General features: G+C 63.1%; 44 protein-coding genes and 2 pseudogenes. 14 read left to right on the top strand and 32 right to left on the bottom strand.

The window, feature by feature from the left end:
- Positions 1-219: 219 nt before the first annotated feature.
- Positions 220-576: a transcriptional regulator gene (locus JWP26_RS01785; protein ID WP_299722564.1), complete on the top strand. Its 357-nt coding sequence runs from the start codon at positions 220-222 to the stop codon at positions 574-576.
- A gap of 28 nt (positions 577-604) precedes the next feature.
- Here the strand turns inward: JWP26_RS01785 and JWP26_RS01780 are convergent, their stop codons facing one another.
- The 5 genes from JWP26_RS01780 to JWP26_RS01760 all read right to left on the bottom strand — a co-directional run bounded on the left by JWP26_RS01780 (position 605) and on the right by JWP26_RS01760 (position 4,256).
- Positions 605-1,642, bottom strand: coding sequence for a MerR family transcriptional regulator (locus JWP26_RS01780; RefSeq protein WP_299722561.1), 1,038 nt, complete (start codon positions 1,640-1,642; stop codon positions 605-607).
- Positions 1,643-1,720: 78 nt separating this feature from the next.
- The gene (locus JWP26_RS01775; RefSeq protein ID WP_299722558.1) at positions 1,721-2,047 is read right to left on the bottom strand and encodes a TfoX/Sxy family protein; all 327 of its coding nucleotides are present in this window, start codon (positions 2,045-2,047) and stop codon (positions 1,721-1,723) included.
- 23 nt (positions 2,048-2,070) lie between these two features.
- On the bottom strand, positions 2,071-2,430 hold the full coding sequence (locus JWP26_RS01770; RefSeq protein WP_299722555.1) for a DUF6481 family protein: 360 nt from the start codon (positions 2,428-2,430) through the stop codon (positions 2,071-2,073).
- 129 nt (positions 2,431-2,559) lie between these two features.
- A complete protein-coding gene (locus tag JWP26_RS01765) occupies positions 2,560-2,937 on the bottom strand; it encodes a hypothetical protein (protein WP_299722552.1) in 378 nt (125 codons plus the stop codon).
- A gap of 92 nt (positions 2,938-3,029) precedes the next feature.
- Positions 3,030-4,256 carry an MFS transporter gene (locus JWP26_RS01760; RefSeq protein ID WP_299722549.1) on the bottom strand — a complete coding sequence of 409 codons (1,227 nt, stop codon included), beginning with the start codon at positions 4,254-4,256 and terminating at the stop codon, positions 3,030-3,032.
- Positions 4,257-4,450: 194 nt separating this feature from the next.
- Here JWP26_RS01760 and JWP26_RS01755 point away from each other — a divergent pair, with 194 nt between their 5' ends.
- A complete protein-coding gene (locus tag JWP26_RS01755; protein ID WP_299722546.1) occupies positions 4,451-4,837 on the top strand; it encodes a VOC family protein in 387 nt (128 codons plus the stop codon).
- A 461-nt stretch (positions 4,838-5,298) separates the two neighbouring features.
- Here the strand turns inward: JWP26_RS01755 and JWP26_RS01750 are convergent, their stop codons facing one another.
- On the bottom strand, positions 5,299-5,778 hold the full coding sequence (locus tag JWP26_RS01750) for a VOC family protein (protein ID WP_299722543.1): 480 nt from the start codon (positions 5,776-5,778) through the stop codon (positions 5,299-5,301).
- A 129-nt stretch (positions 5,779-5,907) separates the two neighbouring features.
- Entirely contained in the window at positions 5,908-6,300 is a 393-nt protein-coding gene (locus JWP26_RS01745; RefSeq protein WP_299722540.1) for a GFA family protein, read from the bottom strand.
- 365 nt (positions 6,301-6,665) lie between these two features.
- Here JWP26_RS01745 and JWP26_RS22375 point away from each other — a divergent pair.
- Positions 6,666-6,833 (top strand): annotated as a pseudogene (locus tag JWP26_RS22375) (hypothetical protein); the annotation flags it as partial.
- Between the two features lie 232 nt (positions 6,834-7,065).
- Here JWP26_RS22375 and JWP26_RS01740 read toward each other — a convergent pair.
- From JWP26_RS01740 to JWP26_RS01675, 14 genes are all read right to left on the bottom strand, one after another.
- Positions 7,066-8,832 carry an ABC transporter ATP-binding protein gene (locus JWP26_RS01740; RefSeq protein ID WP_299722572.1) on the bottom strand — a complete coding sequence of 589 codons (1,767 nt, stop codon included), beginning with the start codon at positions 8,830-8,832 and terminating at the stop codon, positions 7,066-7,068.
- A gap of 154 nt (positions 8,833-8,986) precedes the next feature.
- Positions 8,987-9,931 carry an acetamidase/formamidase family protein gene (locus tag JWP26_RS01735; protein ID WP_299722537.1) on the bottom strand — a complete coding sequence of 315 codons (945 nt, stop codon included), beginning with the start codon at positions 9,929-9,931 and terminating at the stop codon, positions 8,987-8,989.
- Positions 9,921-11,540: an ABC transporter substrate-binding protein gene (locus tag JWP26_RS01730; RefSeq protein ID WP_299722535.1), complete on the bottom strand. Its 1,620-nt coding sequence runs from the start codon at positions 11,538-11,540 to the stop codon at positions 9,921-9,923. The genes JWP26_RS01735 and JWP26_RS01730 overlap by 11 nt, the downstream gene beginning before the upstream one ends.
- 34 nt (positions 11,541-11,574) lie before the next feature.
- A complete protein-coding gene (locus JWP26_RS01725) occupies positions 11,575-12,495 on the bottom strand; it encodes an ABC transporter permease (protein ID WP_299722532.1) in 921 nt (306 codons plus the stop codon).
- Complete coding sequence (locus JWP26_RS01720) at positions 12,492-13,394, bottom strand: ABC transporter permease (protein WP_299722530.1); 903 nt, start codon at positions 13,392-13,394, stop codon at positions 12,492-12,494. The genes JWP26_RS01725 and JWP26_RS01720 overlap by 4 nt, the downstream gene beginning before the upstream one ends.
- Positions 13,372-13,980 carry an ANTAR domain-containing response regulator gene (locus JWP26_RS01715; protein WP_299722527.1) on the bottom strand — a complete coding sequence of 203 codons (609 nt, stop codon included), beginning with the start codon at positions 13,978-13,980 and terminating at the stop codon, positions 13,372-13,374. The genes JWP26_RS01720 and JWP26_RS01715 overlap by 23 nt, the downstream gene beginning before the upstream one ends.
- The gene (locus tag JWP26_RS01710; protein ID WP_299722524.1) at positions 13,977-15,155 is read right to left on the bottom strand and encodes a transporter substrate-binding protein; all 1,179 of its coding nucleotides are present in this window, start codon (positions 15,153-15,155) and stop codon (positions 13,977-13,979) included. The genes JWP26_RS01715 and JWP26_RS01710 overlap by 4 nt, the downstream gene beginning before the upstream one ends.
- 528 nt (positions 15,156-15,683) lie before the next feature.
- Entirely contained in the window at positions 15,684-18,425 is a 2,742-nt protein-coding gene (locus JWP26_RS01705) for an autotransporter domain-containing protein (protein ID WP_299722522.1), read from the bottom strand.
- Positions 18,426-19,114: 689 nt separating this feature from the next.
- A complete protein-coding gene (locus JWP26_RS01700; protein ID WP_299722519.1) occupies positions 19,115-20,461 on the bottom strand; it encodes an amidase in 1,347 nt (448 codons plus the stop codon).
- Positions 20,458-21,834, bottom strand: a complete 1,377-nt coding sequence (locus JWP26_RS01695) for a dipeptidase (protein ID WP_299722516.1) — start codon at positions 21,832-21,834, stop codon at positions 20,458-20,460. Before JWP26_RS01695 ends, JWP26_RS01700 begins: the two co-directional genes overlap by 4 nt.
- Positions 21,831-22,583, bottom strand: a complete 753-nt coding sequence (locus JWP26_RS01690; protein ID WP_299722513.1) for an SDR family NAD(P)-dependent oxidoreductase — start codon at positions 22,581-22,583, stop codon at positions 21,831-21,833. Before JWP26_RS01690 ends, JWP26_RS01695 begins: the two co-directional genes overlap by 4 nt.
- 1 nt (position 22,584) lies before the next feature.
- A complete protein-coding gene (locus JWP26_RS01685; protein WP_299722510.1) occupies positions 22,585-23,616 on the bottom strand; it encodes a ketopantoate reductase family protein in 1,032 nt (343 codons plus the stop codon).
- Positions 23,613-24,314, bottom strand: coding sequence for a creatininase family protein (locus JWP26_RS01680; RefSeq protein ID WP_299722507.1), 702 nt, complete (start codon positions 24,312-24,314; stop codon positions 23,613-23,615). Before JWP26_RS01680 ends, JWP26_RS01685 begins: the two co-directional genes overlap by 4 nt.
- Complete coding sequence (locus JWP26_RS01675) at positions 24,311-25,300, bottom strand: GntR family transcriptional regulator (RefSeq protein ID WP_299722504.1); 990 nt, start codon at positions 25,298-25,300, stop codon at positions 24,311-24,313. Before JWP26_RS01675 ends, JWP26_RS01680 begins: the two co-directional genes overlap by 4 nt.
- Positions 25,301-25,483: 183 nt before the next feature.
- Here JWP26_RS01675 and JWP26_RS01670 point away from each other — a divergent pair, with 183 nt between their 5' ends.
- From JWP26_RS01670 to JWP26_RS01630, 9 genes are read left to right on the top strand one after another with little or no spacing between them, the layout of a single operon-like run.
- Entirely contained in the window at positions 25,484-27,055 is a 1,572-nt protein-coding gene (locus JWP26_RS01670; RefSeq protein ID WP_299722501.1) for an ABC transporter substrate-binding protein, read from the top strand.
- A gap of 55 nt (positions 27,056-27,110) precedes the next feature.
- Positions 27,111-28,058, top strand: a complete 948-nt coding sequence (locus JWP26_RS01665; protein WP_299722498.1) for an ABC transporter permease — start codon at positions 27,111-27,113, stop codon at positions 28,056-28,058.
- Entirely contained in the window at positions 28,055-28,903 is an 849-nt protein-coding gene (locus JWP26_RS01660; protein ID WP_299722495.1) for an ABC transporter permease, read from the top strand. The genes JWP26_RS01665 and JWP26_RS01660 overlap by 4 nt, the downstream gene beginning before the upstream one ends.
- On the top strand, positions 28,903-29,889 hold the full coding sequence (locus JWP26_RS01655; protein ID WP_299722569.1) for an ABC transporter ATP-binding protein: 987 nt from the start codon (positions 28,903-28,905) through the stop codon (positions 29,887-29,889). Before JWP26_RS01660 ends, JWP26_RS01655 begins: the two co-directional genes overlap by 1 nt.
- Complete coding sequence (locus JWP26_RS01650) at positions 29,886-30,917, top strand: ABC transporter ATP-binding protein (RefSeq protein WP_299722492.1); 1,032 nt, start codon at positions 29,886-29,888, stop codon at positions 30,915-30,917. Before JWP26_RS01655 ends, JWP26_RS01650 begins: the two co-directional genes overlap by 4 nt.
- Entirely contained in the window at positions 30,914-32,437 is a 1,524-nt protein-coding gene (locus tag JWP26_RS01645; RefSeq protein ID WP_299722489.1) for a carboxypeptidase M32, read from the top strand. The genes JWP26_RS01650 and JWP26_RS01645 overlap by 4 nt, the downstream gene beginning before the upstream one ends.
- Positions 32,434-33,384 carry an isoaspartyl peptidase/L-asparaginase family protein gene (locus tag JWP26_RS01640; RefSeq protein ID WP_299722486.1) on the top strand — a complete coding sequence of 317 codons (951 nt, stop codon included), beginning with the start codon at positions 32,434-32,436 and terminating at the stop codon, positions 33,382-33,384. Before JWP26_RS01645 ends, JWP26_RS01640 begins: the two co-directional genes overlap by 4 nt.
- Positions 33,384-33,920, top strand: coding sequence for a ribonuclease E activity regulator RraA (rraA, locus tag JWP26_RS01635; RefSeq protein WP_299722483.1), 537 nt, complete (start codon positions 33,384-33,386; stop codon positions 33,918-33,920). The genes JWP26_RS01640 and rraA overlap by 1 nt, the downstream gene beginning before the upstream one ends.
- Positions 33,917-34,849 (top strand): succinylglutamate desuccinylase/aspartoacylase family protein, encoded by a 933-nt coding sequence (locus JWP26_RS01630; RefSeq protein ID WP_299722480.1) that lies wholly within the window; start codon positions 33,917-33,919, stop codon positions 34,847-34,849. The genes rraA and JWP26_RS01630 overlap by 4 nt, the downstream gene beginning before the upstream one ends.
- Before the next feature lie 943 nt (positions 34,850-35,792).
- Here the strand turns inward: JWP26_RS01630 and JWP26_RS01625 are convergent.
- The 4 genes from JWP26_RS01625 to JWP26_RS01610 form a co-directional block, all read right to left on the bottom strand.
- Positions 35,793-35,888, bottom strand: a complete 96-nt coding sequence (locus JWP26_RS01625; RefSeq protein WP_299722567.1) for a hypothetical protein — start codon at positions 35,886-35,888, stop codon at positions 35,793-35,795.
- A 59-nt stretch (positions 35,889-35,947) separates the two neighbouring features.
- Positions 35,948-39,403 (bottom strand): Ig-like domain repeat protein, encoded by a 3,456-nt coding sequence (locus JWP26_RS01620; protein ID WP_299722478.1) that lies wholly within the window; start codon positions 39,401-39,403, stop codon positions 35,948-35,950.
- A gap of 267 nt (positions 39,404-39,670) precedes the next feature.
- A complete protein-coding gene (locus JWP26_RS01615; protein WP_299722475.1) occupies positions 39,671-40,720 on the bottom strand; it encodes a helix-turn-helix domain-containing protein in 1,050 nt (349 codons plus the stop codon).
- Between the two features lie 399 nt (positions 40,721-41,119).
- The gene (locus tag JWP26_RS01610) at positions 41,120-43,291 is read right to left on the bottom strand and encodes an autotransporter outer membrane beta-barrel domain-containing protein (RefSeq protein WP_299722472.1); all 2,172 of its coding nucleotides are present in this window, start codon (positions 43,289-43,291) and stop codon (positions 41,120-41,122) included.
- Between the two features lie 943 nt (positions 43,292-44,234).
- Between JWP26_RS01610 and JWP26_RS01605 the strand changes: the two are divergent.
- Positions 44,235-44,564, top strand: a pseudogene (locus tag JWP26_RS01605) (DDE-type integrase/transposase/recombinase); the annotation flags it as partial.
- A gap of 62 nt (positions 44,565-44,626) precedes the next feature.
- The gene (locus JWP26_RS01600; protein WP_299722469.1) at positions 44,627-44,824 is read left to right on the top strand and encodes an IS3 family transposase; all 198 of its coding nucleotides are present in this window, start codon (positions 44,627-44,629) and stop codon (positions 44,822-44,824) included.
- Positions 44,825-45,274: 450 nt separating this feature from the next.
- Here JWP26_RS01600 and guaD read toward each other — a convergent pair whose 3' ends face one another.
- The 7 genes from guaD to JWP26_RS01565 all read right to left on the bottom strand — a co-directional run.
- Positions 45,275-46,624, bottom strand: coding sequence for a guanine deaminase (gene guaD, locus JWP26_RS01595; RefSeq protein ID WP_299722466.1), 1,350 nt, complete (start codon positions 46,622-46,624; stop codon positions 45,275-45,277).
- Positions 46,625-46,628: 4 nt separating this feature from the next.
- Entirely contained in the window at positions 46,629-48,491 is a 1,863-nt protein-coding gene (locus JWP26_RS01590) for an adenine deaminase (RefSeq protein WP_299722463.1), read from the bottom strand.
- Positions 48,488-49,438 (bottom strand): ABC transporter permease, encoded by a 951-nt coding sequence (locus JWP26_RS01585; RefSeq protein WP_299722460.1) that lies wholly within the window; start codon positions 49,436-49,438, stop codon positions 48,488-48,490. The genes JWP26_RS01590 and JWP26_RS01585 overlap by 4 nt, the downstream gene beginning before the upstream one ends.
- Positions 49,435-50,535: an ABC transporter permease gene (locus JWP26_RS01580; protein ID WP_299722457.1), complete on the bottom strand. Its 1,101-nt coding sequence runs from the start codon at positions 50,533-50,535 to the stop codon at positions 49,435-49,437. Before JWP26_RS01580 ends, JWP26_RS01585 begins: the two co-directional genes overlap by 4 nt.
- On the bottom strand, positions 50,532-52,076 hold the full coding sequence (locus tag JWP26_RS01575) for an ABC transporter ATP-binding protein (protein ID WP_299722454.1): 1,545 nt from the start codon (positions 52,074-52,076) through the stop codon (positions 50,532-50,534). Before JWP26_RS01575 ends, JWP26_RS01580 begins: the two co-directional genes overlap by 4 nt.
- A 54-nt stretch (positions 52,077-52,130) precedes the next feature.
- Entirely contained in the window at positions 52,131-53,183 is a 1,053-nt protein-coding gene (locus JWP26_RS01570) for a BMP family protein (protein WP_299722451.1), read from the bottom strand.
- A gap of 26 nt (positions 53,184-53,209) precedes the next feature.
- Positions 53,210-53,556: nucleoside hydrolase (locus JWP26_RS01565; RefSeq protein WP_299722448.1), on the bottom strand; the 347-nt coding region annotated here is incomplete at its 5' end.

The raw sequence follows: 53,556 nt of genomic DNA, 5'->3' as shown, positions 1-53,556 counted from the left end.
ACGCACCCTGTCGCGCCAGCCCACCTAGATCGGCTGTTCCAGCGCAATTGCGCCCTCTATGCTGATCGCATGCATATCTTTCTCTATTTCGAAGCGTCATAGCTGAACAAGCAGAGCTATCCGATCGAGGTTTGCTGGGTTTTGGAGGACGGCACGGCAGAAGGGCATCTGATCCGGCGCGCGCCCAATTGGACAGATTGGGAGGATACGGCGCAGGCGGTGCACGGCATTTCGCGCGAGCAATTGGACCGTGACGGCGAGGCGCATGACGTGGTGTGCGCGCGGCTGGTGCAGGTGTTCGAGGGCAATGTAGTCTATGCCAGCGCCCCATCCTGGGACGGCCATTGGCTGAGCATGCTGTTGCGCGCTGCGGGCCGGCCACGCCATCTGTTGCGGCTCAAGGATAGCGAGGAGGCATTCGTTACAGCGGCGCGCCAGCACGTTGGAGCGAAGATCGCGGCCGAGCGCATCGCCGAGGTGCGTCAGCGGGTCAACGCGCTCCCGGTGATGCATCGGGCGGTAGACGATGCGCGGCGGGAATGGTCTATCTGGCGGCAATTGTCCAAATGGCGTTAAACCTTCGGTGCTGGCCGGAACGCCCGCCTCAGGCGACCTGCGGCGGTCGAAATGCGATGACGCCTTCGGTTCGCGCCCGCACTTCGGGCGTGGCGAGGGACGTGGCGACCGCCTCATAGCCAGGCGCACCGGGATAGGGCGCGACGCGGCTCGGTGGGCTGTGATTGGCGGGGCAAAGGATAATCGCCTCGTCGGCACCTATCGCAGCCAGATCCAGAATGGCACTCGATCGCGTCATCAGGAATAGCGGCCGGCTGCCCGAACCGCGATTGCGCAAATGAGCGATCACCGCCTCCTGCGTGGCGTGGTTCAACCCCTGTTCCACAGTATCGACCACCACCACGGCAGCGTTTTCGGATTCCAGCCCAGCGAGCAGGGCCGTCAAGGCATCCGAGGGCGTTGCACCATCATCCACCAGCCACTGCTGGGTTTGATCGACTCGGGCCTTGAGGGCCTGGTTGGCCTGTAATTGAGCCTGTGCCGCCGCGCTGCCATGCTCCAGCCGATCAAGTCCAAGGAAGACGGCGCCGGGCAGGGCGTCGGCCAGCGCCATGGCCAGCCGCGTCTTGCCGCTCCCCAAGGGGCCGATGATGTAGTTCAAGGGCCGGATATCGCGCAGCTCGAAGCGTTCGCCGCCCCACGGCCAGGGGAGATCGAAGGCCACAGCAAGCTCGGTCTCCGGGACCAATAGCCGCGCCAGCTCTCCGGCAGCGGGGGATCTGCCTTGGGCGAGGTCGGCACGGAGCTGGCGGACATTTTCTACCGTGGCGGCCAGATCGCGAATGCGACTTTCGAGCGTAATTTGATGCGCGGCTAAAGCCGGCTCCAGACTTTCCGGATCGCCAGCCAGCACGCGGACCACTTGGGCCAGACTGAGGCCGAGAGCGCGGAGGGCGACGATTTCGCCGGCGCGGGCCATCTCGTCGGGACCATAGGTTCGGTAGCCAGCAGCGGTACGGCTTGGGATGATCAGGCCGCGCTGCTCATACAGCCGCAGGGCCTTGGCAGAAACGCCGAGCCGTTGCGCGGCGGCGGCGGGGTTCAGGAACTGACTGGAAGAGCTCACGACTCACCTCGTTATGGCTGCCCGTTAGCCTTATCGGGGCAGCCCCAAGGGCCGGGTCAAGTGAGTTGCTGGGGAGGTCTATTTCGGCTTCTGTGTACGCACGTACTTTTCCGCCAGCGCGATCCAGTCGCGCAACGTCTCGTCGTCCTCGGTCTCGTCGGCATCGACCCAGATGAAGCCGCGCATGACCTTGTCGCCATGCACCATCTGGCTGGCGCCCGGACGCGACAGGGCCTCGTCATTGTCGTCTTTGCCGACATGAACCATGACCTGGCCGTTCTTCTTGGCCGAGATCAGCATATGGCCGTTCATCAGGAAGGTGATACCGCCGAACATCTTCTTTTCAGAGATGCGCGGGTCGCCATCGAGCAGGTTACGCAGGCGGTCGGCAGTGGCATTGTCCAAAGGCGACCCCCCTGCTTTCCCGATTAGCGCTTGCGGGCCTTGCGGGCGGCGTAGCGGCGATCGCGTTCGGCCTTGCGCTCTTCTTCGCTCATGTTCAGGCGCAGCTCTTCGGCGATCTTCTGGGCCTCGGCTTCGGCAGCCTTGGCTTCGCGATCGGCAGCATCGGCCAGGATCTTGGCGGCCTTGGCCTCGGCATTGGCGCGATCACGCTCGGCGCGACGGGCCTCGCGGGCAGCGGCCAGCGCTTCGCGCTCAGCGCGCTTGGCGGCCACTTCTGGGTCGTCGAGCTTGGGCGCCGCCTTGAACTTTTCCAGCAACAGCTTCTTGGCCTCGAGGGAATTGTTCCGGCGCTCGGCGAAACCGGCTTCCTTGGGCTGCTTCATTATGCGTTCGTTCCTGTTCGTGCAGTGCGTGAGACGCGGTGCCTTAGCCCATCGGGGGGCGAAGGACAACCTTTCCTTGTGGCTGGCAGCTCACCGCCAGCCGGGCGTCTCGGCGACTTGCCGTCGTATCTAGAGCAGGGTCACGTTGATGAAGTCGTCATAGACATCGACACAGATATCGGGCGTGCCGCGGACGATGGCACGCTCGGCATTGCGCGAGATATCGCCATTGCGCAACATCTGTTCGAGGCGCGCGCGGTTGGCCTTGCGGCTGAAAATCGAGTCGTTTTCGTCGCTGGGATCGCGCTTTCCGAACTGATGGAAATTGGCGCGATCCTGCCGGATGATGGCGGCGGCATTGTCCAGCGGATAGCCATCCGAAGCAAAATGGTCGGCCCGGCCCAGCGTGGCGCAATAGCTCTCCACCGGATCGGCCTGCGCAAAGGTGGGGGCGGCAAAAGTGATCAGCGCGGAGGCGGCGAGCAGGGCGCAGGCAAGACGTTTCATGGCAGGCTCCAGTGGTTGGCCTCATCAAGCATGACTATGAGGCCAAGTCTACTTGCCGTGGATAAGTCCTGCGCATGGCCGAACAGATTTGATCATGCCGGCACCAGTTGGCCTTCCGGCTCTGTCGGCACCGAGGGTTTCGGGAAGGTCAGGGCGACTGCCGCAGCGCCAAGGCCAATGGCGGCGGAGGCGATATAGAGCCAGTGGTAATCGCCGAACGTATCGAAAATCCAGCCGCCGCCGATCGGCCCGATAGCCATGCCGATGCTCGACATCATCGTAATGCCGCCCAGCACGGTGCCCATCACCTGGGGCTTGAAATAATCGCGGGCCAGCACGGCGTAGAGCGGCATCACGCCGCCATAGGCCATGCCGAGCACGCTGGCCAGCATGTAGAAATGGCTCAGCTCGCTGACATAGATATAGGTGTAAATGCCGGCTGCCTGCAGCAGGAGGCCGGCGATGATGACGCGCTTGACGCCCAGCCGGTCCCCCGCGAGACCGAATAGCAACCGGCCGAACAAGCCTGCAACGCCCTCGACGCTATAGATGCTGGCGGCGGCGAGCGACGAGGCGCCGCACAGCATGGCATAGCTGACGGTGTGGAAAATCGGTCCGGAATGGGCGGCGCAGCACAGGCAGAACACCGCTGCCAGGACGATGAACTGGGGCGAGCGCAAGGTGGTCGACAGCACGGAGCGTGGGGCAGGACCGCCGGCAACGACCGCTGGAGCGGGCGCGGGGGCCGCCAGCGCGGCAGGCGCACGGCGGATCAGGAAGGTGGCGGGGATGAGGATGGCCCAGCAGCCGATGGCGACGATCAGCATGGCGCTGCGCCAGCCGTAGGCGGATATCAGCACACTGGCCAGCGGAGTGACCACCATCGGGGCGACGCCGCCGCCGATCGACACCAGCGATACGGCAAGGCTGCGATGCTTGTCGAACCAGGCCAGGGTCGTGGCCATGATCGGGGCGAAAAACGCGCCGACCGAGGCGCCACACAGCCCTCCATAGGCAATCTGGAAGACCAGCAGGTTCGGCGCCCGGCTGGCGACGAACAGCCCGACCCCGAGCATCACCGAGCCGATCAGCACCACGGGCCGCGGCCCGATCCGGTCGGTCACCGCGCCCCAGCCGAAGCCCGCGACACCCATGACGATGAAGGCGAAGGTCATCGCCAGCGAAATGCCGGCATGGCCCCAGCCGGTATCGTCCGACATGGGTTGCAGATAGACGGGCAGGGCGAACATCGCGCCCATCGCCACGCAGGTAATCAGCGCCCCCGCTGCCACGATAACCCAACCGTACCGGTTTTCCATTGCCCGCTCCTCAACGCGTTTGCACACTATAGACGAACGGTAGACGGGCAAACCGACACGGCGGGAGTAACATTTTTGGCGGTCGGCGAGACCTGCCTCCTGGGCTCGTCGTAAAATGCGTCATCATTGTCGAATGCATGACCGCTCAATCGACGAGCAGAGTGGCCATGAGCCAATTAGTGGAAGGAAACCGCATGAAACTGGATGCCATCGAAGTGGTGACGCTGTTCGTCTACGATATCAACGCGACCAAGGCGTTCTACGCCAAGGTCTTCACGGCCGAGGTGCTGTTCGAGGACGCCGTCTCGGCAGTGCTGCAATTCTCGGGCACAATGCTCAACCTGTTGCTGGCGAGCGAGGCGCCGGAACTGGTCACGCCAAGCGCCGTGGCCGTGCCTGGGGCGGGCGCCGCAATGCTGCTGACGATCCGGGTGGATAATGTCGATGCCACCTGCGCCGAACTGGCCACGCTCGGCGTGAGCCTGCTCAACGGGCCCATGGACCGTCCCTGGGGCCGCCGCACGGCCGCCTTTGCTGATCCATCGGGCCATGTCTGGGAGGTGGCGCACGAAATCGGCTGAAGGGCGGCATGCCGCATCGCGCGATTGAGCCGCCGGGTTGTTCCTGAAGCGGCCGGCAGCGGCTGCTGCCGGCTGGGACGCCGGTGGTCGAGTTGTGAGTGAGGGGAGGCTTAGGCGGAACACCAGACACGCCAAAACGCCGCCCGGCCTTGCGGCGTCGCGGTGACACGGTGGGAAGCGGCTTTCGCCCCGAGGGCTTGCGCCCCCTGATTGGTTAGTTGAAGAGGCGAAAACCGCTTCCCACGTCGAGATTGTCTTGCATGCGCATCGAGCGGCCGCCCTTTCGGGTTGGACGATTACGTCCGGCCGGTTGTCAGCGTCCACGCATCGGCCTGGGCGACCCCATGCAGCCTCGCTTCCCGCCCGATGCTTCGTCGGCACCGCGTGTGTGACGGGAATGCGGTGATAATGGCATGGTGCAAGGCGGCGGGGATAAGTTCTCGCCGCCGTGGGTGGCAACGCTAGCCGCGACGCGCTGCCTCGATGGCCGCTACGTCGATTTTTCCCATCGTCATCATGGCATCGAACGCGCGCTTGGCTTCGGCGCCGCCTGCGGCCATCGCGTCGGTCAGAGCGCGTGGCGTGATTTGCCAGGAGACGCCCCATTTGTCCCGGCACCAGCCACATTGGCTTTCCTCGCCGCCGTTTTGCACGATGGCGTTCCAGTAGCGATCAGTCTCCGCCTGGTCGTCGGTGGCGATCTGGAACGAGAAGGCTTCGCTCTGCTTGAATGCCGATCCGCCATTGAGGCCAAGGCACGGAATGCCGAAAACGGTGAACTCGACCGTGAGCACATCGCCCGCCTTGCCGGACGGATTGTCACCCGGGGCCACACTCACTGCTCCAACTGTGCTGTTGGGGAAAGTCTTGGCGTAAAACCGCGCTGCCGCCTCGGCATCCTTGTCATACCAGAGGCAGATCGTGTTCTTGGGGGTGGCCATGTCCTGTTCCTTTCACTTGGTAGATAGAGGGACGACGTTTGACCCTTCTGAAATCCGACAGGTGTTCGAAAGGTTCATGATTGTCGTGCGTAGGCAATCGAACCCAAGTGGGCGGCGCAGGATTTCAAGCTAGTCCTCTGTCCGCCCCGTGCTTTCGCGGTTGTGAGGGTAGTGATGTGCCAGCGGAAACGGCGGCAACCAGCTTTCGCGGCGGATGGTCCAGAGTTCATAGGTCGGCATGAGATGGTTGGGTTCATCGAGCGAGCCCAGGTTCACCTCGATCTCATCGCCGCTGCGCGAAAAGACCGACGACCCGCAGCGCGGACAGAAAAACCGTCCTTCATAGTCGTGCGTCTCCCCTTCGATCATCACCGCCGCCTGCGGGAAAATCGCCGAGCCATGAAACAGCGAGCCGGAGTGCTTGCGACAATCGAGGCAGTGGCAGAGGCCGACGCGGTAGGGTTGGCCGGTGGCAACGATGTGAACATCGCCGCAAAGGCAGGAGCCGGTGAATTGGGGCATTGTGAGGCTCCCTGAAAGATCAAGCCTGGGGAAATGGGTACGACGAACGACGCTGACATTGCAATTGCGGGCAGCTGGCGCCACCAACTTCGTCGAGCGGACTGATGATGGCCTGACGCGGTCCGGACGGCTCGACCACACCATCGTCCGCAGGTCTTCCGGCGCAATGCTCGGATCAGCATAGTGAGCCAGGATCCCGGCAATCTCTTCAGAGCCAGGGGGCTTCATCACGACAAGCAGCGCTTTACCCTGTCGGCTGATGGTCTACGCATTCGGGCGGCGCAGGGCCATTCAATCGCTATCCATGGAACAGGACTTGCGGCGGCTCACTCGGTGCCAGACCCAAATCGAGCACAGCGCGGCATAGTCTGGATGAAATATTCGCCAAGGGGCTCGTGGCCGGCAGACGGCGGCACGTGCACCTGTCGCTCAACCAGGAAACCGCAATCAGGGTCGGCGGCCGGCATGGTACGCCGGTCGCGCTGCGCATTGCAGCCAGGTTGGCCGTCTGCACCTGGTTGCGTTGCGGATAACGGCAGGGCATCCAACCAGCAGCGGGTTACCCAAATTTGCAGCTGATAGCAGAAATGGGCTGGTTTGCGGACAGGCGGCTTCTGGATCAACCGATAGGGAATTCAGTCATCCGACGAGTGGCGATTTGGGGGCCGTAAGCGGACTGGCAGTTTGGGGGCGACCTGAACAGGATAGTTGCAACCGCCCTGGTTCGCACTCCACGCCCAGCCCCGGTCGGACCGCAGATAGCCTTCACGAAAGTTCGGCCACCAGGTGTCCATCTCCAACATCGCGGTAAATGGCCGTAGGCGGCTCATAGGAAAGTGGCCGCACAGAGCTGGGAATGTCGCCAGTGAGGCGGCTGAAGCGTTTAGGCGCCCGCTCCGGATCAGGCACGGGCACAGCCGCTATCAGCGCCTTTGTATAGGGATGCTGAGGATTGTCGAACACCTGGGCGCGGGTGCCCACTTCGACGAACCGGCCGAGATACATCACCGCCACACGGTGGCTGATTTGCTCGACCACGCCCATATCGTGCGAGATGAAGAGATAAGCGATGCCGGTTTCGTTCTGGATATCCTGCAGCAGGTCGAGCACCTGCGCCTGGATCGATACGTCCAGCGCCGAGACGCTTTCGTCGGCAACAATGATCTTGGGAGATAACGACAGCGCGCGGGCGATGCAGATGCGCTGGCGCTGGCCGCCGGAAAACTCGTGCGGATAGCGCTCCAGCAGATCGGCAGAGAGACCGACGCGCTTGAACAGGTAGGCAACGCGATCGGTTAACTCGCTGCCGGTGGCCAAGCCATGGATGCGCAGCGGTTCGGCCACCAGATCGCCAACGCGCATGCGCGGATCGAGCGAGGCGAACGGGTCTTGGAAGATCATCTGGATATCGCGGCGGACTGGCTTCATCTGGTCGGAGCGCAGGCCTTGGGTGTGAGTCCCGGCAATGCGCACGTCGCCGGTGAATGGCACGAGGTTGAGCAGCGCCTTGCCGGTGGTGGACTTGCCGCAGCCGCTTTCGCCGACCAGCGCCAGCGTTTCGCCCCGGTACAGCTTGAAGCCGATGCCTTCGACGGCGTGGACACGGCGCTCGACGCGACCGAAAAAGCCCGAGCGGATCGGGAAGCGGACAGTGAGATTGTCGACATCGACGACCTCCTTGGGTGCTGTCTGCTCCCAGGTCCGGACCGCGCGCTTTGGCATGGTCGTGCCGGTCATTTCGCCGAGGCGCGGGACGGCGGCGAGCAGGGCCTGCGTGTAGGGCGCTTGCGGCATGGCGAAGATATCGCGCACCGGGCCGGCCTCGACGGCGCGACCGTCCTTCATCACTAGTACCCGGTTGGCCATTTCGGCGACGACGCCCATGTCGTGGGTGATCATGATGACCGCCGTGCCGGTCTCGGCTTGCAGCTTGCGGATCAGGCTGAGGATTTGCGCCTGCACGGTGACGTCGAGGGCCGTAGTGGGCTCGTCGGCGATGAGAATGTCGGGGTTCTGGGATAGCGCCATGGCGATCATGACGCGCTGGCGCATGCCACCGGAGAGTTCGTAGGGATATTGCTGGAGGCGCCGCGCGGCCTCGGGGATTTGGACCTGGTTGAGCAGTTCCAGCGCGCGCTGGCGGGCTTGGCTGAGGCTGGTGGACTCGTGAGCGGTGATGGTTTCGATCAATTGCCGGCCGATGGTCAGCACCGGATTGAGTGAGGTCATCGGCTCCTGGAAGATCATGGCGATGTCATTGCCACGGACCTGGCGCATCGCCTCTTTGGGCAGCGTGAACAGGTCACGGCCCTTGAATACGGCGCTGCCCGAGGCAACGCGCGCCATGGGCTGGGGCAGGAGCTGCATCAGCGACAGCGCGGTCATCGACTTGCCGGAGCCGCTTTCGCCGGCAATGCAAAGCGTTTCGCCGGGCGCGAGATCGAAGGACAGGTCATCGACCACCGGGCGGGGGCCGGTCGCAGTGCTGACCGTGGTGACGAGATTGCGGACGGAGAGGAGGGGTATTTCGATGCTCATCGGGGGCAGACACCCTCACCCGTCTCGGCTGCGCCGATCCACCCTCTCCCCGACAGGGAGAGGAATAGAAAGCGCGATGCCCACTGTCCTTCTCCCCGGGGAGAAGATGGCCCGAAGGGCCCGATGAGTGTGTCTGCCGGAATGACGTTCATTCGAATACGATCCGTGGGAAGTAAAAGCTCACCACCCAGTTGGGCATGTCGACGATTTCGGAAATGCGCAGATCGCCGCAGACCGAGCACAGCATGTAGGCGTCTTCGGCGCTGAGGCCTTGTTGCTGGCCGAGCAGGTCGATCATCTGCGAGACGGCGATGCGCGCGCCTTCCATCAGGTCGGAGCCGATGCCGGTAGTGACTTCATAGCCTTTGGCATCGAGATGGTTGGTGACCGGCCCCGAGGTGGTGAAGCGCGGCATCCTGAGGTTGGCGCCTTTGACCAGATCGAACTTGAGCGAGACGTTCATCTGGCTCTCAATCGCCGTGCCGCAGACTTCGCCGTCGCCCTGGGCGGCGTGGGTATCGCCGACCGAGAACAGCGCGCCTTTGACCTCGACGGGAAGGTAAAGCACCGTGCCGGTGGTCAAATCCCTGATGTCGAGATTGCCGCCGACGCGGCGTGGCGGGACGACCGAGTGATTTCCCAGTTCGGCCGGCGCGACGCCGATTTCGCCGGTAAAGGCCTTGAGCGGCACGCGACCGTTTTTCGAGAACAGCGCGGGCGCCATAGTGTTCTTGTCATAGGTCCAGAGCGTCAGCGCCGGGTCCTTGAACTGATCGGCCAGCAGGCCGAAGCCGGGAATATTGGCGGTCCAGCCGAAGCCGGACGGCTCGAAGCCGTCGAAGGTGATCTTGAGCGCGTCGCCGGGCTCGGCCCCATCGACATAGATGGGACCGGTGACCGGATTGACCTTGGAGAAATCCAGCGTCGAGACATCGGCGACGGTGCTGCCGGGCGTGAAGTGCCCGGCGCCGCTATCGAGGCATTCGAAGAATACCGTCGAGCCCGGCTTGATCGTCTCCACGGGTGAGAACGAATTGTCCCACCCGTGGTGATGCTTGGCGCTGTGGATCGTGTAGTCGCAGTTACTGCACATTCTTGGCGAACACATAATCGTAGTTGACTGGGACGTGGACGGGATCGACGAACAGCGCGTCGGGGCCGCCCATGTTTTCCGAGCGGATGGTGAAGCGCTGTTCGTTGAACACCGGCACCCATGGCGCATCGTCCATGATGGCGAGGTAGATATCGCGCCAGGCCTGTTCGCGCTCGGTCTTCTTGGCCGGATCGGTGATCGAGTCAGCCGCGGTCGCCTTGGCGTCGAGGTCTTCGTTGCAGTATTTCGACCAGTTCCAGCCGCCTTCGGCCGCACCGGCGCAACCCAGGATCGGACCGTAGAAGTTGGACGGATCGGGGAAATCGGCGATCCAGCCCATGCCGCCCGACCAGATCATCGGCGCCGAGCCATTGCCGCCGGCCTCGATGACGTTGGCCTGGGCCAGCGACTTGATTTCGGCAGTGATGCCGATGGCCGAGAGATCCTGCTGGATCGCCTGGGCGATACGCGGATTGGGATCGGTATTGTAGACGTAAAGCTCGGTGGTGAAGCCATCGGGCAGGCCAGCCTTGGCGAGCAGTGCCTTGGCGCCCTCGACGTCATAGACATAGCCCTTATAGTCCGGCGCATAGCCCGGCATCGATGGGGGCAGCGGCTGGTTGGCGACGATGGCGCGGCCGTTGACGATCTGGACGATGCGGTCCTTGTTGATCGCCATGTTGATGGCCTTGCGGACATCGACGTTGTCGAGCGGCGGCGTGTGCACGTTGAGCGTGATATAGCCGGTCTGCAACTGGCCACCTTCGATGATCAGCGGCGCATAGGTCGGATCGTCCTTGACCTGCAGGAACTGGGCCGGCGGAATGCCATCGCCCGGAATGTCGACTTCGCCCTTCTGCAGGCGGAGCAGCGCAACGGTCGGATCCTGGCCGACTTCGAAGTCGATCTCGTCGAGCTTGGGCACGCCCGGCTTCCAGTAATCCGGATTGCGCTTGAACACGAGCTTCTGGCCCAGTGTCCATTCGGCCAGCGAGAAGGCGCCGGTGCCGACAGGATGCTTGCCGAAATCGGCGCCGAATTCATCGACGGCCTCTTTGGGCACGACCGAGGCGAAGTTCAGCGCAACGACATGCAGGAAGGTTGCGTCGGGGCGGCTGAGCTTGATCTGCACGGTGTAGGGGTCGACGACGGTCACGCCGGAGAGGCTGGTCGCGGTGCCATCGGCCATGGCGGCGAAGCCATCGATGGAGCCGAAGAAGCCGGCGCCGGGGCTCTGGGTGACCGGGTTGGTGACGCGGTCGAGCGAGTACTTTACGTCTTCGGCGGTCATCTCGCGACCGTTGTGGAACTTGACGCCCTTGTGCAGCACGAAGGTGTAGGTCAGCCCATCGGGGGAGATGGTGTAGCTTTCGGCGAGATCGGGCTTCAGCGTCGAAGTGCCGGGCTCATAGTCCATGAGGCCATCGAACAGCGACTTGATCATCGACCAGTTCTGCCAGTCGTAGCCGATGGCGGGATCGAGCGTCGAGACGTCGTCCTTATAGGTGACGATCATCGAGCCACCCTGCTTCTCCTCTTGGGCGAAGCTGGGCGCGATGGCGGTGAGAAGGGCGGCGGCGGCCACCCCGGCAAGCAGTGCATTACGCATGTGACTAGTCTCCCGGTTGAACATTATGGTTGGATCACCGCAGCTTGATGCGCGGATCGATAAGCGGAGCGACGAGGTCGGCGACTAGATTGCCGATGACGATGGCGCAGGCAGAAACCAGGGTGACGCCCATGATGATGGGAATGTCGATGCGCTGGATGGCCTGCCAGGCAAGCTGACCGATGCCGGGCCAGCCGAACACGGCTTCGACCACCACGATGCCACTCATGAACATGCCGATATCGATGCCGATCATGGCGATTATGGGCAGGATGGCATTGGGCACGGCGTGGCCGAACAGCACCTTCCAGCCCTTGAGCCCTTTGGCATGGGCCGTGCGGATATAATCCTGGCGCAGCACGTCGAGCATCGATGAGCGCATCATCCGCGCGTACCAGCCGGAGCCGAGAATGCCGAGCGTCAGTGCTGGCAGCACGAGATGACGAAACGTGCCGTAACCACCGATCGGGAACCAGCCGAGCTGCACGGCGAAGACATACAGCAGCAATATGCCGATGACGAACTGCGGGGCGGAGACGCCGACGAAGGACACGACCATCAGCGAGCTATCCACCCAGGTGCCGCGGCGCAGGGCGGCAACAAGGCCCATGGTCAGGCCGATCAGCAGTTCACAGACGATGGCGCCGGCCATCAACAGCAGGCTGGCGGGCAGACGCGAGGCGATCAGCTCGGACACTTGGGTTTTCTGCAGGTAGGACCGCCCGAGATCGCCCCGGGCGAGGGCGGCAACATAGCGGCCATACTGCTCGTAAAACGGCAGGTTGAGGCCAAGCTGGTTGCGGATGTTCTCTACGGTTTCGGCCGTGGCCGAACGTCCGGCGATCTGGCGCGCTGGATCGGCGGGTACGAGATAGAGCAGCACGAAGGTGACGAGGCTGATGCCGACGAGGATCAGCAGGGCCTGGCCGAAGCGGCGGGCGATATAGGCGGTCATGCCGAGCGCCCCTGCTGGGTCGGATCAAGAATGTCGCGCAGCGCATCACCGAGGAAGTTGAAGGCCAGCGCCAAGAGGATGATGGCGGCGCCGGGGATGAACACCAGCCAGGGTGCCGAGGCGAAATACGTCTGGTTTTCGAAGATGATATTGCCCCAGGACGCGGTCGGCGGCTGCACACCAATGCCGAGAAAGCTCAGCGTGGCTTCGAGCAGCACGGTGGTGGAGATGCCCAGCGTCGCCCAGACCACGATGGTCGAGACCAGATGCGGCAGGATGTGCGACCACAGGATGCGCGCGGAACTGGCGCCGAGCGAGCGCTCGGCCTCGATGAAGTCGCGTTCGGCCAGCGAACGCGTCTCGGTATAGATGACGCGGGCGACCTGGACCCAGTTGACCATGGCGATCACCATGGCGACGATCCACAGGCTCGGCTTGAAGATGGCGGCCAGCACGATAGCCAGCAGCAGCGCCGGAAAGCTCATCATCAAATCGGTGAAGCGCATCAGGATGGTGCCGATCCAGCCGCGGAAATAGCCCGCCACGATGCCCACCAGCGCGCCGATGAACACCGCGATGCCATTGGCGACAACGCCGATGACCAGCGAGGTTTGGGCGCCGAAGATCAGGCGGCTCAGCAGGTCGCGGCCAAGCAGGTCGGTGCCGAAGAGGAACGCTCCGTTAGGCGGCAGCGGCGCCCCTTCCAGCGTCAATCCGTCGAAGAACTGCTCGCCCGGATCATAGGGCGCGACCCAGGGTGCGAACACCGCCGCGATCACCACGATGGCGATAATGACGAGGCCGGTGACAGCCAGCGGCCGGCGCAACAGGCGTCGGATGACAGTGCCCGCCCGGGTCGGACGGCGTGGCGCGGCGCTAGGCGCGATCAGTTCGGACATGACCGCTCCGCAACTGTTCGACGATCTGGAGAGCCATGGCCTCGATGCTCTTGCGTTCGGTCATGGCGGTACGGCGCAGCCGCTCGTATGCGGCATCGGCCGAAATATTGTCGAGCATCATCAGACACGCCGTGGCTTCGGCCAACACCTGACGGCCGGCCAGCCTCTCGCGCAGGTCGCTCAATTCGGCTGCTTGCGCGGCGCGGCTCTCGAAAGCCTGGCTGGCGATGACCAGTGCCGCGAAAATGCCGCCACTGCCAATGGGCTTGAGGAGATGGGCATCGGCGCCCAGCCGGATCGCCCAAGCCAGCCGGCCCGGCGCTTCCGAGCCGATCAGGGCGATGGACAGCATCGGCGCTTTGCCCGGCGCCCAGGGGAACTGGCCGTCATGGCCCATGTCGGCGTCGTAGAACAGGTGATTGAAAGCGGCCGCGTCGAGGTCGGCAGGAAGCTCGGGCCAGTGGGTTTGATAGCGCACGCCAAGCTGGGTGAGCTGACGCGTGATTGCGTCGACCACGGGATGGGGCCGGTGCAGGATCAGCGCACACTGGCCGTCGAATTTGGGCGTTGTTTTGAACTGGCTCATTTGATCACCCGAAGGTGGGAGACACGCGGCGATGGTGCCGCCGGATCGCTCGCGACCGCAACCGGCGAATATGCCAGGTACGGATCGGGGCGGATCGCCGTCTCCATGTCGCTGACGATGTCGAAGCCCCCGACAACGGCACGGGCAATGCGCGGGGTCAGCACTGCATGATTGGTGGCATCATCGATTTCAATCGGCCCGAACGGCGCCGTCATCGACACGAACTTGGTGGCTTCGCGCACTGCGTCGGTTGCATCGGTGCCGGCGCCAGCGAGCCCGGCCGCCAGCAGATGCACCGCGGCATACGCCTGAGCGAAGAACGCCGAGATATGGACCGCATCCGGTGCGAATTGCTTGGCCGTATCGAGGAAGCGACGATTTTCCGGCGTCGCCAGCGATTGGAAATAGGGCGAGATGGCGTATTGACCGGCGGCGACCGCGCCCAATTGTGCCACTTCGCTTTCGGCGAAATTGCAGCTCAACACGGGCCGTACATCCTGGCTGAAAGTCTGATCGGCCTGCCCCAAAGCGTGATAGGCGGCGAGGAACGCATAGGACGACGGCCCGATCAGCGTATTGACCACGAAGGCCGGGCGTTTGGTGCGGATTTCTTCGATGATACGGCCGATATCGACGTCACCGAGCGGCACATAGCGTTCACCTGCGACCGGCCCGCCCGCAGCCTCGATGATATCGCGGGCGATGCGGTTGGTTTCCCAACCCCAGATATAATTGGAGCCGACGAGGTAGCCATTGGTGCCGAAGCGGGGCAGGGCGAAGGCGAGGAGCGGCAGGATATGCTGGTTGGGGCAGGCGCCGAGATAGATGACCTGGTCGTGGGCTTCGAAGCCCTCATAGGGGCATGAGTACCAGAGCATGGTGGCGCTTTTTTCGAGCACGGGAATAACTTCCTTGCGGCTCCAAGACGTGGTGCAGCCCAGGATGTGGCGGGCCCCGGTCGTCCCGACGATATCGGCAGCCATGGCTGCATATTGCTCGGTCGAGCCGCGCGGATCACGCACCTGCGCCGCCAGCTTTAGCCCGTATTGGTCGTCGGCATTGATCTCGGCAATCGCCAGCATTGCTCCCGCCAGGCCCTCACGGCCAAGGGCAGCATAGGGCCCGCTGGTGGAGAACAATACACCCACCGGAACTGTTTGTAGGCTCGACGTCATCAAGTGCGGATCCCAAACGAAAAGACCTCACCGGGAACGGCGGGATGCGTTCCGAAGTGAGGCCCAAATGCCTGCTGCGAAGTCAGTTATGTGGTGGAATGATTGCAATCCACCATAGGAGTGTCAAGTCATATTACGCCAAAAACTTAGGCTGGCGACGCAATTGCCCACGAACTATGCAGCTGATGCGCGCGGCAACCTGTCTCCCAATCGCAGCTTTCCTACAATTCCCACTGCAATATGATCGCGGTGGAGAGGCGCCCCATTTCAGTCGTTCGGACCAGACTTGCGATTTCCGAAAAGCGGACATCGCCATACGACCCAGCCAACGGCAAGATTGGGGTGGTTTCCTGCCTGTCCGTTATTAGTGCAACTGCTCGAAAAGCTGACAAGCAGATCGGCGAAAGAGGACCGTTTGCAGCCAGCAGTACACCGTCTTAGATCAGACATTTCGCTCGCCAGGCGGCCGGCAGTTCTCGGGACGTTGAACCGGGGCAATGGCCCCCTTGGCCGCCTATAACTTGCCCCTCAGTATCTCCCCGCGACCGTGGCCGATGCAGCGTTGTCGCTGGCGCGATTGGCAAAGCTGCCGACATAGGCGAGGCCGATGGTCAACGCTTCGGTGAGGTTGAGGTCTAATCCGGTCGAGAGCAGGGCCGTGTCGGATGGGGTATGACCGCCGGTAACTGTGAAGGGCGTGCTGCCGGCAAAGCTCATGGTGCTGGCGGGCGCAAGCTCGCCGATGCCGTGGCGCCAACCGGCCATGGCGCGGATGGTGGTGAGCACGGTGCCCATGGCGACCTGGTGGCTGGCGCGGAGACCAACCGTGGTGAAGGTCGACGTGGTGGCATCGGCAGCGCTGGTCAAGGCGGCGGCACCGCCGGTTTCGCTGTAGCCGTCGGTATCAACAAGCAACTGGGTCAGGTTGGCGAACGGTTCGATGCTGGTGGCATTGGTGAGGTCGAGGCGATAGCCCAGTTCGGCGAAGGCCTGCAGCGAGCGGGCCTTGTAATCGGCACTCAGGTGATCGGTGAAGCCGGGAATAACCACGTCGCGGCTGGTTGCGAGACTATGGGCCGAGGCGGTGAGGCTGGAACGGAAGGCCAGCGCACCCCATTGCGTGCCGCCATAAAGCCCCAGCGAATAGCTGTCGCTGGAACCGGTCGAGGAGCGATCGGCGACCTCGAAGGCGGAGCCGGCATAGCCTGCCATCAGGCCAAGCCGCCAATCGCCGAGTTCTCCGTCGATACCGCCGGCCAGACCGCCGCCGTGGGTCGAAAGACTTGCGACATCAGCATCGCCGTCGAAGTGGCCCCAATTGCCAAAGGCACTGCCCCAGACCACGGAGAGGGGGGTGTCGGACCCGGCCAGTTCCGGACCGCCGGGGCCATAGGCGAGCACGGGGGCGCTGCCAGTGTGCCCGGAGACGCCGAGCAGGCGATCATTGACCGCATCGGCCATTTTCTGGGCGGGCGCGGTCAGCGTGCCTTTGGTCGCAGCACCGATCTCGCCTGACAAGGCATCGAAGCTGGCACGCACAATATCGCCATCGCTTTGCATGACAATGGCATCGTAGAGCGGGCCTGAGCCCAGACTCTCGATGGCCCGCGCGGTGCCAGACTGGTTGGTTGTGCCGGCCATCCTGGCAAAATCGATATCATTGCGAGCGAGCAGGAGCCCCACATCATTGCCATCGCCACCGGCATAGTCGAGGCTGGCATCGAGGAAGAGCAGTTGATTTAGATCGCTGCTGCTGGCGAACTGGCCGGTGACAGCATCGGCGCCGTCATTGGCAATGATGGTGTAACTGAACGGGTTATGCGCAATATCCCAATCGGCCACGCTAGTCGGCGTTAGCAGCAGGTTCAAATTGGCCCCGGCAATATCGACAGCGCCATTGACCACCAGCTTGTCGGCACTGGAGGGATTGGCCTCGACGACGAGGGTGCCGTGATTGATATAGTTGCCATTAATGATCTGGGTGCCGATCGAATTGCCGGGTGTATGCGTGCCACCAGCGGCGATCGTCGTCGTGCGCAGGGCACCAGTGCCGCCCAGCGTAGCGCCAGACAACACGTCGATCATGCCGCCGAGACTGCCTGTACCGGCCGAGCCGACGATCAGCGTGCCGCCCGAGACCGTCGTGGTTCCGCCAAAGCCGGAACTATCGCCGGTCAGGATTGTGGTTCCGGCAAGATGCTCGATCGCGCCAACGCCCGAAATCCCTGGATCGAAGCGCAGGGCCGAGCCATCCGGCATTCCGGTATGGTTGAACACCAGCGTGCCGGTCCCGTCGCCGAAGTCCAGTGTCCCTGCATCCAGAGTGCCAGCTGCTGCGGCCGCATCGCCTGCCGCGGCGCCAACATTGATCGTGCCGATGGACCCGGAAAGTAAGCCGACATCGACTTGTCGCGCGCCGCCTACAGAGACCAAGCCGCCGTCTGCAATGGTCAACGTGCCGGTGCCACCATTACCGACCGTCAAGCTGCTGGTAGTCCAGGACGATCCGGCGCCCGTCACCGTCGCTGTTCCTGTTGAGCCGGAAGCAAAGCCCAGATAGCCATCGTAGCTGCTGGCATATCCGGCATCTTCGACATTCAGGACGCCAATGCCCTGTTCGCCAATATGGAGCGCCCCGAGGATCTCCCAGGACGATCCGGCGCCCTTCACCGTCGCGGTTCCTGTCCCGTCGGACTGGTAGCCAAGATCGGCAGAGCTCCAGGCAACCACGTGTCCACTATCCTCGATATTCAGGATGCCCGTACCCCAGTAGCCAACATGGAGTTCCCCGCTGAGCCAGGATCCAGCGCCAGTCACCATCGCGGTTCCTGTCGAACCGGACTGGTAGCCAAGATAGCTAAGGCCACTGAAAGTCCGTCCGCCATTCTCAACATTCAGGATGCCAGTGCCATAATTGCCGACAGTGAATGAACTGTAGTTGTCCCAGGAAGATCCGTAGCCAGTCACCGTCACGGTTCCTGTCACGTTGGGATCAAAGCCGAGATAAGTGAGGCCGTTGATAACCACCTGCCCACCACCATCGACATTAACGGCGCCGGGGGCGCTATTTCCGACGATAATGAAAGAGCCGTTCCAGTTAGGACCATCCATCACCGAGCCCGGATATATGTCATCAGTAAAGGTGACACCCTGAGCCTGGGAGGGTGTTATTGCCGCGAGCAGCGCCAGCGTGGCGACGCCGGTCAGCCGTCCGATCGATCGCGGCCAGCCGAAACAACGCCATTCGCCCGTGCGGTCCAAAACTGCCATTGCCCATCTAATCCCCTGCGCGAATCGCGCGGTCAGGGCAATCTGTCACGCGATGGACGAAATGTCCCGAAGACGTAGCTAAAGGCCTCGGAACCTTACAGATTTTTCGCCATGACAGCAGAGGGCCCATCGCGGATGTCTTGTACCTTGCCGCATTCGGGTAGCGCTTATCAGCAGGGATGATTTGAGCTTGGGGAATGAGAGCGCACCCTCCTGAGGGGGCGCCGAGGCCAACAGATCACGAATCCATCTATCTAGTTTTCAGAGATCGGAGGCGTGGGCATCGGGCAGAACGTTTTTGCCAATGCATCGGGCCACCGCGCACCCACCTGCAGGTTCGGGCGCGCCAAAGTCCAACCTCGGAAACGAGGTGCACAGCTATCATCGCTCTGAGCCGACGAATGGCAGCTTTCGGGAATCTGCGAGTTAGCTCCGAATGGCTGAAACGGGGTCGATTGCCGACGTGCCGCTTCGGGGTGGATTTCGGACTGTCTGCTTTTCGATGGACGGTCAGGAAAAGCAGACAATGGGCATCAGCCAATTTGGGACGGCCGAAGACGTCCAGCCTTTGGCGCGCCACATTAAGATAGTGATAGTCCCGCTCGACAAGCCGCTACTTTCAAAATAACCATAACGTCGATGAGGGGCAATGGACCGTCGGCGATCTGTTAGGGCCGACCGAGCAGCGGCTACCGGTCAGACGGGGACTCCGGCCTCCGATAGGCGACAAGAGCAACTTCGATTGCCCGGGCAATGGCGAGCAAGATGGCATCCTGCCCTAATCGACCGGTGAGCTGCAGCCCCACCGGCATCCCTTCACTCATCCCCGCGGGAATGCTGACCGAGGGATGTCCTGAGACATTGGCAAATCCGCTGGATAGCATTTCGCCCTCTTCGCCTTCCTCAATGCGCGGGTCTTCGGGCGGAGCCACGAAGGGGACGCTGGGACTGGCGAGAACGTCAACCTGGGCAAAAGCCGCCTCCACTGAGGCCCGGAACGTCTCGCGATAGCCCATGGCGAGGAGATAATCCGCCGCAGTCGTCCTGAACCCGTCTTCGAGTTGCTGGCGCGTCACCTCCGCATAGCCGGCCGGGTTCTGCGGCAGCAGGGCGCGATGGATCACCGAGGCTTCGGGATGCAGGATCGTCACCAGTTCCGCGTTGACCCGCGCCAGGTCATCGATGCCGACTTGGACCAGCACCGCGCCCTTGGCCTCGAGCTTGGCCATTGCGACGCCAAGCGCCTCGCGGACGCCCGGTGTGATCTCGTGCGAGCCGAAATGCCAGTCGATGAGGCCGATCCGGAGGCCGGCAATATCGCGCTGCGGCGCGTCGCCGATACCTGCAATTGCCATCAGCCCGATCATCGCATCCGCCACGTTGCGCGCTAGTGGTCCGGCGTGGTCGAGGGTCCATGAGAGTGGGAAGACGCCATCCAGGCTCACTATTCCAAAGCTGGGTTTCAGCCCGACAATGCCGCAATAGCTCGCCGGAATTCGGATCGAGCCGCCGGTGTCCGTGCCGATGGCCAGTGGGACAATCCCGGCCGCCACGGCCGCCGCCGAGCCGCCGCTTGAGCCGCCCGATGTGCGGCCGGTATTGTGTGGATTATTGGTCTGCCCGATATCGGGATGCGCCACGCCATAGGCGTATTCGAGCAGGTTGGTCTTACCGAGGATAATTGCTCCGGCCGCGCGCAGCCGCGTCACCAGTTCCGCATCGCGGGCAGGCATCTGCGGCGCCCGCGCCCGGGTGCCGAAGCCGGTCGGCACGTCGGCTACGTCGATGAGATCCTTGATGGCGACGGGGATGCCATGCAGCGGGCCGAGATCGAGGCCGGATGCCAGCTCGGTGGTGCGTCGTTCGGCGTCGGCCAGCGCCATCGCGGCCATCGGATCGGCGAAGGCATTGAGACTGGGCTCCAGCGCCTCGATGCGCGCCAACGCGTGACGCACGACATCGATCGGGGTCAATCGGCCGTCGCGATATCGCGTTCCCAGTTCGGCAATATCGAGGAAACCGATATCCTCTCTCATCCCTGGGCGCCCAGCCGCTCGATCAGGCGTGCCCAGGCGGTGAGGCCGATGCGCAGATTGGCGAGGCGGAAGAACTCGTTGGGGGCGTGGTAGTCCTCGTCCGAGGTCGAGAACGAAAAGAAGATCATGCCGACGCCCAGGTGCTTCTTCATCACCGCGCCGATGGGAATGGTGGCGCCCATGGCGACACGCAGCGGCTTCTGGCCCAGGACCTCGCCAAAGATGTCCTCGGATATTTTCAGCGCCGGCAGGTCGGGATCGAGCGCGAACGCCGTGGTACCGGGACCGTGGCCGTGGACATCCAGCTCGTAGCCGCTTGGCAGGTGAGCCATCAGATGCGCCTCGATGGCTGCGATAACAGCCATTGGATCCTGTCCGGCCACCAGCCGGCAGGTGATCTTGGCGGATGCCTGGGCCGGAATGACCGTCTTGGTTCCGGGCCCGGCATAGCCGCCGGAAATGCCGTTGAATTCCAGCGTCGGCACCAGCCATTGGCGCGTCAGCAGCTCTTCGCCCGTCGGCAGCGTGGCGGGGCGCCGGGCGCCGATCTCGTCGAAATAGGCGCCGGAGTCGAAGCCGATGGCCTTGATCGCCTCGATGATCGCCGGATCTGGCGGCAGGGCGCCGTCAGCGAAGCCCTCGACCGCGACGTTGCACTCCGCGTCATGCAGGGAGGCCATAAGGTGCGTCAGCACGCGGATGGCGTTGGGTGCGCTGCCGCCGTGGCGGCCTGAATGCAGGTCCTTGCCGGCGCCGTGCACCACGACATCCAGCGCGACAAGCCCGCGCGTCGCTACCGTCACCGAAGCGATATCGGGGCGCCACATGGCGCCATCGGCCGAGACAACGAGATCGCAGGCAAGGCGGTCCTTGAGCCGCTCTACAGTCGGCTCGAAATGTGGGCTGCCGGATTCCTCTTCGCCCTCGATCAGCATTTTGAGATTGATCGGCAGGCCGCCGCTCAATTTGCCGAACGCCTCGGCCACGATGATGGGCAGCAGCAGAGGTGCCTTGTCGTCTGAAACGCCACGCGCATAGAGCCGGTCATTGCGTATTGTCGGCTCAAAGGGTGGCGTTAGCCACTTGTCGAGTGGATCGGGCGGCTGTACGTCGTAATGGCCATAGACCAGCAAAGTCGGCGCACCCGGCGTCTCACACCATTCCGCGATTACTGTCGGATGCCCACCGGTCGGCACGATCTCAACTTTTGGAAACCCGGCCTTGCGCATGCGTTCGGCCACGAACTCCGCGGCCGCGGAGATTCCCTCGGCAAAGGCTGGATCGGTGCTGACACTGGGAATGCGGCAGAACGCAATCACATCGGCCAGCGCTTCTGCTTCCTGGTCCGCTAGATAGGTCTCGATCTCGCTCACTTGCCGCCGTCCACGCTCAGCACCTGGCCGGAAATCCAGCCGGCTTGCTCGGAGGCAAAGAACATCACGGCATTGGCGATGTCGTCAGGCGTGCCCAAGCGCTTGAGTGCGATGTTGTTGAGCAGCTTTTCCTGGCCCTCCGCGCCCATTGCATCCCATTGCCGCTCGGTAGTGGGATTGGAGCGCACGAAGCCGGGGGCGACATTATTGACCGTGATGTTCCACCCACCCAATTCGTGGGCGAGTTGCCGGGTCAGGCCGATCTGCGCCGCCTTCGCGCTGGCATAGGCCTGAATGCCGGTCAGGCTGATGCCGAGCCCGGCGCCGCTGGAAATATTGATGACGCGGCCATAGCGCTGCTTTTTCATCCCCGGCGCCACCGCCTGGGTCATGAAGAAAGCCCCCGAAACATTGGCGTCAAAAATGGTCTGCCAGTCGGCGGCGCTGACCTCCTCGATCGGGCGCCCGACCTGTCCTCGTACGCCGCCGGCATTGTTGACCAGGATATCGACAGCGTGACCATCGGCCTCGATGCCAGCGATTGCAGCCTGGACGGCAGAGTGGTCGCCGACATCGAGCCTCAAGACCTTGACGGCGCCGAGGCGAGCCGTTTCGGCCAGGCCATCGGCATTGACGTCACAGGCATAAACCGTGGCGCCGTGCGTGGCGAAGGCCAGCGCGATGGCACGGCCGAAGCCATGTGCAGCGCCGGTGACGACGACAGTTTTGCCGGCAAATTCGATATTCATGTCACGCCACCGCTGCCGTTCCGACGCTTGCAAGCGTCACCATATTGTCGGGCGAGAACGTGCGCTGCCCGGTTTCCATTTCGCGGATCATCTCGATCAGCCGTGCCGTCAGCGGCGTCGGCACGTTGTTTTTCTTGCCGAAAGCGACGATGGGGCCGAGCTGGTCCTGGGCTTCAGTCTGGCGCTTGCGCACTGCGAGATCGCGCCAGATGCCGGAATGGGATTTGGTCGACTTGCGGTTATGCGCGACCATGTCGTCGAATGAGCCATCAACCTGTGCCTGCGAAGCGCCGGGCACGAAAGCGCCGGGATCGAAGCCATTGAAGGCTTCTGTGACGATGCCTTCGGCCTTGGCGACTGCGCCGACTTCGCGACCAAGATCGGTCAGGACCGCGCGATAGGCCGGGTCCGCCAGCGCGTCGGCAATGCTGTCATTGGTCAAGGCGGTGGCGAACAGCAGCGCGCCATAGACCAGCTTGCCCCAGAGGTAGCCCCAGATGTTGGCGGTCAGCACCGCGTTTGGCTCGAAGTCCAGCAACAGCTTGTGCAGGGCGGTGACCCGCTCGGTCGTGGCGCCGTCGAGTTCGCCGATCACGACTGCCCCGCGACCGCCGAACGTGACGATGCCTGGCTCGAGGTAATCGGCGCCGAAATTGACAAAGCACCCCATGGTGCGCTCACGCCCGATGATGTCGGCGATGACCAGTTCATTGAGCCCGTTCTGTGCCGAAACCACGACGCCATTGCGGGCGACATGAGGCAGCAGATCACGCGCGGCGGCGTCGGTATGCAGAGCCTTGACGCAGAGGAAGATGGTGTCGAACTGGCCCGTTAGGTCCTTTGGCAGAAACGCCTTGGCGCGGACGGTGTCCTCGAAGATCGGGCCGACGATGCGCAGGCCGACTTCGTTGATCTCGGTGACGTGCTCGGGGACGTTGTCGACGAAGACGACCTCATGGCCTGCACGGATGAAGGCCGCGCCCAGGGTGCCGCCGATAGCGCCGGCGCCCCAGATCAGGATCGGGCCAGTCATGACCACGGCCCCTCCATCAGCGCGCGCGTCTCGGTCACGGCAATATCCCAGATCGCCTGCATTTCGGCGTCGTCACGCTCGTAATAACCGCCGAAATTGCCGTCGCCGAGATAAGTCCGCACGCCAGCCGGGTCCATGTAGCGCATGCGCGTCAGATCGATCATCGGCTTGCGCTGGGTCGGCTGGGTCACGCCGGGCAGGCGGGTCCAGGCGAAATTCTCCATCCACGAGGCATGCGAGGCGACGGTGTCGATTTCCTGCACCTTGGCGAAGGTCGCTGGCGCATTCCACCAGTTGTGGAATTTCACCGGAATGCCCGGATTATCCGCCATCCACTCGATGGCAAGGCTGCCTGCCGGTGAATTGCCGCCATGCCCGTTGACCAGCAGGATGCGCTTGAAGCCCTGAATTTTGAGGCCATCGAGTATGTCGCGGATGATGCGCGTATAGGTGTCGATGCGCAGGCTGATCGAACCGGGGTAGGCGAGGAAATAAGGCGTGATGCCGTAGGGTACGACCGGAAATACTGGAATGCCCAGCGGTTCCGCTGCGTCCAGCGCTACCTTCTCGGCGAGGATAGAGTCCACCGAAAGGGACAGCCCCGCATGCTGTTCGGTACTACCGAGGGGCACGACGCAGCGGTCGTCGCGCTTCAGATAGTCCTCGACCTGGCTCCAGTTCATCTCGGCGATTTTCACGATGCTTCCTTCCGTTCAACTGGAGCTTGCTGGCTGGCGGTGGTTATGAAAGGCATCACCACGCGTTCGATATCGCCGGGGTCCGGCGTATGGCGGTATTCGATGGCGGCCGTGCCCGGCTTGGCAATTTCGGCGGCGGCCTCCGCGCCCGTCGAAAACACCACGACGTCGGCAGCGGCGAGGACTGCGGCGATGTCGGCGTCGTTGATCGTCGCCGCGGTAATGTCCTGCACGTGGGCAGCAAAGCGCTGCACGCCGGCCTTGATGATCGGCAGGAAATCGGGGAACAGCGAGACCACGGCCACCCGCGCCATCGGGTCGAGCGCCGCCAGCGCCATGCGCGTGGCTTCGGCTGGAATGAACCGGATCGAGACGACCTTGGTGTTGGGCAATAGGCTCGACACTTCGCGATGCCGGTTGGCGAACGTGACCACCAGGTCTGCCGAACCGGCGCGATCCTTGGCATCATCATCGCGCAGGATGGCGTCGATGGTCATGGGCTCGACCGTGGCGTTGCCGCCAAGCTGGGCGGCAATGAAGCGCGCATAGCTGGTCGTCGCCTCGGGAAACAGGCCGACCATGACTACGCTGACGCGATGGCCCAGGCTGATGCGATAGGACAGGCGCGCATTGAAAAGCGCCGCCAGATCGCTGGTGCGCACGCCCATGCCCATGGCGCTGTCGATCAGCGTATCGATCTGCCGGTGTAGCGCCACGATATCGGTGCGCGCCGCCATGCGGGCCTGCGAGCTATCGGCGACATAGGTGCCCGAGCCGGGCCGCGAGTCGATCAGCCCATCCTTCTTCAGATCACGATAGACCAGGCTTACCGTCATCGGCGCCACGCCGACCTGCTCGGCCAGTTCACGCACCGATGGCAGGGCGTCGCCAACCAGCAGATCGCCGCAGGCGATGCCGTATTCGATGATGCCCTTGAGCTGTTGCCGGATCGGGACCGGAAGCTCGCGATCGATGAAAAAATCCATGAAACTACGTCTGCCTGTGTGTCCTATTTGGCTATCACAGCTTCCGATCCTGCGACAAGCCGTTATACCGTAGTATGTCAAAGTTGGGGGATAAGTCTGAATTTGGCGCGTTGACGTCCTCAAAAGCGCATGCAACGTTACAGTCCAGTAGAACAGTTATCCTGCACTCAGAAAGGCGAAAGCATGAAGATCCTATCCATCGCTGCCATTGCGGCAGCGCTTCTTCTTGGCGTCAGTTCGTCGGCCATGGCGGTCGAGCGAGGTGGCATCATGACCTATGCCCGCTATGCCGATAGCCTGTTCCTCGACCCGGTTCTGAACGACGCCAATGTGGACATCTGGATCCTGTCCAACCTATACGACACGCTGCTGCTGCCCACCGATGACGGAAAGGGCGTCCAGCCAGGCCTCGCCACGGAATGGAAAGTGTCAGAAGACGGGTTGACCGTTACGCTCACCCTGCGCGACGGCATCAAGTTCTCGGATGGCTCCCCGATCACCGGCGAAGACGTCAAATTCTCGCTCGAACGCGCCGCAGTGCCCGATACTACCTGGCAGTTCCTCGTCGCTTCTATCGCCTCGATCGCGACCGAAGGCAAGACGGTCACCATCACGCTGGCCCATCCCGATCCGGCCTTCATTTCGGCGCTGACCGTGTTCAACACCGCCATCATGCCCAAGGCGCTGTTCGAGGCCGAAGCCGGCGCAACCGATGCCGACAAGGCCAAGGCCTTCGCCGAGCATCCCGTGGGTTCGGGCCCTTTCATGTTCGCCTCCTGGGAACGCGGCTCGACCATGAAGCTCGTGAAGAACCCCTACTATTGGGACAAGGGCGAGGATGGCCAGCCATTGCCTTACCTCGATGGCGTGACCTTCGAAGTCATTCCCGACGACGCGACCCGCATTCTTCGCCTGCAGTCTGGCGAAGTCGATGGCGCCGAGTTGATCCCCTATGCGCGCGTCGACGAGCTGAAGGCCGACGACAAGCTGAACATGGAAATGTATCCCTCGACGCGTGTGCAGTACATTTCGATGAATGTGCGGCCCCAGGTCAACGGCGCCGATAATCCCTTGTCCAATCCCAAGGTGCGCCAGGCGCTGAACTACGCCACCAACAAGGAAGCGATCATCCAGATCGTGACCCACGGCGTGGGCACGCAACTGACCTCGTTCATGTCGAGCGCCACCCCGATGCATACCGGCACCGCTCCGCTCTATCCCTATGACCTTGAAAAGGCCAAGGCACTGATGGCGGAAGCTGGCTTCCCCAATGGGTTCTCGACCAGCCTTCTGGTTCTCGCCGGCAATCAGGACGAAATCGGCATCGGCACGGCCGTGCAGCAGATGTGGGCGGCCATCGGCGTCAAGCTGGAACTCCAGCAGGTCGATAACGCCACCCGCACCCAGCAATATCGCGATGGCACCATGAATATGCGCGTCGCCGCCTGGACCGACGATATCGCCGATCCCAATGAAATCACCTCATATTTCGCCTATTCGCCGACGATCGACGCCCTGCATTCGGGTTGGAAGAGCGAAGAAGCCGATAAGCTCTACGTTGCCAGCCAGAGCGAGATCGATCCTGCCAAACGGGCCGAGGAATATGCCCGCATCCAGGAAATCTTCAATGCCGAAGGCCCCACCGTGCCGCTCTACGAAACGCCCTATCCGGTGGCCCTGAGCAAGACCACGATGGGCTTCAACCAGATCCCGCTGGGCAACAACATCTTCCGCGCCGCCTGGCTCGATAAATAGGCCGATTTGGGCGGGGGCCTCCCTCCGCCCAAGCTTTTCCTTCCTGGGATGCGGAGTGAGCTTTTTGTTGCTGGTCCCCTATATTTTTCGCCGCGTCCTCCAGCTGATCCCGACATTCGCCTTCATCATCATTGTCGTCTTCGTACTGGTCCGCCTGCTGCCCGGTGATCCCGCCAGCGCCATCCTGGGCGACCGCGCCATCGATGCCAACGTCGATCGGATCAATCACGAACTGGGTCTGGATCAGCCGGTCTTCGTGCAGTTCCTGGTCTTCGTCAAATCCATCGCCACCGGCAATCTCGGCAATTCCATCGTGCTGAAAATCCCGGTTGCCGACCTGATCGCCCAGCGCATGCCCGTGACCCTGATGCTGACGGTGATGGCGGCCGTGATCGCCTTGATCCTGGCGCTGCCACTGGCCTTCCTCGCCGCTCTCCAGCGCGACAAGCTGGCCGACAATGCCATTCGCGGCGTGTTTCAGGTAGGCTTGTCGATGCCGGTGTTCTATCTCGGGATTATCCTGCTCACCGTCTTTGGCGCCAAGCTCGGCTGGTTTCCCGTCGGCGGCTATGGCGAGGGTTTCCTCGATCATGTGCATCACCTGATCCTGCCGGCGCTGACCCTGGCGCTCAGCCTCGCTGCCATCCTGATGCGCAATCTGCGCGCTGCCATCATCGGCGTCGTCGGCGCCGAATATGTCGATTTCGCCCGCGCCAAGGGTCTGCGTCCCCGCCTCATCATGATCCGCCACGTGCTGCGCAATGCGCTGATTTCAACCGTGACGCTGTTCGGCCTCTCCATCGGCACCCTGCTCGGCGGCGCGGTGATTACCGAAACCGTGTTCGCCATTCCGGGGGCAGGGCGGCTGATGATCGACAGTATTTACGGCCGCGACTATCCAGTGGTGCAGGGCATGACGCTGGCGCTCGCCGTCTGCGTGTCGCTGACGTTCCTCCTCACCGATATCGCCCAGGCCTGGCTCGACCCGCGGGTGGCCCGATGACCCTGGTCGCAACCGCTCCCGTCGCCAAACGGCGCGCCCGTCTCCGCCTGCCATTCACCCTGGTCTTTGGCGGCACCATCATCGGCCTCAGCACGATCGTCGCGTTCTTCCCGTCGCTGTTCGCCCCTTATGACCCCGCAGCCATGGACTACAATGCGCTGCTGCAGCCGCCGACCATGGCGCATCCCTTCGGCACCGACAGTTTTGGCCGCGATGTGCTGACCCGCGTCATTCACGCCTATACAGTGGACATGCAGATCGCCGTCTTCGCGACGCTGTTCCCCTTTGTCTTCGGCACCTTTATCGGTGCGCTGGTCGGCTATGCCGGCGGCTGGGTCAATGCGCTGTTCGGGCGCGTGGTCGATGCCATCATCACCTTCCCGTTCCTTGTGCTGGTCATCGCCATCGTCGCCGTCTTGGGGCCCGGCCTGATCAACATGTATGTGGCGGTCAGCGTCGTCGGCTGGGTCTTCTATGCCAGATTGGTGGCGACCGAAGTGCAGGTGCAAAAGCGCCTCGATTACGCGCATTCCGGCCGCGCCATGGGGTATCGCCCGCTGCGCATCATTTTCCGCCATCTGCTGCCCAATGCCATCACCCCGGCTTTGGTCTATTGGATGACCGACATGGCGCTGGCCATCCTGCTCGGCTCCAGCCTCGGCTACCTCGGCCTGGGCGCCCAGCCGCCCACGGCCGAATGGGGCGTGCAAATCGCCGACGGCAAGAATTTCATGAACACCGCCTGGTGGATTTCCGTGTTCCCCGGCGTGGCTATCGTGGTCACGGGGCTCGGCTTCAGCCTCGTCGGCGACGGTCTGGCCGAACTGCTGAGGACCAAGAAATGATCCCGGCCCTCGAAGTTCGCAACCTCACCACCAGCTTCCGCACGCAGAATGGCTGGGTCAAGGCCGTCGATAATGTCGGTTTCGAAGTCATGCCCGGCGAAGTCGTGGGCCTCGTCGGCGAGTCCGGCTCCGGCAAGAGCGTGACGCTGCATTCCATCCTGCGTCTCGTCCATGCGCCGGGCACGGTGGCTGGCAGCGTCAAATGGCAGGGCCGCGACCTGCTCACCATGCCGGAGCGCGAATTGCGCAAGGTGCGCGGCGGCGAAATCGCCATGATCTTCCAGGAGCCGATGACGGCGCTCAATCCGGTGCTGCCGGTCGGCATCCAGATCGAGGAAAATCTGAGTGCCCATACGGCGCTCGATGGTCGCCAGCGCGCCGCCCGCGCCCGCGAGCTGATGGATTTGGTCGGCATTCCCGAAGCGGCGCGCCGCCTCAAGGATTATCCGCACCAGTTCTCCGGCGGCATGCGCCAGCGCGTCATGATCGCCATTGCGCTGGCCAGTGGCCCCAAACTGCTGCTGGCCGACGAGCCGACGACCGCTCTCGACGTCACCATCCAGGACCAAATTCTCAAGCTCATCCTCGACCTGCGCGACGAGCTGCAGATGGGCGTCGTCCTCGTCACCCACGATCTCGGCGTCGTCGCCGCCACCTGCGATCGGATGGCGGTAATGTATGCCGGCCGCATCGTCGAAACCGGCAGCGTCGTCGATGTCTTCGCCGAGCCGCACCATGCCTATACGCGCGGCCTGCTTGGTTCGGTGCCGCGCGGCGGGGCAGGGCGCACCCTGCTGCTGTCAATCGAGGGCACGCCGCCGGGATTAGCCTCGATCCCGCCCGGCTGCTCGTTCAACCCGCGCTGTACTTTCGCTACCGACATCTGCCGCAAGGAGACCCCCATGCTCGCCGAATTTGCCCCGGGGCGCCTCGTTGCCTGTCACCACCACCGTGAAGTTGCCGCCGCCGGATCGCCCGTCGTATGAACGCCGCCCTGTCCCAAACGCTGATCGCAGCCGAGGAAGTCAGCAAGGAATTCCACATTCCCCACGGCCTTTGGCGACGCCTGACCGGCCAGCCACGCCTGGCCGTACACGCCCTAAATGGCGTCAGCTTCCAGATCAATCGCGGTGAAACCCTGGGCATTGTCGGTGAAAGCGGTTGCGGCAAGTCCACGCTGGCGCGCTGCCTCGTGCGCCTGTTTGATTGCGACGACGGCCGCGTCCGCTTCGAAGGCGAGGATATCGCCGATCTCAAAGGTGCCGATCGCCGCGCCTTCAATCGCCGCGTCCAGATGATTTTCCAGGACCCCTATAGCTCGCTTAATCCGCGCATGCGGGTGCGCGAAATCCTGGGTGAGGCGCTGGCCGTCCACAAAATGCGCCCCCGCGCACAAATCCCCGCTCGCATCGCCGAACTGCTCGATCTCGTCCGCCTCCCCAGCGACGCCGCCGACAAATTCCCGCACGAATTCTCCGGCGGCCAGCGCCAGCGTATCGGCATTGCCCGCGCTCTGGCGGTGGAGCCCGACGTGCTTGTCGCGGACGAACTGGTCTCGGCGCTCGACGTTTCGGTGCAGGCGCAGGTGGTAAACCTGCTGCTGCAATTGCAGGAACAACTGAACCTGACCGTGGTTTTCGTCGCCCACGATCTGCGCCTGGTCCGGCATATCTCGCACCGCGTCGCCGTGATGTATCTCGGCAAGATCGTCGAGATCGGGCCGACCGAGGCGCTATTTTCCGCCCCACGTCACCCCTATACCAAGGCGCTGCTCGACGCCGCGCCCGAGCTCGATCCCACCAAGCGCACCCGCACCGTGGCGGCGCGCGGCGAACTCCCCAGCCCGATCAACCTGCCCAAGGGCTGCCTGTTCAACACCCGCTGCCCGCACGCTTTCGACCGCTGCTTTGCCGAACGGCCGCTGCTGAGCGATCGCACTCCTGCCCACAAGGCCGCATGTCATCTGACCGATTTCGGCGCGCCGTCCCTCCAGAACCTTGAAGCCATTTCATGACCTATTCCGCCTTCCAAGCCGCTATAGCGCAAGTCAACGACATCCTCTGCACCGTCAACCTGCTCGCGTGGGACTCGCGCACTGTCATGCCGCCTGGCGGCGTTGAATCGCGTGGGGCACAAGTTTCGACCTTGACCAGCCTCGCCCGCGAATTGGCCACCGGTGACGCCATGGCCCGCGCGCTCGACGGGGCCCGCGCTGAACTGGCGACAGTGCCCGCCAGCGATATCCGCCACCGCGCGGTCGAACAGGCGACCAAGGAAATCGGCATCCTCAGCCGCGTCCCCGCCGCACTGATCGGCGAAGCCGCCGAACTCAAAACCCGCGCCAACATGGCTTGGGTCGAGGCCCGCGCCGCTAACGATTTTGCCGGCTATGCCCCGGTGCTCGAGCGCATGATCGCCATCCAGCGCGAGACCGCTCAGGCCATCGGCTTCGCCGCGCATCCCTATGACGCCTTGCTCAACGGCTACGAGCCGGACATGACGCTGGCGCAGTTGCAGACCATCTATGGCAGCCTGAAATCTGCCCTGGTGCCGCTGATCGAAAAGGCCACCGCTGCCCCACCGCCGCGCACCGATTTCCTCCGCCGGTCCTACCCCATCGAGAGCCAAAAGGCCTTCGGTCTCGCCATGGCTCAGCGCATGGGTTACGATCTCAATCGCGGTCGCCTCGACGACACCGTGCACCCCTTCGAAATTTCCTTCACCCGCCATGATGTGCGCATCACCAGCCGCTTCCGCGAAAGCTGGCTGCCGGGTGGGTTCTTCGCGCTCTGGCACGAGGCCGGCCACGGCATGTACGAGCAGGGCGTTGCGCCCGACTATACCCGCTCGATCTTTGCTACCGACCTGATCAATCTCTACGCTGTTGGCGGCACCAGCTTTGGCATGCACGAGAGCCAGTCGCGCCTCTGGGAAAACCGCGTCGGCCGCTCGCGTTCGTTCTGGGACCTGCACTTCGGTGAGTTGCAGTCCCATTTCCCCGAGCAGTTGAGCGACGTGACCGCCCACGAATTCTGGCGTTCGGTCAACCAGGTCCGCCCCGATTTCATCCGCGTCGAAGCCGACGAGCTGACCTATGACCTCCACATCATCCTGCGCTCGGAAATCGAGGCGGGCATGATGGCGGGCGAGATCAAGGTCGCGGACCTGCCCGGCATCTGGGCTGAGAAGATGAAGACCTATTTCGGCCTGACGGTGCCCAACGACACCTTGGGCGTGCTGCAGGACGTGCACTGGTCACACGGCTATGTCGGCTCGTTCCCCACCTATACGCTGGGCAATATCATGAGCTCGCAATTCTTCGCCACCGCGCGAAAGAACCCCGCCATCGCCGCTGGTCTCGACAGCGGCGACTACGCCCCGCTCAAGACCTTCCTGACGGACAATATTTATAGCTATGGCCGCTCCTCCTCACCTGCGGAAACCCTGCAACGTGTGACCGGTCGCGGCCTCGACACCGCGCCTTACATCGCCGACCTGACCCAAAAGGTCGCAGCGCTCACGGCCACATCGTGACCCGCCCCGTCATCGCCATCCACGGCGGCTGCGGCGTCATGGCCAAGCTCGACCTCACCGAGGCCGACTGGGCCGATGCCCGCCGCGACCTGGCCGAAGCCCTGCGTGCCGGCTGGCGCGTCCTGACCGCCGGCGGTTCCGCGGTCGACGCGGTCGAGGCGGCCATCGTGGTCATGGAAGACTCGCCCCAGTTCAACGCCGGCCACGGCGCGGCGCTCAATGCCGCGGGTATTCACGAACTGGACGCCTCGATCATGCGCGGCGCCGATCTGGGGGCAGGGGCAGTCGCCCTCGTCCGACGCATCCGCAATCCCATCCGCGCCGCACGAGCGCTGCTGGAACAGGGCGGCCCGGTCATGCTGGGTGCCACGGAAGCCGACAATTTCGCCGCCCGGTCCGGCCTCGACATGGTCGAGCAATCCTATTTCACCACCGAACGCCGCGTGAAGTCGCTCGCCAGCCTCAAGGCCAAGGCGCTCGAAGGCACGCTCAAAGCCGCATCCGAAGCCGAAAAGCATGGCACGGTCGGCGCTGTCGCGCTCGATAGTGCCGGCCATCTGGCGGCCGGCACCTCCACCGGCGGCTACAACAACAAGCCTGAAGGCCGTATCGGCGACACGCCGATCATCGGTGCCGGCACCTATGCCCGCAACGGCGTCTGTGCCGTCTCCGGCACCGGGGCAGGCGAGTTCTTCATTCGCCACGCCGTCGGCCACGAGATCGCCAGCCGCATCGCCTATCTCGGCGAAAGCCTAGCCACCGCTGCCGACCAGGTTATCAAATCGGATCTGGCGAGTTACGGTATCGGCGCCGGCATCGTCTCGATCGATGCCTACGGCAATATCGCCGCTCCCTTCAATACCGACGGCATGTTTCGCGGCTGGATCGATGCCGATGGCAATCTTTCAGTGGGCACCCATGCCGAGGTCACCACGGTCTCCCTCTGATGCACCAGCCAGCCATCGTTACCGCCGACATTTACGACGTGCACCACGCCGCCCTGCAGGTCTGCGAACTGCAGTTCCGCTCCTTCGGCGCCAATGCCTCCTTCTTCGGCCCCTGTGTTACGCTCGCCACCTTCGAAGACCACACTCCAGTCCTTGCGGCCCTGCAGCAGACCGGCAACGGTCGCGTCCTCGTCGTCGATGGCCAGGGTTCGCTGCGCATCGGCCTGATGGGCGATCGCCTCGCCAAATTCGGTGCCGACAATGGCTGGGCCGGCGTCGTCATGAATGGCGTCATCCGCGATAGCCTAGGCATGGAAGATCTCGATATCGGCGTCAAGGCACTCGGCACCACTGCCCGTCGCGGCTGGGTCCCGATCGTGCCCACCAACGACATCGCCCTGACCATCGGTGGGGCGACGTTCAATCTCGGCGACTGGGTCTATGCCGACGTCGATAGCGTCATCGTCAGCCGCACCGAACTCGATCTGACCATATCGCCCGCCGCGCCCCTCTCATATCCGGACCCGCAACAATGAACGCACTTCCGTCCTTCCGCACCGGCACGCCGCGGCTCGAACAGGGTTATGTCCAGCCCCTACCGGGCATCGATATTCCGTTCACGGTGATCGAAGGCACCCAGCCCGGCCCGGTCCTGCTGGTCACTGCCGGGGTGCACGCGTCCGAATTCTGCTCGATCGAGGCGGCGATCCGCCTGCAGCAGACCAAGCCAGAGAGCCTTAAGGGTACGCTGGTCATCCTGCCCATTTTGAACATGCAGGGCTTTCGCAAGCGCAGCATCTACATCATGCCCGAGGACGGCAAGAACCTGAACCGCCAGTTCCCTGGCAAGCCTGACGGCACGCTCAGCGAGCAACTCGCCTTTTGGCTGAGCGATACCGTGTTTCCGCAGGCCGACGCCTATCTCGACCTGCATGGCGGCGATCTCGACGAGTCGCTGCTGCCCTTCACCATCTATCCGCGCGGTGACGCCGGCTCGAAAGCTCTCGCCACGGCCTTCGGCATCAAGATCGCCATCGCCTCGGACGGCAAGACCAATTCCATCAACGGCGCCGTCCAGCACGGTATCCCCAGCCTCTTGCCCGAAATGAGCGGCAATGGCCTCTGGGATAATGCCTTGGTTGGCGAACTGACGGATGGCATCGCCCGCGTGATGCTGCATCTTGGGATGATTGACGGCCCGGTCAAACCCGCGCCGCAGGTAACGCCGGATTTCGTCACCATGTGGGTGCCGACCGCGCCGATGGATGGCCTCTGGTATTCCGCCAAGCAGATCGCCGAAACCGTTGAGACCGGTGAAGTCCTCGGCGAAATCCGGGACGTCTTCGGTGTCGTCCTCGCCACCATTCGCTCCGAAAAAGCCGGCATCGTCGTCTACCGCATGACCAGCCTCAGCGTGAACCAGGGCGAAGCCCTGCTCGGTATCGGCTCGCCGCTGGTGGAGTGAGGGACTGATCTTGACCAGAGGAGGAGAGTCGGCATGAATTGTCCGTCTTCACGAGAACGCCCGAGCGGGCGCAATGCCTGATATAGCGCACGAAGCCGACATTGCCCTGCGGCAACGAAAGACAGCTTTCGGGAATTGCTGAGTTATCCTCGAACGGCGGGCTGGGGGGCGACTACGGCCGGTCACTTTCGTTCATCCCGGTTAATGATTGGGGTGGATACCGATCTGTCCGCTCTTAGACGGGTCGGGGCTAACGGCATGAAGTACCTGAGAGACCAGTTATCTTCCTGAATGAGCCGTTTGTCTGAAAGTGTCGGCTGCCGCCCGCCAAGCACCTTGCCGCATGACGACGAATTCTGGAGACAGGTCAAAAATCGCGCGATCGAGACGAAGAACGTCTGGATCGGGCCGGAAACTGAAATGGGTCGGTATCGGGCTCCGGGCCATCGGGCGGCACGATGCTGGCGGGGGCGGAATATCACTCGGCTCAAAATCCACGGTAGGAAGGCCATCAGCGTTCTCCGTACATTTAACAGTCCCTCCGCCACTACAGTTCCAACTGGTGGCTTTCCGCTGCCGGAATAGATTGAACTGAGTTGTCGCTTCGAGCCTCAGGCGAGACGGATAAGAACGTGAAGGAACCATAGCATTGGTTTTGCATTGTTTTTTTACCGTCGGTTGTTGTCACGCCCTTCCTTTCGGTGCCCCTGGCGCGCTTCATGCGGCCAGGGGCTTTCTTGCGTCATGGCTGTCGGCGTTGCCCAGCGGCAGGGCTGTCGTCGACTTTAAGCCTCGGGCCAGGCCCGTCGCTTTGCACAGCCCGGCCCAGTCGAACCCGATGCCTATGCGAGGCGTGTCAGAGGCAATTGCCAGGCCGTCGGGCAGTGGCATTGGGCGGGTCGCGTAGGTGTTCAGATCGAAGCTATGTGCCTCCACCCAGCCTCTATTGGGCTGTGGGGACGACGCTGACATGAAGCTCCTGCATGCCATGGCTGCACACTGGCAGGCCGGCCTCGCGGGCCGGCGCCGCGACGCGCAGGAAGCCGGTGATGCCGCCGCAGTTTGAAGCGTCGGGCTGGATATAGAACGCGCCTTCGTCTATCGGACAGGGATGCGTAAGTTCCCGCTGGCGCTGAGCGATTTCTGCGAGGAGGCGCCCAAGCCGTCGTAAGTGGCGGACAGACCCAATGTGGCCCCGCCACCGAAGCCGAGCGTCAGGTTGGTTTCGACGCGGCCATAGGGTTGGTTGGCACCCAGGTTGGCGATATCGGTCAGGTTGAGCACGGCGTCGAGGCGCAGGCCGGTATCCAGGGTGATCTGGCCGTCCGAAACGAAGCGGTAGCTGACGCCCGGTCCGACAGCGATTTGACCCATGCCGACCGTCGAGCCCGGGACATCGATGCCCAGCCCGTCGGTATAGCCGGGCGCGGTTTCTTCGAAATAGCTCAGTTGCGCACGCGGCATGACGGTCCACTGGTCCCATTCGATCTGGCCCGACAGTGTGGCGCTGAGCAGATAGCGGGTGGAATTGAAGGTGTCGCTATAGGTGCCGAGCGGGCTAACGCGGTTGGTGGCCGCGCCAAAGCCGGCCAACAGATCGAGGTAGAGCTGTTCATTCAGCTTGGCGGTCACATAGGGGCCCGCCATAAAGCCGCTGGAATCGGCGGTCGCGGCGCTCACGTCAGAGCGTTGCGACGCGGCATCGAACTGCACGAAGCCACCGACGAGAAAGTCCGGCGTCAACAGGTAGTCGGCGCCCACGGTTGCAACCGTTGAATTGCCTTTGACCGCGTTGGCCTGCAGCAGGCCGAAGGTCGCGTCGATCCAGACGTCGAACTGGTTGGGCTGGGCATTGCCGGCCGCCGCTTCGATGGCGGCGAGCGATGCCTGCACCTTCTGCTGGCCGCCGCCCATCAATTGCGGCAGGTAGCCCATCAGGGAATCCACCGGATTGCCCGCCGACGCGGTGGCGTTGAAGCGCGCGATGCGACGCGACAGGTTCGGCTGGTTGGCCAGCAACACGGCGGCTCGGGTCTCGATGAGCTTTTCGACATATTGCTGCGTCTCGGCGGACGAATTGGCGGCGGAGAAGGTGCAGACGACATTCTCGGCGATGTCGAGCTGAATGGTAGCCGTGCGGCTTGCCAGATCGACCGAACCATTGGCGTCGGTGCAGCTCAGGCTGTTCAACGTCAACCCCGCCCCAATCATATCGGCTGCCGTCACCGAATAGGCGCCGGGAAGGAGCGCGATGGCCTGCGTTTGGGCCGTGCCGCCACTTGTCGTCAGCGACACATTGAGCTCCGGCGTTGCCGAGGTAAATGCGAAAGTGGCGTCGCTGCCGCCGGTGACCTGTCGGAGTGTCACGCTTGCGGTGTTGCGGAAACCGAAGCTGATCGGCGCCGATTGCGCCGGCACATAGGTGCTATCGCCGCCATAGTTGGCCACGATTGTGTGCGAGCCCGGCGACAGTTGGGGCAGGGTGAAGCTTGCGCGGCCGTTGGCGTCAATGTTTCCCGCCGGGGATTGCGCCACGCCATCAAGTTCGAAGGTGATCTGCCCGGTCGCGTCCGACTGCGTCATCTGCGCGGTGATCAAATCGCCCGAGCCAACTTCGCCGGAGGGCGCGGTCAAGCTCACGGGTGTGACTATGCGGCGGATGACAAAATCGGTCGCTGCCGATCGTACCGGCGCATATATGCTGTCGCCGCCATAGGCCGCGAGAAGGCTGTGCGAGCCGGGCGCCAGTTGCGGCAGCGTGAAGCTGGCGCGAGCACTCCCGTCCAGGGCTTGGGTTGGCGATTGCGGCACGCCGTCGACCTCGAACGTCACTTGGCCGGTTGCATCCGCCAGCGCCATCTGCATGTCGATAATGTCGCCGGGGCTGACTTCGCCGGGTGGCGCGATCACCGTCGCCGGAGCGTTGACGCGTCGGACCACGAAAGTGATCACCGTGGATCGCGCCGGCAGGTAGGTGCTATCGCCGGCATAGTCGGCGAGGAGGCTATGCTGGCCCGGGCTCAATTGCGGCAGGGTGAAGCTGGCGCGGCCATTACCGCCCAAGGGCTGGGCCGGTGATTGCGGCACGCCATCGAGTTCGAACGTCACCTGGCCGGTCGCATCCGCCTCCGCCGTTTGCGCGTCTATCGCGTCGCCGGGACTGACTTCGCCGCTGGGCGCAATGACTGCAACGGGTGTGTTCAAGCGGCGGATGACGAAACTGACTGCCGGCGAGCGCGCGGGGACATAGGTGCTGTCGCCGCCATAGACCGCGACAAGGCTGTGCTGGCCGGGCGCCAATTGCGGCAGGGCAAAGCTGGCCGCGGCAGTGCCATCCAGCGTCTGAGCGGGAGATTGCGGCGCGCCATCAAGCTCGAAGGTAATCTGGCCGGTCGCGTTCGCTTGTGCGACCTGCGCGCCGATCAGCTCTCCCGGACCGACTTCACCCGATGGTGCCGTGATGCTCACCGGCGCCGTGCCGCGATTGACCGTGTGAGGCGTACTGAGCGTACTGCTGGGCAGATAATTACCATCGCCGTTGTAGCGCGCCTTGACCGTGTAGCTACCGGGCTGCAGCGCGGCAGTCGTGAACGATGCGGATCCCCCCGAGATTGTCGCATCGGGCTGCCCAACGTCATTCAGCCAAAAACTGACTGTACCTGTCGCGCCGGCTGGCGTGACGGAGGCGGTGAAGGTGGCCGTATTGGCGATATCCGTCGCCGCGATGGCTGGCAGGCTGAGGCTGGTCGCGGCCTTGTCCACCGAGATACTGTAGCTGCGGGTGCCTGAAAAAGGCGCTCCGGTGCCGGTGGTGGCGTCGCCGAGCTGGGCGGTAAAATTGAACGTCCCGCTTGCGGTCGGAATGCCGCTGATCAGTCCGGACGTTGCGTTGAGCGACACCCCTGGCGGCAGCGCGCCGGCGCTGACGGTATATCGATATGGGGTCACTCCGCCGGCACCCGTCAATTGCAGCGAATAGGCCGTCGCGACAGTGGCGCCGGCTGGCGTCGGGGCCGAAAGCACAAGGCTTGGCGGATCGATCGTTATCGAGAATGGCGCGGTCGCAGTGCTGCGCTGGCCATAGATATTGCCGCTATCCAGGACGGACGCAGTAAAATTGAACGTGCCAACCTGGGTCGGCCGACCCGACAGAGCGCCGCTGCTCGACAGACCGATGCCGGACGGCAGCGCACCCGCGCTGACGCTATAAGTCAGCGGCTGCGAACCGAATTGGCCGGGAATGGTGCCGCTATACGCCACGCCGGGCGTGCCGTTTGCCAACGGACCCGAGACCAGCGTGACATTGGCATAGTTACGAATCTGATAGGTCAGGACAGGACCGCCCGATACCGTGGCCGTCACGGTGAAGATACCGACGGTCGAATTGGTCACCACGCTGCAACTGCTGGACGCTGTGTACCTGCTGATGTTCTGGCTCGGACCATTGGCGCAGGTAATGCCTTCCTTCGGGCCCGCACCATTGGGATAAACGGTCCACGAGACCCCGCCCCGGTCCCACTCCAGCCCGGCTTCGTAAAAAAAGGTGGCGACCAACGTCGTTGATTCGCCGAACGCGACCTGGAAGTCCGAATAACCTGGAGGAGTCGATCCTCGGATCGTTTGCGCCAGTGATGGAAGGCAAAACGCGGTTGCCAGGCAAAAGGCAAGAACGCACACGCGCGCTATAGAAGCGAACCGAGTCAACAACCGCACGAAACTATGCCCCCAGGAGGTCGATGCCGCCCAGTTCGTTAGCACGCCGAGAAGTTGCTACGGACCGACCTCAGGCGCCGATTCATCCCAGACTTGCCGTGTTTCGTCTCAGACGCCGTTGCTCGAGGCGCCGAGGCCGCCTAGCCAAACCTGCATCCAGTTTTCGTCGGCATCGACGATATGGCGTTTTTCGGCCGCCCGGCGTCCCGCCTCGGCGATGGCGTCGCTTGGCGTCATGCCAAAGCGCTGGCGGAAAGCGCGGGAAAAGGCGGCTTCACTATTAAATCCGTTCATATAGGCGAGCTTGGACACGACGCCCCGTCCGCCGCCGACCGAGGATAGCTGCAGGAAGGCGCGATTGAGGCGGCGCTCGCGGATGTAGTCGGCAATGCCGCCAAGGGGTTCGAAGGTGCGATAGAGCGCGGATCGCGACAGGCCGAAATGGCGCATGATCGACTCGGGCGAAAGACGATCGTCGGCGATGTTGCGCTCGATGAACATCTGGATGGCCTGCAGCGCCGTGCCGAGCAGGTCGGCCTCGGAGGCGCGGCCCGTCGCTGCCGCAGACAGCCCGGCGGAAATCATCACCGCCGCCACCTCGGTGGCGAGCGCACCGTCGGGTTGCGACAGACGCGGCGCGACTTTGGACAGGGACAACAGATGCTCGCGCAGCAGGATGCCGAGCGTGCTCTCTCCATCCAGCACCGCACCATGCAGACTATCGAAGGTCGAGGGCTGCAGGCGGACCAGTTGCCGGGGCAGGACGATGCTGACGGTTTCCAGGTTACTGGTGCGCGACCGCATCTGGCGGGACAGATCGAAACAGACGATGTCGCCGGTCTTGCCACGCGACTCATAGCCTTCGACATTGAAGTCGCAATCGCCCGAAACATAGAGTTGGATCAGCAGGTGATCGATGCCGACGGCAGAGACCAGGCCGCTATCACGCGCGAACGTCTGCGGCGAAGCGCGCGAGTTACCGAGCAGGAAATTGCCAAGGTTGAACGTCTTCAGGTCGGCACTGAACGTATCGAGGCTGTCATCGAGAGGGCGAGCCTCGAACAAACTGGCTAGCCCGGCCCGCCATTGATCGTAGTTGTCTTCGCGCGTCAGATCGGCGGCACGGATGGTCTGGCTCGGCGCCGCTTCGTCAGTCATCGCGACAACTCCTGGATTTTGGGGTCTGGCGCGAGGGCCGTCTCGTCGGAGGACAAGATTGCAAAATTGGCAGATGTACGAAAGGGGTTCACGTGGATTTTGGCAGAAAGCGGTGTTCAATTCTTTCAGTCTGGATCAGCAAATACTGCGGCTCGGCGATGAGCCATCGCGGGTGGCGCCAGTATTTTCCAAGAGCTGCCAACCAACCAGACGCAGGTGATAGCCGATATGGGGGTGGGAGGCGGTCTGTCGGCTCTTGGCGATGGCATCACCACTGCGGACGCTTGGTGACTTTCTCGTCCGGAGCCGTAAGCTGGTCAGCAGCTTTCGTGGGTTCACCTAAGATTAGCTGTCGTTCAATTGCAGGTAGCCCCCGACCGCCGTGAAAGAGATCTGCTTCTAGAATTTGACATTCAATGCCAGACTCGCCTGTCCGGCTGAGACATTTCCTGACGATATGCTGCCCTCCAGGTCAGCAATGAGCGACCACCTGTCGGACACCTGATGCTCGAGTTGGGCACCGGCCGACAGCTTGAGGCTGGGGCCTGAATTGCCAGCGAGACTGATGGGCGTGCCCGCCAAGGTGCCCGTCACAATCTGGTCGCCGAACTGCGTGGTGACGTCCACACCCAGTCGCGGCGTCAGGCGAGTGGTGATATCGGCGTCGCTATAGACAAGCAGCGGCAGGGCGATCGAGGCCTTTGCCGTCACCTGCTGGGCGCTACGCTGGTCCAGGGAAAGTGCTCCCACCGATCCGGATTCGGTATATCCATCTACGAACAGGCCGGCATATTGCAGTGCTCCGCGCACCGCGATGGCCTGTCCGTCTACGTCGAACTGCCGTCCCAGCCCGATCTCGGGCGAAACGAAAAAGCCATTGTAGTCGGCGCTCGCCGTGGCAACGCCGCCAGGCGCCGTGCTGTCCAGGATCGAGCGGGTGCTGGTATAGTGCGTGCCGCCAAAGACCAGCGCCATGTCGAGCGCATAGTCATCGAACTGATGGCTGCCATAGAGCCCGGCAAAGCCGGACTCTTCCCCGATATCCGTGCTTCCGGCCGAGGTCTGGCCCTTCGCCGCGCCGCCAAAAATGCCGACCGTATCGGACTGACCCAATGGCACGTCGACCCCCACTGCCAGCCCGCCCAAGCGGCTGCTGGCTTGCGTACCCGCGTTGAGGGATGCCGTGCTGAGGCCGCCGAAGGCATTCAGCCAGGCGCGTGGTCTGACGACGCTTTGCGTCTCATCGAGAAACGCGAAGGCTTCCGGCTCCGCTGGGCGAGCAAAATAGGCGGCGGGTTCAAGCGGAGCGGAGTGCGAACTGCCGCTCCTGTTCTGCTGCAGGGCGTTGAAAACGCCATCGATCATGGCGCTCAACCCGACGCCACTCGCTTGCACGGCGGAGACATCGGCGGTGACGACCCTGAGGCCGGGCCGATCGACGCTGGTCACCATGCCATTGGTGTTGACGTTGGCCGGCACCGCGCCAGAAAAGGACAGGACGGTGCTCAGTCCATTGGCGACATTGAGCGTGCCGGAGCTGGCAGCGCCCGGCGCGTAGCCGATCAGGCCCTCGATGGATGAACCCTGCAGCAGGTTGAGGGTGCTGTTGGCGCCCTGGAAATCCAGAGCAAGGCTGCCCGATCCCTGCGCGGAAATGGTGCCGCTATTGGTGATGATGTCGCCGTTGCCGTAGGATTGAAGAGCGATGGCGTTCTGGCCACTTGCGGCAATCGTGCCGGAGTTGAACACGCGTGAATTGAAGGTGTTAAAATCCAAGAGAACGCCGACTGTATCGTTACCTGTCGTTCTTATGGAACCTGAGTTCCAGATTTCGCCGTCGTTGGCCGCCATCAGCACGCCATAGTACGTCCCGCTAACGGCAACAGAACCAGTATTGATGAACTTGAATCGGTCCCCCGATGCGGCGACCCCCCTGAGAAAGGTGGAGACGCCTTTGATGTCGCCGTTGTTGACAAAAACAGTGTCGGCTCCCTCGACAAGAACGATATTGGCGTTCGAACTTGTGGCGGACAGCAGCCCGTCATTGACGATAAAAGCCCGGTCGCCGGCGCTATAGATCGCACTGGCAAACAATCCAGCCGTGCTGATCGTGCCATAGTTGGCGATTGTGGTGTCATTGCCCGTGCTGGTGACGCCATTTCCGTAATCCCTGGCCGTGGTGATGAGGCCGAAATTCTCGATGGAGCTGTTTGCGCCATTCAAAACGAAAGCCTCGCCCCGTAATTTTGAGGTCGACACCGTCCCGAAATTGGTGACCTTGGCGCCAGCACCAGTGACCCTGACTGCGCGGGCAGCGGAACCCGTGGTGGAGATCGTCCCGTAATTGGTGATCGTGGCATTCACGCCGCTGGAAACGATAGCAGACTGAGAATTCACGGTGGTGCTGATCGCGCCACCTTGTTCGACGATGCCAACATCAGACGGCCCGGCCATCGTCTGCGTGGTGGTCGCAGTTTGGCCATTCTGAATGGTGAAGCTCTGAGCCTGTGCAATCGCGGGTGCTGCGATCAGCAGAACTGCGGCAACTGGTATCGAAAATAGTGCGGACATAAACTAACCCTCGCCACGCCTCTATGCGTGACAGCAATCAGGACGGATGCGCGGCTTTTGCGCGAGAACAACACGCAGATCGGTGGACACTGCCACCTCGTATCACGCCGACAAGAGTCGACGGACTGACTTTGAGCGCCGATTCGTCCCAGAGTTGCCGCATTTTGTCTCTGGCGTCGTTGCCGACGTACCGAGCCGCCAGTCAGTTGCATTCCGGAGCAATCGGCATCGAATACATGGCGTTACTCGGCCGTTCGACGCTCCGTCATTGACGATTGCAAGGGGCGTCATCCCCCGATCTGCAGACCGCGCCACGTTTCCCCTTCTGGGATTCGCACGGTTCGGATGAAAGACCGCAAAGGCGCGCAGAGCTTCAGTTGAGGGCCGGAGGCTAATGGCTGCTTTTGGGATACTGCAACCTGACAGCTAATGACTGAGATGGGGTCGAAGGCAGTCCGACAGCTAGGACGTGGGAAGCGGGCTGGCAGCTTGCTGCCCGAGCCTGCAAATGCCCTATCCGTTGTAGGCGTAGATCACCCAAAACTCATCCGGACGAAGATTATCAGGCCAATTCGTCCGTAGGCGTAGAAGTTGCCGGGCGTAGATAAGGCACGATTGGCCAAAGTCTCCCATCGAGGTTCCAGAGGAACGGGGAAGCCGTACTTGTTGAGGTAGTCGCCGATACCCGGGGAGGTCCAATACCTCTGTCCTTCATAATAAGCAGAGCCCCAGTCGTTATCCGTGATCAATGGTGTTTCATGCCAGTCGGTGTACCTCCCGTGCCATCCCTCTCGAGTGTTTTTGGGCAGCTCTTCCAGCTTTGCCGGAAGCGATCGCACCTATGGCGCCGGTGGGGTCTGGCACGACGTGCTGGCCGAAGGGCTCGACGCCGGTCTGCATCGCATCGAGCGGCTGAGCGCCAAGGCCTGCGGGCGCGGCCGCGATGGCGCGGACTGCCCAAGGATGGTGGGCAGCACCACGCGGTCTCGCCCAACATCCTGGACCGGTCGTTCGTGGCGTCGGCGCCGAACCAGAAGTGGATCGCCGAGTTCGCTGCGCGGCCCTTCGGGTCACCGACATCTGGACGGCCCAGGGCTGGCTCTATGTGGCGGCGGTGCTCGACCTCTACTCCCGCCGGGTGGTGGGCTGGTCGATGAGTTCATCGATGGCCGCTCAACTGGTGACCGATGCCCTGATCATGGCTATCTGGCGTCGCGGCAAGCCGGACAGCCTGCTGCACCACTCCGACCAGGGTAGCCAATACACATCCGGGCAGTTCCAGCGGCTGATGGCCGATCACGGCATTACCTGCTCGATGAGCCGGTCCGGCAATGTTTGGACAACGCGGCGATGGAGAGCTTCTTCTCCTCGCTCAAAACCGAACGCACCGCCCGCAAGGTCTATCGCACCAGGGACGATGCCAAGGCCGATGTGTTCGACTATATCGAGCGCTTCTATAACCCGAGGCGCCCACACTCGACACTGGGCTACCTCAGCCCCGTGGACGACGAAGAGCAAGCTAAGCAAGCCTAACCGCCTGTCCACCGAACCGGCAGCAGCTCAGACACAGCGGTTAGCCGCGTAGTGGATTGTCGCCCTTCCACCAATGCTCAAATGGATTGGAATTGAGGATCGCATCCATCGTTTCAGGCGTGACGCGGGGCAGGTTGGTGCCTTCGACCTGGTTGTTGATGGGATCTGCAAAGCGACAGCCTCAAGGCATCTCCGCCGAAGCAAACCTTCTACCAAAGGCCGGTGGGCTAACGCCCCACCGGACCCACCAAGTGTGATCCTGGCAGCTCTGATCGACCGGACATATGACCGAGAAATAGCTCCCCGCCATATCTCTGATCCGAGATGCGAGCTTCGGCGCCGCGTATCCCAGGCCATGAGGCTGCCTGGATAGTGGCCCGGGCTCGGCGTTGCTGCCGTAAGCACCACAGGTCTTGGGGCGCCGCAGTGGCTTGGCGGATTCGATCCCGCTTACCGCAACTGGCGGCCATCGACCCAGACCCGGGCAATATTGGCGCGGCTGGCGCCATAAAGGATTTTCTCGAAGATCGCGGCCGGTTCGTTCATGTCGAACAGCCTGATATTGCCTCCGCGAGCCGTGCTGTCGATCAGGATCGCGTCGAATCGATAGCCGGGCGCCAGCACGCCGATCGGCAAATCGAGCGCGATACCGCCGCCGGTGGTAGCGAGGTAGAAAGCAGTGACGAGATCGATGCGGGATCGCGGCCGGCCACGAGCGGCGGCGGGCAAAGCCGGATCGACGCCGTCTTCGAGCAAGCGCGAGGCCTGCACGGTGCTGCGGCAGGCTTCGAACATGGAGGCGCTGGGTCCGCCGGAAATGTCGGTACCCAGGCCAACATGGAGGTGCTTTTCCAGCGCCAGACGGAGCGGAAAGACGGCATTGGCAAAGTAGATATTGGATAGCGCGCAATGTGCCACGGCCGTTCCGCGCGCCACCAGCCGGTCCATATCCGGCTCGGTCAGGAAATTGGCGTGCGCGAGGACGGACTTGCGCGTGAGGAGCCCAAAGCCGTCCAATGCTTCGGCATCGGTCACGCCATAGCGGGTGAGCGCATGGCCATGCGCCCAGTCGCTTTCCGAGCAATGCGTCTGCACATGGCAGCCGCATTCGGCGGCAAGCTGGCCCAGTCCAGCCAAGGCTTCGTCCGTGCAGGACGGAATGAAGCGTGGAGTGATGACGGGCAGCACGCGGGCGTCGGCATTATCCTTCTGGTTGCGGATATAGTCGATGACCTCGCGGGTATCGGCAACAGCGGCGGCGGCACTGGCATCGCGATAATCGTCGGGGCAGGCGGCGGGATCGTCCATCACCACCTTGCCGACAAGGGCGCGCTGGCCCTTGGCGATGCAGATATCGGCGAGCAGCTTGCTTGCCTCGCGGTCCTGTGTGGCGAAATAGAGCGCGGTGGTGGTGCCGCCGGCAATGAGGTCGTCAACCAGCACTTGGTAACGCTCGCGGGCGAAATCGAGGTCGGCATAGCGTGCTTCGAGCGGGAAGGTATATTTCTGCAGCCAGATTTCCAGCGGCTCGTCGAGCGCCAGGCCGAGCTGGGGATATTGCGGGGCATGGACGTGCAGGTCGACAAAGCCGGGCACGCCGTAATGACCTGCCGGCAAGCGGATGATGGCCTCGCCGAGGTCTGCCACGGCTCTGGCGTAGGCGGGATCGGTGGGGCGCAGCACGCTGGTAATGACACCCCCCGCATCGACCTCGATCAGCACATCGCTCAGAACCTCCAGCGCGACCGGCGTGGGCGCGTGAAAGAATGTTCCAAGGATAGCGCGGCCGCGCACATCCATGGCGCTACCAGACGATCGGGTGTGTGGCACCCGTCTGCACGTTGACGAAGCCGTTCGGCGCAAGCTTGGACGGCGCCACCAGCACCCAGCGCCAGGGCGAACAGGTCAGCGTGGCGAAGATCAGGAATTCGGGGAAGCCGGGCTTCCAGCGGTTCATCGCCGCCGGCTGGTACATCCAGGTGGCCTCGTCAGCGCGGCGCAGGAAGGCGGCCATTTCAGTGTCGAGTTCATCGGCCGGTCGCGCCGTCATCAGCCCGGCGATTTCGAAGCGCACGGTGGCGACGACTTCGCCCTTGTGCACCAGCACCCAGCCGCCATCCATGCCTTGCAAGTGGTTGACGGCGAGCGCCATGGCTTCATCCGACGAGCCGATGCACCAGACATTGTGGCTATCATGGGCAACCGAGCAGGCCAAAGCCGTATCGGCATCCTCGGGGCCGCAGCCGATCCAGAACATCGATGCGATAGCGCCATCCCCGCGATAGCGGTCGACCAGCGACCATTTGGTGATGGTGCGGGCGGCATCGCGCTGCACCTCGCCGTTTGCCACCGGCAGGGTTTCGACCAGATAGTCCGCGTCCCAATGGAACGGCTTGAGGATCGCGGCTTCCATGGTTTCGCGCCCCGGCTCGGCCTTGATGGCGAAATCGGCCGGCGCAAGCACGCGACCGATATTCATGGTTTTGCTGGCCCAGTCCGGCCAATCGATCTTCGGCATCGGGCCGGTGAAGTCCATGCCGGTCGAGGCCAGTTCGCCATCGGCATAGACATGGGCGATGGAAATGGACGGCACATCGTCCAGCAGCACGATATCGGCATACCGGCCGGGCGCGATGGAGCCGACCCATTGGTCGATCCGCATGTGGCGCGCCGGGTTTATCGTGGCGCATTGGATGGCGATTTCGGGGCTCATGCCATAGTGGATGGCGAGGCGCACATTGTGGTCGGTCGCGCCGTCCTTGAGCGTGTCCCAGGCGCTGCGATCGTCGGTGGTGAAGGCGACGTTGGACCAGTCCTTGAGGCCGCGCTCGATGAGGCCCGGAAGGATCGCATCATAGGAGAAGGCGCGCAGCTCGGTGAACAGGCCCAGCATCAGCCGGTCCCAGGTTTCGTCGAGCGCCCACACTTCATGGTCGGAGCTGAGGCCGGCCGCCATGAAAGCCGAAATATCATGCAGGTCGGTCAGGCCGTTGCCATGGCCCTCGACCACGCCACGCATCTCGAAGGTGGCGCGGATCATGCCCCACATGCGGGCATATCCGGGATTGGTTGGGTCCCAGACCGAGGGCCAGTCCATCACCTCATCGAGGCCGGTGACGGAGAGCTCGTCGCGCAGGAATTGCTTCTGCTCGTCGTACCCGTAATAACCGCCGCTTTCCTCCCAGGCGCTGGGGGGAACGGCGCTGCCGGGTTGGATGAACACCTTGAGCGGCGAGCCGGCGAGGCGGGCCTTCTGCCAGAACTCGGTATTCCTGCTGCCGCTGACATTGGCGAATTCGTGGCTGGCCTCGCAGGTCCAGGTATTGCCGCGCGGGATGACCAGAGCCGCCTCGAATTCGGGCGTCAGATGGGTGGATTCGATATGCTTGTGCACCTCGCCAAAGCCGGGCACGGCGGACAGATGCGGATATTTTACCCGTTCCCCGACGGTGCCGCGATATGACCCGATGGGGCCGACATAGGCGATGCGGCGGCCGGAGATGACGATCTCCTGATTGTCCAGCCAGTGGTTGGCGTGGACGGCGAGCAGGCGGCCCACCTCGATGACCCGGTCGGCCGGCTCCTTGCCCAGAGCCACCAGCAGCAGGTGCTGGCGGATCGTCACTTCATCGGCGGCATTGAGGATCAGATCATCGGGTCGGCTCATGGCTTGCTCAACGTCTTGAGTTGGCGCGCCCGTTGCGCGCGATAGCTGAACAGGACCAGCGCCAGGATGGTGACGACGAATGGAATGGTCTGGATCATTTCGCTGGGGATCCAGTTGAACAGGTTCGGCATGACGATGGAGAGCGCCTCGAACACGCCGAACAGCAGGGCCGCGAGCATCGCCCCGACTGGGTGACGGGCGCCCAGCAGCACGGCGCCCAGGGCGATGAAGCCGCGACCGGCGGTCATGTCGCGGGTGAAGCCGATATAGTTGAACATGGCCAGTTGGGCGCCGCCGATGCCAACCAGGGCGCCCGAGGCGATCAGGCTCCAGGCCCGCACCTTGCCGACGGCAATACCGGCCGCTTCCGGCGCCGCCGGATATTCGCCGACGCCGCACAGCCACAGCCCATAGGGCGTGCGGTAGAGGAAATACCAGATGAGGAACACGGTCAGCGCCCCGAGCCAACTCAGGATCGAGTGGCCCGAGAGCAGTTGGCTCAGCGTTGGGCCAATGGCCGGAATGGCTTTGAGGAAAGACAGATCAACACCGGGAACCGCTTTGGATACCAGGTTGATCGAGGTCCCCTTGTCGCCGCCGGTGGCCATGGATAGGGCGAACACCGTGCCGCCCGAGGCCAGGATATTGACGGCGAAACCGACGAGGATGATGTCGGCCTTGAGGCGGAGATGGAAGAAGGCCATCAGGCTGCCCAACAGGGCACCGGCCGCCATCGCGGCCAGCACTGCGACATACCAGGGTGCATAGGCCGAAACGATGACGGCGGTCAGCGCCGCGATCAGCATGATGCCTTCGAGCGCGACGTTGAGTGCGCCGGACAGGTCGGAGATCAGCCCGCCCAAGGTGGCGAACAGCAATGGCGTCGTGGTGCGGATTACCGTGACGAAGAAGGTGGCGGAGAAGACCGTCAGCAGGAGTTCGATCATTTGGCTTCTCCCGGCATTGCGGCAGCGGGGGAGCGCTCGCGACCGAACAGGCGGCCCAGTGCCTTCTTGCCCGGCAGGCTGAACGAGGAGGCCACGAGCAGGATGATGATGGCCTGCACCACGCCGATCATTTCGCTGGGCACATCGGTGCGCAGGCCCATCAGTTGCGCGCCCTGCCGCAGATAGCCGTAGAACAGTGCGACGATCGGCACCGCCAGCGGGCGCGAGCGGGCGACGATGGCGATTAAGATGCCCTCAAAGGCCAGGTTGCCGTCGAAATCCACCGAGAGATTGCCGAAAGCGCGGCCTTCGACAAATACAGCACCGAGCAGACCGCCAATGGCGCCTGACGCGGTCATGGCACTGACCATGATGGCGTTGGCGCGAATGCCCGAATATTCCGCGAATTTCGGATTGTGCCCGACCAGGCGCAACTTGAGGCCCCAGGCGGTGCGGTAGAGCAGGAACCAGACGATCACCACTGTGACCAGCGCGATGACGATGCCCAGATCGAACCGCGTGCCCGGGATTATGGATGGAAAGATCGCGGCGTCAGGGAATTTCTGCGTCGCCAACTGCCCGCTGCCGGCGGGCGCGAGATAGGCTCGGACGAGGAAGTTCACGATCAGGATGGCGATGTAGTTGAGCATCAGCGAGGAGACGATCTCGCTGGCGCCGAACTTGGCCTTGGCATAGCCCGGAATGATGCCGTAGGCGGCGCCGGCGATCATTGCCGCGATCATGGCCAGCGGAATGGCGAACGCCGTGCCGCCCAGCGGCGACATGGCGACGAGCGCCGCGAACAGCCCGCCCATATAGACCTGGCCCTGCACGCCCATGGAGAACTGGCGAGCCTGGAACACCAGCGAGAAGGCGAGGCCGGTCAGCGTCAGCTTGGCGACATCGTCGATCCACAGGCCGATAGTGCGGTTGGATGAGAGCGGACCGGTCATCAGCGTGGCGAAGGCCTTGGCCGGCTCGGTCGAGGTCAGGAGGATCACCACCAGCGCCACGATCAGAGCGATGACCAGGGCCAGCGCGGCGCGGCCGGCCTCCTTGCCGATGGCGGTCCAGCGGGAAGGGGAGGTGGTGCTCATCGTAGCGCTGCCCTCATGGTTTCAGGCTCTTGCTGGGCGAGGCCGAGCATATAGGTGCCCAGGGTTTCAGCGCTGAGCTCCTCGGAATTGATGAAGGCGGCGACAATTCTGCCGCGATAGAACACCACCAGCCGATCCGATAGCGCCAGCAGTTCGGACAGATCGGCGGAACTGAGCAGCACCGCCGCACCCCCATCGCGCGCATCGGTGATCGAGCGCCAGATGAACTGGGTGGCGCCCAGATCGACGCCGCGCGTCGGCTGGTTGACCAGCAGCAGCTTGGGCTGCTCGGCCAGTTCGCGGGCCACGACGACCTTCTGCATATTGCCGCCAGACAGCGTGCCGACGGCGAATTTTGGTCCGCCGACGCGGATCGAGAATTGTTCGATCAGCTTTTCGGCATGGGCCTTGATCGCCTTGAGATCGAGCAGGCCATGGCGCACGAAGCGTGGATCGGCCAGCTTGGTGGCAACCAGATTTTCAGCCACGCTGGCGCCGGTGGCTAGGCCCTGCGCAATGCGGTCCTCGGGAATGCTGGCCAGGCCCTTGGCGCGACGCTGCAGCACGCTCATGCGGCCCAGGCTCTCCGCGTTGAGATAGGCGACGCCATCGGCGATGGGCCGCAGGCCCGCTACGGCTTCGAGCAGTTCGGCCTGCCCATTGCCCTCGACCCCGACGAGGCCGAGAATTTCGCCACCATGCACCTTGAGGTTCAAATCCTGCGCCAGCGTGGCGCCGTTTTCACCGACGATTTTCAGCGCCTTGACCTCGCAGACCAGCTCGCCCTCGCGCTTGGCGCGATCGACCCGCAGCGCCACCTCGCGGCCGACCATCAGGGTGGCCAGACTCTGCTCGGTGACGTCCTTGGCCATCACCTCGCCGACGGTGCGCCCGGCACGCATCACGGTAATGCGGTCGGAAATCTCCAGCACTTCGGGCAATTTGTGGGCGATGAAGATGACAGTGCGGCCCTGTTCGACCAGCGAGCGGACGGCGACGAACAGTTCGGCCACTTCCTGGGGCGCCAGGACTGCCGTCGGTTCATCGAGAATGAGAATGCGCGCGTCACGATAGAGCGCCTTGAGAATTTCCACGCGCTGCTGTTGACCGACCGGCAATTGACCGACTGGAGGCAGTGGATCGACGTTGAGGCGGAAGCGCTCGGAGAGTTCGCGTACTGCCGCGATGGCCTTGGCCCGGTCGAACTTGATGCCGGCCTTGGGCTCGGAGCCGAGCACGATATTTTCGTAGACGGAGAACGATGGCACCAGCGAGAAATGCTGGAACACCATGCCGATGCCAGAGTCGATCGCCTCGCGCGGATTGGCGAAACGCACTGGCTTGCCGTCAAGCAGCAATTCGCCCCGGTCCGGCTGTTCCATGCCAAACAGGATCTTCATCAGCGTGGATTTACCGGCGCCGTTTTCCCCGACGACGGCGTGGACTTCGCCAGCCATCACCGAGAGGTTTACGCCGTCATTGGCTACGGTGCCGCCGGGATAGGTCTTGCCGACCGAAACGGCTTGAAGGAGCGGTGCCATGCTGTTCGATCCCCAAAGGCAAATGGCCCCGTCGCAAAGACGGGGCCGTCTGGCTTATTTCATGCCAGTATCGACAACGATTTCGCCCGAGTTGATCTTGGCTTCCTCGGCATCGACTGCGGCCTGCACATCGGCGGGGACCAGCTTCTTGTAGTATTCGTTCTTGGAGATGCCCACGGCGCCATCGGCCAAGCCCAGGATCAGGTTGGTGCCATAAGGCGCCGTGCCGGCCAGGGTTTCCTTGAGCGCGGTATAGAGCGAGTCGCCGACCTTTTTCTCCACCGAGGTGAAGATGACCTCGGCCTGGGCCGGATCGGTCGGGGCAAAGATGGCGGCCTGGTCGCTGTCGACGCCGACTGCGAGCTTATGCTCGTCACGCGCTGCCTGCAGCGCGCCGATGCCGGTGCCGCCGGCGATCGGGAACACCACGTCGATGCCCTGGGCGAACTGGGCCAGTGCCAGTTCCTTGCCTTTTGCCGGATCATCGAAGCTGCCGGCGATAGCGCGGGTCACCTGGATATCGGGGTTGGCGGCCTTGGCACCCTGCTCGAAGCCGAGCGCGAATTCGACGACCGTGGTGCCTTCGACGCCGAGGATTTCACCCAGCTTGCCGGTAGTCGAAACCTTGGCCGCGGCATAGCCCGCCAGATAAGCAGCGGTGGAGACGCGATAGTTGAGCGCCAGGATATTGGGGAAGGCGCCGCCGGAGAAATCGGGAGCATCGTCGAAAATGATGAACTTGGTGTCCGGATATTCGGGCGCCAGTTCGCTCATGAAGCCGGTCATTTCCCAGGTGCCGGCGATGATCACGTCATAGTCCTGGTCGGTGGCGTCGGCCAAAGCAGGCTGCCAGCGGCCGCGATCGTAACCAGCTTCGATCACGGTGATCTTGACCGGCAGTTCGTCCTCGGCCTTTTTGAGGCCAGCAGCGGCGCTGTCGAAAAAGCTCTTGTCGCCGAGATTGCCGTGCACAACGAGGGCGACCTTAAGCGGATTTTCCTCGGTATATTCCTGCGCCATCACGGCCTGGGCGGAGACCGAAGTCATCAGGCCGGCGGCGAGGACAAGGCCGGTAAAGGATCGGCGGGAGAAGGTTCTGGACGACATGGACGCACTCCTGTTGGGATTTGTTTTCAAGGCTTGTTGGGGATGTAGGCGATAGAGGCGGCGTAAAGCGCGATGAGCCGGTCAAGATCGGCGGTTTCCACCAGTGTCACCATCGGTGTGCCGAGGCGTCCGGAAGGGTCGACGATGGTCATGCCGCGTGCGATACCCGGTGCCAGGGCGACGTCGACCGAAGCGCGGATCGAGCCGGTGACGATGCTCGGATCGATCACGACGGCAGCGGCCAGTGGATCGACGAAGCGGAAATTGTCGCCGCCGCCATAGCCGGCAATGGTCTGGCGGGCATGCCGCGCCAGCGCCTGGGAGAAGGCCTTTTCCGGGCCATCGGCCAACGGCGCGAACAAGCCGTCGACCT

This window comes from Devosia sp. (assembly GCF_028290435.1).
Taxonomy (GTDB): domain Bacteria; phylum Pseudomonadota; class Alphaproteobacteria; order Rhizobiales; family Devosiaceae; genus Devosia.
This window is presented reverse-complemented; position numbering and strand designations above follow the sequence as displayed.

Bases quoted from the DNA above. Each gene is read 5' to 3' on its own strand.
- JWP26_RS01720 (WP_299722530.1), bottom strand. From the start codon at position 13,394: ATGTCCGAACTGATCGCGCCTAGCGCCGCGCCACGCCGTCCGACCCGG.
- JWP26_RS01610 (WP_299722472.1), bottom strand. From the start codon at position 43,291: ATGTCCGCACTATTTTCGATACCAGTTGCCGCAGTTCTGCTGATCGCA.
- JWP26_RS01650 (WP_299722492.1), top strand. From the start codon at position 29,886: ATGAACGCCGCCCTGTCCCAAACGCTGATCGCAGCCGAGGAAGTCAGC.
- JWP26_RS01770 (WP_299722555.1), bottom strand. From the start codon at position 2,430: ATGAAGCAGCCCAAGGAAGCCGGTTTCGCCGAGCGCCGGAACAATTCC.
- JWP26_RS01580 (WP_299722457.1), bottom strand. From the start codon at position 50,535: ATGAGCACCACCTCCCCTTCCCGCTGGACCGCCATCGGCAAGGAGGCC.
- JWP26_RS01765 (WP_299722552.1), bottom strand. From the start codon at position 2,937: ATGAAACGTCTTGCCTGCGCCCTGCTCGCCGCCTCCGCGCTGATCACT.
- JWP26_RS01575 (WP_299722454.1), bottom strand. From the start codon at position 52,076: ATGGCACCGCTCCTTCAAGCCGTTTCGGTCGGCAAGACCTATCCCGGC.
- JWP26_RS01710 (WP_299722524.1), bottom strand. From the start codon at position 15,155: ATGACGTCGAGCCTACAAACAGTTCCGGTGGGTGTATTGTTCTCCACC.
- JWP26_RS01630 (WP_299722480.1), top strand. From the start codon at position 33,917: ATGAACGCACTTCCGTCCTTCCGCACCGGCACGCCGCGGCTCGAACAG.
- JWP26_RS01690 (WP_299722513.1), bottom strand. From the start codon at position 22,583: ATGAATATCGAATTTGCCGGCAAAACTGTCGTCGTCACCGGCGCTGCA.
- JWP26_RS01725 (WP_299722532.1), bottom strand. From the start codon at position 12,495: ATGACCGCCTATATCGCCCGCCGCTTCGGCCAGGCCCTGCTGATCCTC.
- JWP26_RS01735 (WP_299722537.1), bottom strand. From the start codon at position 9,931: ATGTGCAGTAACTGCGACTACACGATCCACAGCGCCAAGCATCACCAC.
- JWP26_RS01670 (WP_299722501.1), top strand. From the start codon at position 25,484: ATGAAGATCCTATCCATCGCTGCCATTGCGGCAGCGCTTCTTCTTGGC.
- JWP26_RS01755 (WP_299722546.1), top strand. From the start codon at position 4,451: ATGAAACTGGATGCCATCGAAGTGGTGACGCTGTTCGTCTACGATATC.
- JWP26_RS01645 (WP_299722489.1), top strand. From the start codon at position 30,914: ATGACCTATTCCGCCTTCCAAGCCGCTATAGCGCAAGTCAACGACATC.
- JWP26_RS01675 (WP_299722504.1), bottom strand. From the start codon at position 25,300: ATGGATTTTTTCATCGATCGCGAGCTTCCGGTCCCGATCCGGCAACAG.
- JWP26_RS01760 (WP_299722549.1), bottom strand. From the start codon at position 4,256: ATGGAAAACCGGTACGGTTGGGTTATCGTGGCAGCGGGGGCGCTGATT.
- JWP26_RS01585 (WP_299722460.1), bottom strand. From the start codon at position 49,438: ATGATCGAACTCCTGCTGACGGTCTTCTCCGCCACCTTCTTCGTCACG.
- guaD (WP_299722466.1), bottom strand. From the start codon at position 46,624: ATGGATGTGCGCGGCCGCGCTATCCTTGGAACATTCTTTCACGCGCCC.
- rraA (WP_299722483.1), top strand. From the start codon at position 33,384: ATGCACCAGCCAGCCATCGTTACCGCCGACATTTACGACGTGCACCAC.
- JWP26_RS01745 (WP_299722540.1), bottom strand. From the start codon at position 6,300: ATGCCCCAATTCACCGGCTCCTGCCTTTGCGGCGATGTTCACATCGTT.
- JWP26_RS01705 (WP_299722522.1), bottom strand. From the start codon at position 18,425: ATGGCAGTTTTGGACCGCACGGGCGAATGGCGTTGTTTCGGCTGGCCG.
- JWP26_RS01685 (WP_299722510.1), bottom strand. From the start codon at position 23,616: ATGACTGGCCCGATCCTGATCTGGGGCGCCGGCGCTATCGGCGGCACC.
- JWP26_RS01615 (WP_299722475.1), bottom strand. From the start codon at position 40,720: ATGACTGACGAAGCGGCGCCGAGCCAGACCATCCGTGCCGCCGATCTG.
- JWP26_RS01660 (WP_299722495.1), top strand. From the start codon at position 28,055: ATGACCCTGGTCGCAACCGCTCCCGTCGCCAAACGGCGCGCCCGTCTC.
- JWP26_RS01715 (WP_299722527.1), bottom strand. From the start codon at position 13,980: ATGAGCCAGTTCAAAACAACGCCCAAATTCGACGGCCAGTGTGCGCTG.
- JWP26_RS01570 (WP_299722451.1), bottom strand. From the start codon at position 53,183: ATGTCGTCCAGAACCTTCTCCCGCCGATCCTTTACCGGCCTTGTCCTC.
- JWP26_RS01590 (WP_299722463.1), bottom strand. From the start codon at position 48,491: ATGAGCCGACCCGATGATCTGATCCTCAATGCCGCCGATGAAGTGACG.
- JWP26_RS01700 (WP_299722519.1), bottom strand. From the start codon at position 20,461: ATGAGAGAGGATATCGGTTTCCTCGATATTGCCGAACTGGGAACGCGA.
- JWP26_RS01750 (WP_299722543.1), bottom strand. From the start codon at position 5,778: ATGGCCACCCCCAAGAACACGATCTGCCTCTGGTATGACAAGGATGCC.
- JWP26_RS01730 (WP_299722535.1), bottom strand. From the start codon at position 11,540: ATGCGTAATGCACTGCTTGCCGGGGTGGCCGCCGCCGCCCTTCTCACC.